Raw genomic sequence first — 54,779 nt, 5'->3', positions numbered from 1 at the left:
TCAGCCAATACATCAATCAGTTGCTGGTGAGAAACCTGACGCATACTGGCCATGGTGGTACTGAGTTGCTGCACTTCGCGCGAGGAGAGGTGTTTAAACACCTCGGCGGCATGGTCTTCACCCAGAGTCATCAGCATGATGGCGCTTTTTTCAGTTCCGGTCAGGCTCATTGGTCATTACTCATCCATTGACGGATAACCAGCGCGACAACACGTGGGTCTTTATCCGCAAGTTCGCGTATACGCTGGGCCTGAACTTCAGCACTCACTCGCTGCTGATTTTTCTTACGTAAGGCCAGCTCTTCTTTACTCTGTTTGGCATTTTCAGACGCTACCGCAGTCTGGACAATGTTATTGACCGATGCCGCAGCCTTATCAGCAACTTGTTTCTTAGCGACCATAGGGCGCACTAATTTGCGCCATAAGATCCATGCCACCAGCAAGATAAGCAGATAACGACCAGCATTTAACATCTGATCAAAGAACGATTGTTGTTGCCAGAAGGGCAGTGTGTTACCGCTGGCATCATCGGTGGCGTTAAATGGTGTATTCACCACATTTAATGTGTCGCCACGATCAGTAGAGAAGCCCATCGCCTCGCGTGTCAGGGATTCCACTTGTGCCAATTGATCTTTGGTCAGCGCAACTGGCTTGCCCGCCTTATCACTGCCGTAATTAACAACAACGGCAACCGAGAGGCGCTGCACCATGCCAGCTTGTTGCTGGGTATGACGGATTGTGCGGTCAACTTCAAAGTTAGTGGTTTGGTCGTGGCGGCTGTTGCTTGATGTCGCTGTCGATTTAGCGGCAGTGGCCGGACGATTAGCCGCGTTGGCATTGTTGGCCGTGGCACCAGCAGCACCAGCAGCACCGGCAGCAGGCGTCGCTGCTGGGGTTTCAATCGGTGCGACCGGTGTGGCAGATGGCTGATTGGATAATGCCCCCGGAACACCACCGACATTGGTTCCCCCTAGTTGTTCACTGGTGCTAACTTGCTGTGAGCGGACCGCGCCTTTGTCGGCGGCCTGATTAGGCTTATACTCTTCATCGGTCTGTTCACGGCTGGCAAAATCAACTTGAGCCGTGACCTGCGCATGCACATTACCGCTACCGACCATCGGGGCGAGTATGGTTTCAATGCGACGTTGGAAGCGATTTTCAACTTCGTTAGTAAATTTGAGTTGTGCGGCGTTTAAATCACGGCCCGCACTGTCGGATTGCGTCAACAAACGGCCGGTTTGGTCAACGACAGTCACGTTACCCGGCGGTAAACCGGCCACGCTACTGGAGACCATATATACGATGGCGTTAATCTGACCATCATCAAGGGCACGACCTGGTTGCAATGCGAGTGTTACAGAGGCGGTGGGAGACTTTTGTTCCCGAACAAAGAGAGAAGGTTTTGGCATTGCCAAGTGAACACGCACATTCATCACTGGCCCGAGGGTGCCAATAGTGCGCGCCAGTTCACCTTCCAATGCCCGTTGATAGTTAACTTGTTCACTGAACTGGCTGATGCCAAATTTTTCCTGGTCCAGCAGTTCAAAACCTACCGCACCGCCTTTAGGCAAGCCTTGTTGGGCCAGACGCAGACGGGTTTCATGCACCTTATCTGCCGGGACCAACAACGCGCCACCATTATCCGCGAAGCGATAAGGGATATTCAGTTGTGTCAGTTGCGTAACGATATCACCACCGTCACGATCATTCAGGTTGCTATAAAGGACGCGATAATCCGGGCTTTTAGCCCATAACATCAGCGCGACAATAATAGCGACGGCCGCAGCCGCAGCAATCAGCAGTGGGATTTTTGGATTCGCGCGTAGGCGTGCCAGTGTTGTCGTAAAAACATTTTCACGATTTTCACCGCCAGTTATCGAGGCATTCATACACGTCCTTGGCCAAGCTGAACAACGTTTGAGTTAGTATTTTTTATGTAACTAATGTGTCGAAACAAAACAGACTCCCAAGTGCTGTGAGCGATAAAGCATCAATAGCTGATCTCCCCTTTTATGGGCATGCCATTATTTGCTGTAAGTGATGAATTCGATGGCTCAATAAGCCGGTATTTTTGTGTCTAATTAGCGGCTTTAGTCCAAAAATGATGTGTTAGGGTGTCATCCTGAAAATAGTGACACGTGGCGAATGGTGAATAACTGCATTTACGGACTCACTTTCCATGTTGTTATTTGACCCATTACATCGTTTGAGGATGAGCATGTCTGTTCAAGGTATTGAAGGGGTTTTACAGCAGTTGCAGGTCACTGCATTGCAGGCATCCGGTTCGGCAAAGATGTTGCCAGCAGAAGCCGGTTTCGCCAGTGAGTTGAAAGCGGCCATCGGCAAAATCAGTGAAAACCAACAGCATGCCCGCACTCAGGCACAGAATTTTGAATTGGGTGTGCCCGGTGTTGGCCTGAATGATGTGATGGTAGATATGCAAAAATCATCAGTATCTTTACAACTGGGCATTCAAGTTCGTAATAAGTTAGTTGCGGCTTATCAAGATGTGATGAATATGGGGGTGTGAGGCTACTTATACCGTCTCATGTGACAGTGCCCATAGATAGAGGGATGCCGTTGTTCCATAGGGTGTGTAACGGCGGCGGTAACGCTCAAAGCGTTCTCGTGGCAGCGTTTTATGGCCATATAGATTCATCATGCCGCGCCGGATCGCTAAATCTCCCCAACTGACGACATCGGGTCGTGCAAGTGAGGAGATCAATAACATTTCTGCGGTCCAGATGCCAACACCGTTGAGGTTTGATAGCTGTGCAATAACGTCGTTATCGGGCAGCAGAGAAATAGCAGATAAATCCAGCGTGCCATTAAGTGCAGCATCTGCAGCACCTTTAATGTATCCCGCTTTCCTCATCGTCATACCACACCCTTGAATAGCCTCTACCGTTGCAGTTGCGACAGTTATTGGCGTCACGACCCCGAGCAATGCGACCAACCGTGAGTTGACCGTTAGTGCCGCCTTGACCGAAATTTGTTGGTCAACGATATTTCTGATCAATGCAGCAAATAAATCAGGGGATAGCGGGCGAGTTATCATCCCCAGCCGTTCGATGGCTGCGGCCATCTTTTTATCACGCCGTTTGAGATGGTTAATTTCTGTTTCACCGTAATGATAGAACATGCCCGACAGCCCCCTGTTATCTAAGTAATAAAATATATAAGTAGAAAGTTAAAAATCATAGCGCTAATTCTAGCTGCTGCACACTCTGTTTGTTGCTGATGTTTTTTTACAATTGAGAATTATCTGACCACTATCACTGCTATATTTATTATTCATCTATTTAAAAAAGAATGCTTCATTTAGGTACATATCACCTATTAGTATAATGAGGATTAGATAATGAGTGAAGAAAATAGAAAGACAAACAGTGATCCCTCATCGAAAACGGGTGAGAAAGCTTTTCCGACAAAGGTAGGTTATATAATCGGGATTGTTATTTTATTTATTGCTGTAAGTTATATGTTTATGTATTGGTAATTAGCTGAAAAAAGAATGGGTTATGCCTTATAAATCTAATGAATTACTACCAGACTCAGTGAGGAGTGTTCTCCCCGCCCATGCGCAAGATATATATCGTGCGGCATTTAACAGTGCATGGGATCAATATCAGGACAGTGATGAACTACGCGGACATGACTCGCATGAAGAGACTGCCCATAAAGTCGCCTGGAGTGCGGTAAAACAAAGCTATCGTAAAAATGAGAGCGGTGAATGGAGTAAAAATAACACTCACCACTCAGGAAAATAACACGCCTTGTCGTTATCCTGTCTTTGCCAATGAGATATTCTGGTGGCCAATTTTTTGCAATAATACAGGAATATCAATTGGATCAATTTTATCTGCTTGTAGATAAGCAACGGCATATTCGTGCCAGATACCCGATTGCAGGAACAAAATAAACAGTTCCCGGTCCAGATGATTCTCATTCACCATGTTGACCATGATATTGAGGGCTTCAGACAACAACTTCCCTGGTTTATAAGGTCGATCGGCAGCCGTCAGAGCCTCAAATACGTCAGCTATGGCCATCATCCTCACCGGAATACTCATCTGTTTATAGGTGAGCTGATAAGGATACCCTTTACCGTCCATACGTTCATGATGCCCACCCGCAATCACTGGGACATTTGCCATGGTTCGTGGGAAGGGGAGTTTATTTAACATCACGATGGTCTGCATGATGTGTTCGTTTATTTTATAACGATCCTCGTCTGTCAGGGTGCCACGGCGAATACTGAGGTTATAAATTTCGCCACGGTTATAGAGGAACCTCGGTTCTTGTACTTTGAAATCAAAATATTCCGGGCGTTTATTTTTATTATCACGGAAAATAATATGTTCATCTTTATCCGCCAGCATCGGCTCCTGTACCGGCAGTGGAGCGGCGGGTTGTCTGGCTTTACGCACTCGCTCTTCTTGGGCGATACCTGCATTATCATCTAATGTGCGAGTCCAATGGTAAGCGGCAATTTGCTGGATACGCGCGATAGCTTCGTCAGACATATACTCGCCACCCACATTGCAGTTGGCAATAAAGTAAAAATCTTCATCTAATTGGCGTAATTCCTCAGCTAACAACTGTTGCTCAGCTTCACTGGCGCTCATCGCACCATATTGGCGTAAGAAGGCGATTTCTTTCTCACGTTTTAAGACTTCAAACCGCATGCGTATTTCATGGATGCGATCATAAATTAGCTCCAGTTTTGTTGATTTATCGACTACAAATTCCGGCGTGGTAATCTTGCCACAGTCATGTAACCAGCAGGCTGTATGTAACTCTTCCCACTCATTCTCTGATAACGTAAAGTTGGCGAAAGGCCCCTCTTTAATATTGACTGCGGCACGGGCGAGCATTTTAGTTATTTCAGGTACACGCTGACAATGCCCACCGGTATAGGCACTTTTGGCATCGATAGCTCCGGCAATAAGCTCAATAAATGCGTTGAGCAGGTTTTTTTGTTCTTGCAATAATCGCTGTGTTTCTACTGAAACTGATAAACTGCCCACCAGGGCATTAACTAATTGAATTTTTGAGCGTTCACGCTCAGCATTTAGCTCATAAGGGTTAAATAACAGTAGGAATCCGAGCAATTGGTTATCATGGGTCTTCATCGGTACGGCAACAAAGCGGAGGGGCAAATAAGGTTGTAGGAAGTCATGTAATTGGCTAAAGATATTATCTTTATTGAGCGTTCCTACAATGGTTTTCCCTTCGAGTACCGGCAGGAAAGTCGTGAGATTGTCTTCTTTAATTTGTAATGAGGACATTTCTGCTACCGGGATATTTTCACCATTCCAGCGAAATGCCGTTGGTGTGAAGGTTCCCTCATCTTTATCTGACAGAAAAATAATCCCTCCGGTCATGGCAGCAATTTCTGTGGTTTCACTTAATAGCCCTTGCATCTGCCGGAAGAAATTACTTTCTGCTGTCAGCATATTTCCCATCGAAATAAACTGCTTCAGTGTTGATTTCATTTTTGACATTGATTTGTGGAGTTCGTCAACTTCCTCAATCACAGAGCGTTCTAATTCGCGCTCTTCGAAATGGAGATTGCTGATGGAATCCGCGTCCTGGCGTAGACGAATAAGGGGTTTGGATATTCTTCTGGAGAAATACCAAACTAACGGCAAGCTGAGCATTAACAGAATAAATGCAATAAAGGTTGAGTGATTACGAATAGAATTTGCATCGGCTGTCAGATAGCTGGCGGGTGTCGCAATAATCAACTGATAGGCATTGCCGTTGCTATTAATCTCAACAACTGAGCCGAACCAGCGCTGATTTTGTGCTTCAAACATGATACTACGATTAGCATTGTTTACCGGTGAGTTGCTAGCTGTCTGACTATTCTTTTGACTATTGAGCAAAACTTGCAATACAGGGATTTGCCGGTCTGCATTGGTGTTATCTGCCGCCTTATCTTTAGGTTTTGGCAGGCTAGCGATAACTTCACCATGGGAATTAATAATAATGGCCTGGCTACCTGGCGGTAGATTTTGTTTTATTAAAAATTGCGAAAGTGAAGCCAGGGAAACGTCCAATCCAATGATTGTCTGTTTATTCTCAGCTTGACGGCTATAAGTAAAACCGACTTCTCCGGTGCCTTTAAAAATATAAATAGGAGAGGTTATCAGCATAGGACTTGCGGCGGCCAGAATAAACCAATCCCGCCGCCGTGGATCGTAGTTATCATTTTCACGCGGCATAACAGCAATCACTCGCTGCTGCTTATTAAGATAAATAAAACGTTTCTCCGGTAAACTATCAAGAAAACGATTACTTTGAACCATCCATTCGGCATCTTCAGGGGCATGGAATAATGTACGGTTAGCTTCCGTTAAACGCCGCAGCATAAAAAAATCACCATTAGCATAGGCGCTATACACGGCACTGGCATAACTATTCTGCTTCAGAATTTCAATAAATTTATCGACAAAGGCCATTCGTTGTTCAAGGGTCGATAGTTCTGTGATTTGCATACTGGCAAGAATATTAACCGACATTATCATTGGTCGTGTTACGGCATCCAATTCAGCGGCAATCGCCTCTCCGGTTTTTTGATACTGCCGATTGGTGCTGATTTCAGTCAATTTAGTCAGTTGGCTATGACCAAAAATAATAATGACGGTACCTATTGAGACGATCAACAAGGTGAAGAGAGCGGCAATCTGGATATGCAAAGGATAGCGGTTTTTTAGCCCGAATAGATTACTTAGCATCATAGCCATCCCGGAAGTTTATTATTTAATTACTTATAATCATAGAATGTACTGACATAATCAGCATATTCCCCTATCTTTCAGTAGGTTGTATGTAATTGCATGATTGTAAAAGCTTTGTTTTATATTGTATCGGAATTGTTGGATGAAAAAACCAATCACAGTCAGAAAAAAAATGTTTTAACGTGCAGAATATCTAAAAGCAGTATTTAGCAGCCCGATTTTTAGGCGGTTAAAAGGACTTGATGAGTCGAATGGGATGCAGCGAATTTACTGACCGGCATTAAACAGGCCATATCGGAAATTATTAAAAGTATCACCTCAATAGGCTCATATTGGCCCTAAATCAGACGCATGCAGACCTAAATAGCGATGATAGTTGTCAGGGGGTGGATCATTATCTGTCGGATGTAAGCGATGGTGCCCACGGATGGCGGTAGGGGCAAAGCCAAAACGTTTGCGAAAACGTTCAGCAAAACGTGATGCACTCTCGTAACCCACTTGGCTGGCTATTAATGATATTGGCCAATCAGTACCTTGCAATAAACGCAATGCACTGGTCATGCGGACATCAATCATTAAGTCACGTAATAGTATTTTTTCGGCAGCTAATTTTCGGCGTAATACAACTTCGCTCATCGCCATATGGTCTGCAACTTCTGATGCCGACCATATTTTGTATGGATCTGTCGCCAAACAACGGCGCACTCTCTCACTTAACGAATCACTTTCATTTAATATAAATTTAACGCCACGCTGAGCCAACCAAAGTAACAATTCAAGCATGCGGTGTCTGACGATAGTTGGCGGAATATCACCAATGTCAGATATTGCTTTAAACGTATTGCCGAATGTATTGATGAATTCAGGTGCTAAATTACGTACCGGCATAACGCCTGGAACATACCCAAGACCAGCGGATGCTGGATGATTGGCAAAGGTAGCAATCAAACGGGGATCACAGCGAAGTTGGTGGCTAAAAAATAGTCCGTCGTCAGATAAGCCATTAATTACATCAACTGTTTGACCACTACTCACTGCGACTATTTCACCGGCTTGTATAATACATTCCTGATTATCCCAGCGAATGATTTTGTACCCACGGTTAACCATAATGAGCAATGGATGCTCAATATAGACGGAGGTGAGTAGTAGCTCTGTGTGTTGAATAACATGTGCCGAGCTACCCACACCGGGGCAAAAATTAATTGTACGTTCCATCGATATTCATTTCACAATTTTAGCCTGAGAATATCTTTACGCTTTGAGTGGCAGAGTAGCAACTCATTTTAATAGAAAATTTACAGCAACTGGCTATTTTAGCGAAAAATATTAAGGGTGAGAATAATAGCCAGCTCGATATGAGTGATTGTTACTGTCAATATAATCCCATGTTAAAAAAAATGACAATAAAAATTAATTGGCATGTTAATAATTGCAGTGACATGTAATTTCTTTACAACAAAAGGTGTAATCGTTTTCGGCAACTGACCGCTACTGTGTTTCACCCAGCAGCAATGCATGATCAGGGAATTGACCATAAGTATTATTAACAGCTTGCTGTCGGGTTGATTGCCCGACTAATTCACTGAGTGCATCGAGACGTAACTGTAATAGACGTTTAATTTCTATTTCATTTTCCAAAATAGCTCTCAATTTCTCACGTAACAGCTCTTGCAACACCTGAGATGAGCATGAGGATATAGTGACATTTGCCGTGCTTTCTACCGCTTTAAGGTAAGTCATTTCGAGATCAACCAGCGCATCCCAATTCCCCTCAGTGGCTAATGCAAGCATTTGCTCACTGAGTGTCAGGATTTGTTGATATTCGGACAAAAGGTGCTGGTGACGTTCCATTAAATGGGGTCCTAATCAGGTTGATAATTGGGGCCGATCTGCCGCCAGGCGTCTGCAATATTTTCGAGCAAAGCAGACACTTCATTAATTGCCTGTTCGTCATTATGCAAATTGGCATGCAGCAAGCGCCGCGACATATAGTCATATAAAGCTGACAAATTCTGTGCCAGCTCACCGCCTTTTTCCATATCCAGTCCTGCACTCAGCCCATTATCAATAATATTAATGGCTTTTGACAGTGCAGCACCTTTGGCCGGAATATCTCCCTGACTCATCAAGATGCGAGCACGAACCAGGGCGCTTTGCGCCCCGTCGAAGAGCATCACGATCAATTGATGAGGGCTGGCACTCATTACACCACTTTCGACTCCTACGTTTGCGTAAGCTTGAACCCCTGATCGGCTGTACATGCTCTATCCTTTATGAAGAGAATTGTTGAGTTAAGAAATTACCGGTATTGGTTAATGAACTCACCAATTTGTCCAACTGGGTAAATTGTGCCTTATAGCGTTCAATGGTGGCATTAATGCTATCAGTGGTTGAAGTAACCTGTTTCTCTAATGATTTTAATGTCTTGTTAATACCATCAGTGGCTGTCTTTAATGAGCCTTTGGTGGAATCCAGTGCGGTATTTAGCAGGTTATCCATCTGAGTGGCGAAACCGGTGGTTTTGCCATCGCCGACAAAAAATGCTGTTACGTTATTCGGCTGGTCAGTCAGTGCTTTATCAAGTTTCTTCGAATCAATGACTAATTTTCCATCAAGATCTTGAGTAATACCCATCGCTGCCAGGGTTTTCACATCACCGGCCTGGGCAGAGGCTAATTGGCTCTTCAATTGCGTTTGGATGCTGCGCAATGTGCCATCGCCAACTAATGCGCCATTACTGGTTGATTGATCCTTACCCGCTTCAACCGCAGTATATTTGGTTAAAGAAGCAAACGTGGTTTGTAATGAATTATACGCATCGACAAATGTTTGAATCGCAGCTTTGGTCGCGGTGGAGTCACGTGTAATTGTCAGTTGCTCAGGTTCATCTTTTTTTGTTAAGGCTTTCAGGCTGAGTGTAACGCCTTGTGGTGCATCAGTAATGGTATTGCTTTGACGGGTAATGGATACGCCATTTACTGTCAGTGTTGCATCTTCAGCTTTTACTTTTTGCGTTAAAGCGCCACTACCACCGGTGGTGCTTGGGGTGTAGTTCAAAAAGTTGTTTAAAGTATCATCACCAGAAACACTGACTGTCATTTCTGACTTCGTCCCTGTTTCCTTGGAAGTTAATGCGAGGTAGTAAGTATCATCATCCGCTTTCATGATACTGGCGCTGACACTACCTTCTTGTTTATTAATCGCATCGCGAATACCGGTCAACGAGGTCTGCTCACTGGTCAGTTTTACTTCCAGTGGTTTTGCTTGACCGGGTTGAGTGATAGTAATTGTCCGGCTGTCGTTACTATTACCCAGTTTATCTGTGGCGTTCGGCACATCAGAAGAGAGTAATGATTGCGCTTTAGCCAAATTAGTCACTTCAATCGTGTAATTACCTGCTGTCGCACCACTGCTGGTAGTGGCGGCAAAAGCGGTATTGGTGCTGTTAACAGAGGTCGTGGCTAGGGTATCGGCTTTTTTTAGTGCTGCAGATGCCGTTTCGACTTTAGCCAGGGCGCTTTGTAACACACCATAGGCAGTAAGCTTGCCTTTATAACTGGTCTGCTGGTTGGTTAGCGGAGTTAAGCGGGTTTGTTCCCCGGCACTTAACTTATCCAGTAAAGTGCCTAGCTCCAAATTTGAACCGATACCCAGAGAACTGATACTTGCCATGTCTAATCCTTAATATTCAAGTGTCGTTGCAGGGGTTATCGGCCAGAGAATTGAAAAGTTTACACATAAAATGGAATTTATGATGGCTGGAATAACGGGGGATAACAGGGCGCTATTTGCCCTATTGAATCGAGTGATAATTAAAGAAGAGAGAAAAAATAATTTTACCTAAATTTAAAATTATTTCACAGAATGGCTAAAGGTTCCTTAAAGAGCGCCGATACAAGTTGTGACGGTGATGAAGCCGTGGGCAGTAAGCCCAAACCATAACCCAACAGCATTTAAGGAATAACATTATGGCGGTAATTAACACTAACATTCTGTCTCTGACGACTCAGAACAACATGAACAAATCCCAGTCAGCTTTAGGTTCCGCCATTGAGCGTTTGTCCTCTGGTCAACGTATCAACAGTGCGAAAGACGATGCTGCGGGTCAGGCAATCGCTAACCGTTTCACTTCTAACATCAAAGGCCTGACTCAGGCTTCCCGTAACGCAAACGACGGTATCTCTCTGGCGCAAACCACTGAAGGTGCGTTGGGCGAAATCAACAACAACTTGCAACGTGTGCGTGAGTTGAGTGTTCAGGCTGCTACCGGTTCTAACTCATCTTCTGACCTGAAATCAATCCAGGACGAAATTAAACAACGTCTGGATGAAATCGACCGTGTATCTGACCAAACTCAGTTCAACGGCGTGAAAGTTCTGGCTGGCAACAGTAGCATGAAAGTTCAGGTTGGCGCTAACGATGGCGAAACTATCAGCATCAATCTGGAAAAAATCGACTCAAAAAGTTTGGGTCTGCAAGGCTTCAACGTTGATGGTGCAAAACAAGCCTCTGTTGATGATCTGACTTCTCAGTTCAAAGCTACTGGGACTAACAACTTTGATGTCGGCGGTGTTGCATATAAAACTGATATCAACAGCGGTGCAGTGACTAAAGCTGGTGTAGCACAATATATTGATGCGGGTACCGGTGCATTCTCCGGCACTGCGACTGCTGCTAACACAGCATCAACTGTTTACACAACTACAGCAGTCGCTGGCGCAGAAGCTACTTCTATCGCTGCTGCGTCTGTTGGTAAAGCAACAGGTGATAAATTCACTGCTCAAGGCATGGAATTTACCGTTAAGACTGCGGCTGACGCGAATGGTAACGGTGTTTTCAGTGCTACAGTTGACGGTAAAAGTGTTGATTTCACAACTTCAGCCAGTACTGCACCTGCCGGTACCGCTGCTGAAGTGAAAACTTCTAGCGCTTTATTCGCCTCTGTTGTTGGTGGTGGTTTAACCACAAAAGCTGCTGAAACCAACCGTGCTGCAACCTTAGCTGATCTGGATTTACAAGGTGCTACCAAAACTGGCAGTACTTTGACTGTTAACGGCACTGCATACACCGCTAACGCCAAAGGTGATGAAATCACCGATGCGGGTGGCAAAGTAATGTACATGTCACGTACTGCTAACGGCAACACCACCCTGATCAATGAAGATGCTGCTGCATCTCAGAAATCAACTGATAACCAACTGGCGACTGTTGATAAAGCGCTGGCACAAGTTGATGCGCTGCGTAGTGGCCTGGGTGCGGTACAAAACCGTTTTGACTCAGCTATCACCAACTTGGGTAACACCATCAATAACCTGACTTCAGCTCGTAGCCGTATCCAGGATGCTGATTACTCTACTGAAGTTTCTAACATGAGCCGTGCTCAAATCCTGCAACAAGCAGGGACTTCAGTATTGGCACAAGCAAACCAAGTACCACAAACTGTGCTGTCTCTGCTGCGTTAATTCGCCAGAAAGACCACATTATGTCAACCCCGCTGCGGCGGGGTTTTTATATTACTCACTGGAAAGAGAAAAGAGCACTTTTTCCAGTGGGAATAAGTTTAAACCAGACGCTAATGGCTTATTTTTAGCGGTTTTCATCTCTATTTATCTCTCTGTTTTTTCAATGACTGCAATAGGTTAACAGTAAAATTAACGGGCATAAGCCAAATAGCCGCCCTTTTATAGGCCTATTCCAGCGATTGTCTGGCTGACCTGACAGGATAATGGTACGACTCTCTTACCCTTAGGTGCCTGTCTAGTGAGTGATCTGTATACCGCCGAAGGCGTGATGGACAAAAATTCCCTCTGGCAACGCTATGTTCCTTTGGTTCGCCATGAGGCACTGCGTTTGCAGGTTCGCCTGCCGGCCAGCGTGGAGTTGGATGATTTGTTGCAGGCTGGAGGTATTGGTCTGCTGAATGCTGTCGAGCGTTATGACGCTTTGCAAGGGACTGCGTTTACCACTTATGCGGTACAGCGTATACGGGGTGCCATGCTAGATGAACTGCGTAGCCGAGATTGGGCTCCACGCAGTGTGCGGCGTAATGCACGTGAAGTTGCCAGTGCCATGCAAAAGGTTGAACAACGGGTGGGGCGCCCTGCAACTGAGCAGGAAGTAGCGCAAATTCTTGATATTGATTTGGCGGAATACCGCCAGATTTTGTTGGATACCAACAATAGCCAGCTTTTCTCCTATGACGAATGGCGGGAAGAGCATGGTGAAAGTGTCGAACCCCTGCTGGAAGGGCATGAGGATGCCAATCCATTGCAACATTTGTTGGAAGGAAATCTGCGTCAACGCGTGATTGAAGCGATCGAGGCATTGCCGGAACGCGAAAAGATGGTGCTGACGTTGTATTACCAGGAAGAGCTGAACCTGAAAGAAATCGGAGCGGTGCTTGAGGTCGGGGAGTCCCGCGTCAGCCAGCTTCATAGCCAGGCGATAAAACGCTTACGCGCCCGCCTGAATAACGACTCTTAATTCACTTCCGCTCAGTGATATCACAGTTTCTATTTTATTAATGCAGGTCTTCTTATGCCAGGACTTCAGTTAAAAAAACGGCCACTGAGCCGTTATTTAAAAGATTATAAACACGGCCAAACCCATTGTTCACATTGTCATAAAGAACTTGACCGTATGGCGTTGGTTTTCCGTGGACAAATCATTAATAAAGAAGCTATCTCCGGTATGGATCAGCCCATTGACGATCAAGTATGGTCAAAGCTTCAGCATGAGTTGACTGCATTATGTCGTTTTTGCAGCGAAATATATTGTAATAGCACGCCCGGTTATTTCGATATTATGGCGTTCAAGCAATATTTATTTGAACAAACTGAGATGAGCCATAGTACTGTTCGCGAATATGTTGTGCGCCTACGTCGTCTGGATGAAATGTTGGTTGCCACTAATTATCCGGCTGAAAAGTTTGCCAGTGAGACCATGCATCAGCGCATTATTGATGAGTTGCCTAATGCGGCGCATAACAATTATCGTATTGCCTTGCGTAAATATGATCAGTATCTGGAATGGCAAAAAAATTACTGAGACTGGTACGTGCATTCAGGCAGTTGAGAAAACTCTGTATTTTCGCTAACAGCGTCGCGAGTGTAACGCGAAACCCTTCAGTCATTATTTTACGCCCGGCAAGGTTCCCCGTGCCGGGTTAATACCCTTCATTCTGTACCCTGTAGAGGTGTTAGCTACCCTCGTTCCCTCGAATGACTGACTTGATTAAGCTGAGTAGTGCCGCCCTCTATAGCTTGAAATCGCTGAGTATCGTCTATTTATTCCGCATATTACGTTATTCCCCTGCGCTATCGTCAACGACATCTATAATAAAAATAAGTGATTATTGGTGTTACATCTGATAAATCTATATTTCCTCTTGGTACTTGCAGCCGCAGGGGTTAGTTACATTGACTTATCCGTACCTACCTACACGCCAAGTTCGTTGGGCAACAGTTGACTTATTAATTCCCTGGGGGATCCGTGACGTTTCAACACAAACTGGCGCAATTTCCGCGTCTAGATCTGGTCGGCAATCCGACGCCATTGGAAAAACTATCTCGACTCTCCGATTATCTGGGGCGTGAAATTTATATCAAACGTGATGATGTAACACCTCTGGCATTAGGGGGGAACAAATTGCGTAAGTTAGAGTTTTTGGCAGCAGATGCGTTAAGTCAGGGCGCGGATACGCTGGTTACCGCGGGCGCTATTCAGTCTAATCATGTCCGCCAAACAGCAGCAGTTGCGGCGAAATTGGGGCTGCGTTGTGTCGCATTGCTTGAAAACCCGATTGGCACGGCACAGGAAAATTATCTGACTAACGGCAATCGGTTGCTATTGGATCTATTTAACGTAGAAGTAGTGATGTGCGACGGGTTACATGACCCGAACCAACAATTGGCTGAGCTGGCAACCCGTCTGGAGGCTCAGGGCTTTCGGCCGTATGTGGTGCCGGTTGGTGGTTCTAATGCCTTAGGCGCTTTAGGTTATGTGCAATGTGCATTAGAGATTGCGGCTCAGTCGGCTGGGAATGTCACTTTTAGCTCGGTGGTGGTGGCATCGGGTAGTGCGGGCACCCACGCAGGTCTGGCAGTAGGGTTGCAACAATTATTGCCTAATGCCGAGTTGATTGGGGTGACCGTATCGCGTAAAGCCGATGAGCAACGCCCTAAAGTGGCGCATATTCAGCAAGAGTTAGCTGCGTCCCTGGGGATTACTGGGGAGCAGGCAGAAATTATCTTGTGGGATGATTATTTCGCCCCGCAATATGGCATGCCGAACGATGAAGGGTTGGCAGCTATTGGGCTGTTGGCAAGGCTTGAAGGTGTACTGCTCGATCCGGTGTATACCGGCAAGGCGATGGCGGGTTTACTGGATGGTCTTGCGCAGAAAAAGTTTCGCGATGAGGGTCCAATTCTGTTTATCCACACCGGTGGTGCACCCGCATTGTTTGCTTATCATCCACGGGTGTAACCTTTAGTTATTGCTTATTCCGTTTATAGCTATCGTTATTAGTTTATATTCCTTTATTCCATTAACAGCACTGATAAAGTGCTGAATATCAAAAAATAAACATGACAGTCGGGGTATTTATGGGTTTTTCAATTGTTCGTCGCCGGTTAGTTCTGGGCATGGTGGCAGTCGCACTGGCAACAGGCTTGAATGTGAAGTCTTATGCTGCAGGTGATTTGCTGAGTCAGGTCAAAGATCGAGGAACTCTGATTGTTGGGCTAGAGGGCACTTATCCGCCGTTCAGTTTCCAAGGTGAAGATGGGAAACTCACTGGGTTTGAAGTGGATTTTGCTAATGCATTAGCAGAACACATGGGCGTTAAGGCCAAAATCACCCCGACTAAATGGGATGGCATGTTGGCTTCATTGGAGTCCAAGCGTATTGATGTGGCGATTAACCAAGTCACCATTTCTGAAGAGCGTAAGAAAAAATATGATTTCTCAACGCCTTATACCATTTCTGGTATTCAGGTGCTGACTAAGAAAGGTAACGAAGGTAACTTCACGAAACCTGAAGATTTGCAAGGCAAGAAAGTCGGTGTTGGCTTGGGTAGTAACTACGAACAATGGTTACGTGACAACCTGAAAGGTGTTGATATTCGTACCTATGATGATGACCCAACTAAATATCAGGATCTGCGTGTAGGCCGTACGGACGCCATTTTGGTTGACCGTTTAGCTGCATTGGATCTGGTAAAGAAAACCAATGGTACTCTTGCTGTTGCAGGCCCGGCGTTTGCTCGTCAGGAGTCTGGCGTAGCATTGCGTAAGAACAACCCAGAGTTGTTAGCGGCAATCAATCAGGCGATCACTGAGATGCAAAAAGATGGCACGTTGGCCAAAATCTCTGAGAAATATTTTGGTGCGGACGTAACTAAATAATGCAAGAAAGTATTCAATTGGTGCTGGATTCAGCACCATTTTTATTGAAAGGTGCCTGGTTTACCCTCCAGCTCAGTCTGGGGGGGATGTTTTTTGGTCTGGCATTAGGTTTTATGTTGGCCATGATGCGGTTATCTCGTTTCTTGCCGTTATCACTCCTTTCTCGTTTCTATGTCTCCATTTTCCGTGGTACTCCATTAATAGCTCAGCTATTTATGATCTATTATGGTCTGCCACAGTTCGGCATTGAACTGGATCCGATGCCTGCTGCATTGATCGGTCTATCACTTAATACCGCCGCTTATACATCTGAGACATTGCGTGCTGCTATTTCGTCAATTGAGAAAGGGCAGTGGGAAGCTGCGGCCAGTATCGGTATGACACGTTGGCAGACACTTTATCGGGTGATATTGCCGCAAGCCGGGCGCACCGCATTACCTCCGCTAGGGAACAGTTTTATCGGTCTGGTAAAAGATACCTCTTTGGCGGCGACTATCCAGGTTCCTGAACTTTTCCGTCAGGCGCAATTGGTCACTTCTCGTACATTGGAAGTTTTCACTATGTATCTGGCGGCCTCGTTGATTTATTGGGTCATGGCGACATTGTTGTCAGCATTACAAAATCGGCTGGAAGCCCATGTTAATCGTCAGGATCAGGAGTAGCCATGAGTGCCATAGACATTAAACAACTGACCAAACAGTTTAAAGGTCAGCAGGTGCTGCACGGTATCTCACTTGAAGTAAATAGCGGTGAAGTGGTGGCGATCATCGGGCCGAGTGGATCAGGTAAAACGACTTTATTGCGCAGTATTAATCTACTGGAGGTCCCTGATTCAGGGATTATTCGTGTCGGTGACATTGAGATTGATGGCAGCATCCCTATCAGCAAGCAGCAACGTCAGGTGCGTGCACTGCGCCAACAGGTCGGGTTTGTGTTTCAGAGCTTCAATTTGTTTCCACACCGTTCGGTGCTGGAGAATATTATTGAAGGGCCGGTTATTGTTAAAGGCGAAAAGCGAGCCTCTGCGGAGAAACGTGCTCGTGAACTGCTGGCAAAAGTAGGGCTAAGTGGGAAAGAAGATGCTTACCCACGCCGTTTATCCGGTGGTCAGCAGCAGCGGGTTGCCATAGCACGAGCATTAGCGATGCAACCACAGGTTATTCTGTTTGATGAACCGACGTCAGCGTTAGATCCTGAACTGGTGGGGGAGGTTCTCAACACTATCCGCGCACTGGCTGAGGAAAAACGCACCATGGTGATTGTGACGCATGAAATGAGCTTTGCCCGCGATGTGGCTGACAGGGCTATTTTTATGGATCACGGACGGATTGTTGAGCAAGGTCCAGCAAAAGAGTTATTTGCCCATCCGCAGCATGAGCGTACTCGGTTATTCCTTGATAAGTTCCTGAACAATCACTGAGTCATTTACTGCGAAGCTGATAGCTAAATTCAGCGAAATAGGGGGCACTTTTGGGCCCCCAGTTTTATCAAATCATCTTACAAAAAGGCTTCCAGCTTAAGGCGAAGCGCGGTAGCTTTAACTTCTTTCATCTGCCCATGGCCCGGTAATACTTTTTGTTCGACGGTGACCAACCCTGCTTTTTTCAAAATAGCCACATCGCGGGTGACGGCACTGCGATCCCTTTTTAAACGGGTTGAAAGGGAGGTGATAGAGCCAGGGTGCATTTTTACCGCCCGCAGCAGAACAATGCGCGCAGCACTTAATATCCGCACCATCGCTAATGGGTCTTCAAAGGTAATAGTGTGTTCTTCAGGTAAGGCTTTCCCTGCATCTGCCAGAACCGCGAGTTGTTTGCCTCGTTTGAAAAAATCATCTTCCGTTGCTGTTTTGATGACCAGTTTGTCCATTAACTTCTCCTTAATGAAGTCCAATCCTTCTGAAAGCAATCCTCTATCTGTTCAAAGCTGACAAAATCAACTGCTTCAATGCCACCTAAGTAATGGCGATGGTGAAAACCATGCGCATTGTCGTAACCTATTACGCGACCATTATCACCCAGTGATAAATGGTGATTGATATAGGCTAAATTATAACGGGTGATAGTACCGGCCCGATCAGCCCATATTTCACGGCGTAATTGACCATTACCCCGCCGGTTAGCAATTTGATGAGTCTCATCGACAATCTTTTTATCAGACATGAATATTATTATCACTCCTGAGAAGGGTTGTACATAAGATCTTCACTAAGAAGAAAGCTAGGGGCGTATACAGTTCCGTCATTTGTCTGAATTTATAATGAGTTAATTACCAGGAAAGGCTCAACAGAGTGATGTGAAATATGCGAGAGGCTACCAGAGGAAAATAGTTTCATACCCGTTTTACATCGGGGAATGCGGCACATATCGAATAATAACCCGTCAGTTGCGACCGGAGTCTACGTAAAGAATAAGGTCCCGAAGGACCTTATTGGTGCAGGCACTCTAAGTGCGAAAAAGAGTGAGCTTAGTTAGCTAGCCGATGGTCATCAGGCTGGCATTTCCTCCCGCGGCGGCGGTATTCACACTCAGTGAGTGCTCAATCAGCAGACGTTCCAGCAGTATATTTGTTTCACCACGGGCGAAGCCCTGTACCGAGACAATTGGCCCCTCAATTTGCGCTATCTGCTCACACAAGGTGCGCAATTGATCAGCATCACCGTGATAGATAACGGCATCAAACGGTACGTTGGCGGTTTGCCAGTCATGGGTAAGGGTAATTTGGGATTGCACTACCGCCGGTAGCTGGCGTAACAGATCCTTTTGTATCCCCTGTTCTGGCCATAAGATCTCGCAGCCGATTGCCAGAACGGCTGCCAGTTGTATTAGAGCATCAGTGTCATTATCCGCCAGACAAAGAACACGTTCACGTGGTAGTAGGGTATAACTGTTGCGCTCACCGGTTGGCCCAGGCAATAACTGTATGGTGCCACCTTGCGCCAGTTCGCCATAGCGCTGCGCTAAAGGTACTAATTCAGCATATTGTTGTTTGTCAGCCCATTGTATTAGGGCGCGATGGGCTATTTGTAATGCTTCGCGACCAGCCATATTCTGTGGTTGCTCAATATTTTGATGTGCCAGTGTCTTAAGAACTGCATCTTCTGGGCGGCTGCACAACAGGCGATACAGATACAGTGGACCACCCGCTTTAGGGCCGGTTCCTGACAACCCTTCACCACCAAAAGGTTGTACGCCAACCACTGCCCCAACCATATTGCGGTTAACGTAGAGGTTGCCTACCTTAGCTTTTTCAGTGACTTGGGCGATAGTTTCATCAATACGAGTGTGAATGCCCAAGGTTAAACCATAGCCGGATGCGTTGATTTGATCGACTAAGGCGCCAAGGTTCTGACGCTGGAAACGTACCACATGCAGTACCGGCCCGAAGATCTCTTTTTTCAACTCATCAAAGCTATCCAGCTCTATTAATGTTGGCTTAATAAAGGTACCGCGTTGCCACTCGGTTTCGTCCTGACTGTTGGTGCGGGCAGCCTGGTAAACTTTACGCCCTTTGGCGCGCATGGCCTGAATATGGCGCTCAATCCCAGCTTTGGCCTCGGCATCAATCACCGGCCCAATATCTGTAGACAGGCGTTCTGGATTACCCATCCGGCACTCGGCCATCGCGCCACGCAACATTTGCAACGTGTGCTCAGCAACATCATCCTGAATGCAAAGAATACGCAAGGCCGAACAACGTTGGCCCGCGCTGTCAAAGGCTGATGCGACGACATCGGTCACCACCTGTTCCGTCAATGCAGAGGAATCAACAATCATGGCATTGAGGCCACCGGTTTCGGCAATCAGCGGCGTTGGGCGGCCCTGAGGATCAAGGCGGCCTGCGATGCTGCGTTGCAAAATAGCAGCGACTTCGGTTGAGCCGGTAAACATCACGCCGCGCACACGGTTGTCATTGACCAATGTCGCCCCAACGTTGTCGCCTCGTCCTGGTAATAGTTGCAGTACGCCGTGAGGAATACCGGCCTCTAGCAAGATACGTACAGCTTGCGCAGCAATCAGTGGCGTTTGTTCTGCCGGTTTTGCCAAGACACTGTTACCGGCAGCTAATGCTGCGGCAATCTGGCCGGTAAATATTGCCAACGGGAAGTTCCACGGGCTGATACAAACCACAGGGCCAAGAGGGCGGTGGCTATCATTGGAGAAATCGTTTCGTACCATTCCAGCATAATAGTGCAAGAAATCAACAGCTTCACGCACTTCGGCAATGGCATTACTGAAGGTTTTACCCGCCTCTCGTACCAGTATCCCCATCAATGCTTGCATCTGACTTTCCATCAGTTCGGCGGCGCGCACTAAAATAGCCGCACGCTCAGCCGGTGGCGTTGCAAACCAGATAGCCCCCGCGCTGCCAGCCGCATCTAGCGCACGACTGATTTCAGCATCCGTTGTTTCGCGAACGTAACCGACGATATCAGCGGGTTCTGCCGGGTTGATAACGGCTTGCTCTATTAGGTTATCAAGTCCTATACCGTTATCACTTTCTGCGTCAATCATCGGTTCTGCCCGCCATATCTGGCTGGCACTGGTGAGGAGAGCACTGGAGAGCGAGGCCAAACGGTGTTCGTTGGCCAAATCTAATCCGCTGGAATTGGCTCTATCTTTACCGTAGAGGTCGCGTGGTAACGGGATACGTGGATGAGGCAAACCAAGTTGCCCTTCACTGGCGGCGATGGCTTCTACAGCACTAACAGGATCAGCGACCAGTTCATCCAATGGCAGAGTGGCATCGGCAATGCGATTGACAAACGATGTGTTGGCCCCGTTTTCCAGCAGGCGGCGCACTAGATACGCCAGTAAGGTTTCGTGGGTACCGACCGGAGCGTAAATACGACATGGGCGATTAAGCTTACCCTCGGCAACTTTCCCGACGACTTGTTCATATAGCGGTTCCCCCATGCCATGCAGGCATTGGAACTCATACTGGCCGGGGTAATAATTTTGCCCTGCAAGATGATAGATAGCGGACAAGGTATGCGCGTTATGAGTGGCAAATTGGGGATAAATCAGATTAGGTACGGCCAGTAATTTACGCGCGCAAGCCAGATAAGAGACATCGGTATACACCTTGCGGGTATAAACCGGATAACCTTCTAACCCATCAACTTGAGCGCGTTTAATCTCGCTGTCCCAGTATGCGCCTTTGACTAAGCGAATCATCAGCCGGCGGCGGCTGCGCTGGGCCATATCTATCACGGCATCAATAGTGGCGGGGCAACGTTTTTGGTATGCCTGAATGACGAAACCGATACCATTCCAGCCTGCCAATTTTGGCTCGAAACAGAGTTTTTCCAGCAGATCGAGGGAGATTTCCAGACGATCAGCCTCTTCTGCATCAATGTTAATGCCAATATCATACTGCCGTGCTTGCAAGGTCAACGATAATAGCCGTGGATACAGCTCATCCATTACTCGTTCATATTGAGCACGGCTATAGCGAGGGTGCAGGGCGGACAGCTTAATTGAGATACCTGGCCCTTCATAAATTCCCCTGCCATTTGAGGCTTTGCCGATAGCATGGATTGCTTGTTGATAGGAGAGCAGATAAGCCTGAGCATCTACCTCTGTCAGTGCTGCCTCACCCAACATATCGTAAGAGTAACGGAATCCTTTATCTTCCAGTTTACGGGCGTTCGCCAATGCCTCGGCAATGGTCTCGCCGGTCACAAATTGCTCGCCCATCAGGCGCATCGCCATATCCACACCTTTGCGGATCAATGGCTCACCACCTTTACCGATAATACGATTTAAGGAGCCGGAGAGCTTAGCCTCATTATGAGTAGAGACCAGATGGCCGGTAAAGAGCAGCCCCCAGGTCGCCGCATTGACAAACATCGACGGGCTGCGCCCCAAATGAGAGTGCCAGTTGCCGTTACTGATTTTATCGCGGATCAGTGCATCACGAGTGGGCTTATCAGGAATACGCAGTAGTGCTTCCGCGAGACACATCAATGCTACACCCTCTTGTGAAGAGAGGGAGAACTCTTGCAGTAAGCTTTGCACGATACCCGCGCGACCATTAGCACTCTTCTGGTTACGCAATTTTTCAGCAATGGAATAGGCCAGCTTATGGGTTTCTTGCGCTAAATCGGCCGGTAAACGTGCTTGCTCCAATAACATCGGTATAGCTTCAGTTTCGGGACGACGATAGGCCGCAGTGATGGCCGCACGAGTTACTGATTGTGGTAGCACTTGCTCGGCAAAATCTAAAAATGGTTGATGTGCGCTTTCAGTGACTTGCGGCATAATATCGTCCGTTTCCGCGATAGGGGTCACATGGGGTGTTGGCAATTCGGGTAGCTCACTGCCACTTTCCAGTCGTTCCAAATAGTTAAAAATGGCCTGCTTGATCAGCCAGTGTGGCGTGCGGTCAATACGCTGTGCCGCGCCCTTGATACGGTCGCGTGTTGCTTCATCGAGTTTCACGCCCATTGTGGTGCTACCCATGCTGTCCGGCTCCTTTAATAAGGGGGATTATGATTTGATTCCTGATAATATCAGGCATGTTGCAACTTTGTGCAACCGTGTTAAATCACGGCGTGAATGAAGTGTGAATTCAGTCTTGTTTTTAACAATCGAGCGGGGCGTAGGAGGGATCGAATATTATGTTTAACTAAGGCTAATGCTAACAATGGTAGGCTTTGTGAGGGATTAACCTTAGGTATGACTCATTTTGCAATGGAAGGTGTAACCTCTAACATGGCGTAATGTGATGCAGGGTGAATTTTTTGTAAAAAATTTGTTTAATTTGTTGTGAGTAAGGAAACTCCTCCACTAGGATAGCCACCGCGAGATGGCCGTTCGCCAGCGAATAGTTGTGCTGGTAGTTTATTTGAGTTCGAGATTCATCTCTGGTGCAACTGAGTGTCACGTTCCGGCTCTCCAGAGTGAAAACATGACACCGCACTGAGCGGAAAGAACTCAAAATAGCGGGATATATTAAAACGATAATACGCACTATGGAGACGTTGCATGACCATGAATACGCCAATGTTGGTGACTTTTTTAGTTTACATTTTTGGGATGATATTAATTGGCCTCATGGCCTACCGGGCAACCAATAACTTTGATGATTATATTCTGGGTGGGCGAAGTTTAGGCAGTGTGGTCACTGCATTATCTGCCGGTGCTTCCGATATGAGTGGCTGGTTATTAATGGGATTACCGGGGGCAATATTCCTGTCGGGTATTTCCGAGAGCTGGATAGCCATTGGTTTAACGATTGGTGCTTATCTTAACTGGAAGTTGGTCGCAGGCCGTTTGCGGGTTCATACCGAAGCCAATAACAATGCACTGACATTGCCTGATTATTTCACCAGCCGTTTTGAAGATAAGAGTAAATTGCTGCGGGTGATATCAGCGGTAGTTATCTTGGTTTTCTTCACTATTTATTGCGCTTCAGGAATCGTTGCCGGTGCGCGTTTATTCGAAAGTACGTTTGATATGAGCTATGGCACCGCATTATGGGCTGGTGCTGCGGCCACCATCGCCTATACCTTTATTGGCGGTTTCCTCGCAGTAAGCTGGACGGATACAGTACAAGCAACGCTGATGATTTTTGCTCTGATCCTGACCCCGATTATTGTTATTCTGGCGGTGGGAGGTATCGACACTTCCATGATGGTCATTGCTGCGAAAAATCCCGCGAATATCGACATGTTTAAAGGGCTGAATCTGGTTGCCATCCTCTCTCTACTCGGTTGGGGATTGGGTTATTTTGGTCAGCCACATATTCTGGCGCGTTTTATGGCGGCAGACTCTCACCGTACTATTCGTAGTGCACGCCGCATCAGTATGACTTGGATGATCCTCTGTCTGGCAGGGACCATCGCGGTGGGCTTCTTTGGTATTGCTTACTTTGAAAACCATCCTGAACAAGCTGGGAATGTGAGCCAAAATGGCGAACGTGTTTTCATTGAGTTAGCTAAATTACTCTTCAATCCATGGATTGCCGGTATTTTACTGTCCGCTATTCTGGCAGCCGTCATGAGTACCTTAAGCTGCCAGTTACTGGTGTGTTCTAGTGCGTTGACGGAAGACCTGTACAAAGCATTCCTGCGTAAAAAGGCCAGCCAGAAAGAGTTAGTGTGGGTCGGCCGTGCCATGGTGTTGCTGGTGGCATTGATAGCTATCGCACTGGCAGCGGACCCGGATAATCGGGTTCTTGGTCTGGTTAGCTATGCATGGGCTGGTTTTGGCGCCGCATTTGGTCCTGTGGTTCTTATCTCGGTGATTTGGCCACGAATGACTCGCAATGGCGCACTGGCAGGGATGTTGCTCGGTGCTATTACGGTTATCGTCTGGAAGCAATATGCCTGGTTGGGCTTGTATGAAATTATACCAGGCTTCCTATTTGCCAGTATCGCCATTGTGGTGGTGAGCTTGTTGGGCAATACGCCAAGTAATACCATTACTGAACGTTTCCGTAATGCTGAAGCGGAGTTTAAAACCATTTAATAGCGCACACATGCAGTTATTAATAGCATTTACTGTTGCTTAACATCGCCTCCTGTACAACAGGAGGCTTTTTTTTGCTGAAAATTGCGCCAGATATCGATAAATAGGCTGAGAGGGCGGTGCGACCTAAAAAAACGTATCTTAATGAATTTATTTGTTATTTAACCTGGCAGAAACAACTTGCCACAGTTTGTTTAACAATATTCTTATTTAGCCTCTTGAATTTCTTTTTGCCAGAATGATAATCACTATCGTTCTTAGTTTTACTTTTCTTTACGAAATTTGACGTTACTCATAATTACATATTTATACCCATATCCAGCGCAGGGGTGCTTAGCATGTTTGTCCCATTTCTAATTATGTTTCGTGAAGGGCTGGAAGCCGCGCTGATTGTTAGCTTGATAGCCAGTTACCTTAAGCGTACTCAACGCGGTCAATGGATGGGGGCAGTGTGGATTGGAGTGGTAACGGCAGCCGCGCTATGCCTTGCTATCGGCATCTTTATTAATGAAACCACGGGTGAGTTTCCGCAAAAACAGCAAGAGCTGTTTGAAGGTATTATTGCGGTGGTCGCAGTTTGCATTTTAACCTATATGGTTTTCTGGATGCGCAAGGTATCCAAGTCAGTCAAAGTCCATCTGGAAGGGGCAATTGATAATGCACTCAACTCAGGCCGCAGTCAGGGCTGGGCATTGGTGGCGATGGTCTTTTTTGCCGTGGCCCGCGAAGGGCTTGAATCGGTATTCTTCTTACTGGCGGCTTTCCAGCAGGATGTCGGGATTGGCGCGCCAATTGGCGCAATACTTGGCCTGACCTGCGCCATTTTGGTGGGGATGGCTATCTACTGGGGCGGCGTTAAGTTGCATCTGGCTAAATTTTTCAAATGGACCAGCCTGTTTATCTTGTTTGTCGCCGCAGGCCTGGCCGCCGGAGCCATCAGAGCTTTCCATGAAGCCGGTCTGTGGAATCATTTTCAGGATATCGCGTTCGATTTGACGAATGTGCTCTCCACTCATTCACTGCTCGGCACCTTCCTTGAAGGGATGTTTGGCTATCAGGAAGCACCAACAATCAGCGAAGTTGCGGTCTACTTTATCTATCTGATTCCGGCACTGATCCTCTTTTTCCTTCCACCACGCACTACGGCGGCCACAATTGCCCCTGCTGCGCGGAAAACTAACCAATAATTCAGGAATTTTCACATGTCTAACCGGTTCTTCCGTCGCACTGCATTGCACGCCGCGTTACTGGCACTACCTGCTGTGGCTATCAACGTACAAGCAGCTGATATTCCACAAATTAAAATTACCGTTAACGATAAGCAGTGTGAGCCGATGGCGCTGTCTATTCCGGCCGGTAAAACTCAATTTATTGTTCATAATGCCAGTCAGAAAGGGTTGGAGTGGGAGATCCTCAAAGGCGTGATGGTGGTTGAGGAACGCGAAAATATTGCCCCGGGCTTTACCCAGAAGATGACGGCTAATCTGGAGCCGGGTGAATACGATATGACCTGTGGCTTACTCAGCAACCCGAAAGGTAAATTGACAGTCACGGCGGCTGGTGATAACGCGGCGGTAAAACCGGACGCGATGGCATTGGTCGGGCCAATTGCTGAATATAAAGTCTATGTAACACAAGAAGTTGCCCAATTAGTCACGCAAACTAAAGCCTTTACTGATGCAATCAAGAAAGGCGATTTGGCTCTGGCGCGCAAGTTGTATGCGCCAACCCGCCAGCATTATGAGCGTATCGAGCCGATTGCTGAACTGTTCTCAGATTTGGATGGCAGTATCGATGCCCGTGAGGACGATTTTGAGCAGAAGGCCGCTGATCCGAAATTTACCGGTTTTCATCGGTTAGAAAAAATCCTGTTTGGTGACAACACCACTAAAGGCGCGGATAAATTCGCCGACCAACTGTACAAGGACACCCTGGAACTGCAACAACGCATCACCGGCCTGACATTTGCGCCAAATAAAGTGGTTGGTGGTGCTGCGGGCTTAATCGAAGAGGTTGCGGCCAGCAAAATCAGTGGTGAAGAAGACCGTTATAGTCGTACTGATCTGTGGGATTTCCAGGCCAACGTTGATGGAGCACAGAAAATTGTTAATCTGCTGCGGCCATTGCTGGAAAAAGCCGACCAGCCGCTGCTGCAAAAAATCGATGCTAACTTCAAAACCGTCGATAGCGTATTGGCGAAATATCGCACGAAAGAGGGTTATGAGTCTTACGAGAAGTTAACTGACGCCGATCGTAATGCTATGAAAGGGCCGATTACGGCACTGGCGGAAGACCTTGCTCAGCTTCGTGGCGTATTGGGTTTGGATTGAGGCATTAAGATGAGTAAGAAAACCGACCCGCAACACGGGTCGTATCAACATGGTAGCGGGGCGGCGTTGCCCTCCCGTCGGCGTTTACTGCTGGGTATGGGCATGATGAGTGGTGCCTTGGCTCTTGGCGGGGCAAAGATAGCCCGAGCGGCAGATTGCCCTGCACCCGAGGCTGCACTTGCGCAAGATGAACGCTGGCAGAAGCAGCCCTTTTATGGTCAGCATCAGTCAGGGGTATTAACCCCACAGCAAGCGGCCATGATGCTGGTAGCATTTGATGTACTGGCCACCGATAAGGCGGCCTTGACCCGATTATTCAAACTGCTGACGGAGCGGCTGGCCTTCCTGACCCGCGGCGGGCATGCACCTTCGGTTAATGCCAAATTGCCACCGCTGGATTCTGGAATTATGGGGCCGGAAATTTACCCGGATAACCTGACCATTACGGTTTCTGTGGGGGATTCCTTGTTTGATGAGCGGTTTGGTTTTCAGGGGCAGAAACCACTGCGGCTACAAAGAATGACGCGCTTCCCCAATGATTCACTGGATGCGGGTTTGTGTCATGGTGATATCTTGCTGCAAATCTGTGCTAATACCAATGAAACGGTGATTCACGCTCTGCGCGATATTATCAAGCACACGCCAGATTTACTCAGTGTGCGGTGGAAGCGTGAAGGTTTTATTTCTGCTCATGCGGCCCGTAGCAAAGGTAAAGAAACGCCGATCAATTTGTTGGGTTTTAAAGATGGGACTGCGAATCCCAAAACCAGTGATAAGCCGCTGATTAATCAAGTGGTATGGGTTCAGGGCAATATCGGCGAGCCCGCATGGGCAGTCGGGGGTAGCTATCAGGCGGCGCGGATTATTCGCTTTAAAGTGGAATTTTGGGATCGCACACCGTTACAAGAACAGCAGACTATCTTTGGCCGTGATAAACATAGCGGTGCCCCCTTGGGGAGCCTACATGAACATGATGAGCCGGATTACACCAAAGATCCCGATGGCAACGTGATTAAGTTAGATGCACATATCCGGCTGGCAAATCCACGTACCGCAGAAACTCAGAGTAACCTGATGTTACGCCGTGGCTACAGTTACTCGCTGGGAGTGTCAAATTCAGGGCAACTGGACATGGGCTTGCTGTTTGTCTGCTACCAATCTGATTTGGAAAAGGCGTTCCTGACGGTACAAAAACGGTTGAACGGTGAGGCGTTAGAAGAGTATGTCAAACCGATCGGTGGGGGATATTTCTTCGTGTTACCTGGGGTGGTTGATGCTAACCACTATCTGGCACAAGGGTTGCTTGAAGCCTAACTCCGTTTAATGAGTAAGAAAAAGCACCGCTTTCATGCGGTGCTTTTTTATTGCCAGACAGCAGGGTTGATGCTCAAAGCAGATTTGAACGCTACTTGCCAAGCCCTGATATGGGCTGAATATTGAGCGAAACTAACCCCGCTGCGGTATTAGGTCTGAAGGGCGTTAGCTTACCAGTTTGGCGGTGATTTTTGCCACATGCTCGCCCTGGAAACGGGCGATAGCAAGCTCTTCAGCAGTTGGCTGACGGGAGCCATCACCACCGGCAATGGTTGTTGCACCATATGGGGTACCGCCACGGGTCTGTGAAACATCAAATAACTCTTTGGCCCCATAGCCGATTGGCACGATGATAAAACCGTGGTGGGCTAATGTGGTCCATGTGGAGGTGATGGTGTGCTCTTGTCCGCCGCCAGTACCGGTTGAGGAGAATACACTGGCAACTTTGCCGTACAGTGCACCAGAAGCCCATAGCCCGCCGGTTTGATCGAGGAAGGTACGCATTTGCCCTGCCATATTACCGAAACGGGTTGGGGTACCAAAAATGATGCCATCGTAATCGGCCAGTTCTTGCGGCGTTGCGACCGGGGCTTGCTGGTTGTTTTTGCCGCCGGCATTGGCGAAGGCGTCTGGTGGCATGGTTTCAGGGACCCGTTTGATGGTCACTTCAACACCGCTGACTTTTTGGGCACCTTCGGCAATCGCACCGGCAAGTGTTTCAATATGCCCATACATGGAATAGTAAAGCACTAAAATTTTCGCCATCTCGCTATGCTCCAATCAAATTTATTGAATAATGCTGATGATGTAATCATAGTCGCTGCTAATGACACCTATTAACCATACGCCAATACAATCAGGCTGCAACTTATTAGTCGTGCGCAAAATGAATGGGATATGAGCTAACCTTCTCTTTCTGCTGGTTTTATTAGCGCAATATTGTTACAGATTACGTAACTTCTTTTGCAGGCGTTTTTGCTGCCAGCGCTCGACCCAATTACCCAGCAATAACAGATTTATTGCGCGCAGACACAGCGGGATACTTAGCCCTAGCACTACCCACCAGGCCCACATATAGCCAGGTGAAGTAAACCAATTGATAGCAAACAGCACTGCACACAGAATAACCGCCCGCAGTAACTGACGCAGTAAAGACATTTCATCCTCAACCGCTTTGCGGGCATCAATGACGCGTTGGTCAACAGCTTGCGACGGGGTGCTCTGTTCCTGAGAGACATTTGGGCAATACAGCTCACTGACTTTCAGATCCATGACGGCCGCAATAGCACTCAGTGTTTCCAAGCTGGCTTGTTCACCATTCTCTATGCGTTGAATCGTGCGTACACTCAGACTGCAAAGTTCAGCCAACTGTTCTTGTGACCAGGCCCGGGCCAACCGCAATTCACGAATACGATACATGTTCATACTGATTTTCCTATGAGGTTTGAAGCGATATCAACAAACCTATGCTTAAGCCCTCGTCACTGCCACGACAGCAGCATGACATGTTCCCGACAGCTTTCTGACACGCTTATCACGACTTATTTAACCGCTGTTGCGAGCATTTTACCGCGACGACCCTGCACATGGCGTGACGTCTTGGTTATAAAACGCCTTAACGCTCTTGATTGAGCTTTTTGGCACACTAACAGAGCGTTATGGCACAATGTAAACAAGCCTGTTTGCGTAAGCTACTAACTTACCTCACAGGAGAACCATCATGAAAAAGATAGCACTGTCTCTGGCGATTATCGCAGTGTCATTATCTGCTCAGGCACAAACCTTCAGCGTCAAAAGTAGCGATATGCCTGAAGGTAGACCCTTACAAACCCAGCAGGTTTTTAACGGATTTGGCTGTGATGGCGGGAATCAATCGCCACAGCTTTCATGGCAGGGTGCGCCCGCAGGAACCAAAAGCTTCGCCATTACCGCTTATGATCCTGATGCCCCGACGGGGAGTGGCTGGTGGCATTGGACGGTGGTGAATATCCCCGCCGATGTTCATTCATTGGCAACAAATGCTGGGCAGAGCAAAAATGGCACTTTACCTGTTGGTGCCGTTCAGGGGCGCAATGACTTCGGCTATGCGGGATTCGGAGGGGCTTGCCCACCAGCAGGAGATAAACCTCATCGCTATCAGTTCACTGTGTGGGCATTGAAAACAGATAAATTACCCCTCAATAGTGATGCCAGTGGTGCATTGGTGGGTTTTATGCTCAACAGTAATGTGATTGCGAAAACGCAACTGGTTGCCACTTATGGCCGCTAATTATTAATCCAAGAGCAGGAAGTATGCAGCAGATAAATCATAGCCAGATGACTATCTCCAGCGCTGAAATTGTTGCCCGCCGAGCACATACGTTGCATCGGGTCACGGTGTTTTCACCGGCACTGTGCCATGTCCGTCAGGGCAGTAAATTGGTGCAATGGGGGGCACAGGCTGCCAGTGCGGGGCAATCGTCGCTTATTTTGTTTCCTGCCGGTATCGAAGTCAGTATCGCGAATACCCCGGATCGGGGGCATTATTGTTCTGATATGGTCTATCTGCCGCAAAGTTTATTACGCCAGTTTCGCCACTGGTACGGTGCCTCTGCGGTGACGCCAGTGGCAACTGCATCGCTGTGTGTTCCTCTGGATAGCCATACCCGCCTTGCATGGGATAGCTTATTGCTCAACGTGAAGTGTCATGCGCCAGATGCGCTCTTACAGCATGCGGCGATGGGGGTTTTATTGGCGCTGCACTTGGCTGGACAGGCAGGGACGTTATTAATCGACCGACGAGATAAATGGGCGGAACAGGTACAACAAATTTTACTGCTCGATCCGGCGCGCAACTGGAGCGTGAGTGACGTCGCCCACTCTTTGCATATTGGGGATTCAACTTTGCGGCGCAAACTGATGCAAGAAGATCGTAGTTTTCGCGTGATTCTGGAAGAGGTTCGTATGGGGTGTGCATTAAATGCATTACAAACCACATCACTTTCGATTGGCGAGATCGCTGCACAGCACGGTTATATTTCACCGTCCCGCTTTACTTCACGTTTTCAGCGGCATTTTGGCTTAACGCCACGCCGATTACGCGAAGCAATCACGGCAGCCTAAGTATATCTATATAAAAACCTTACTCCCGTGCAGGGAGTAAGGTGATGATAATAAAACAACCGCTATAGGTGATGATGATGCCTTACTGATTACGGTTATCGTACAAGTAGCTTCTGCGCTTCTTCAAGATGAGATAGCCAATGGTCAGAATGACAAACCACAGCGGCGTCACTATCAGCGCTTGGCGGGTATCACTTTCCAAGGTTAACAGCACCAGGACAAAGGCAAAGAACGCCATACATACCCACGACATGAAAATACCAGCGGGCATTTTATAGATGGATTTCTTATGTAATGCCGGGCGTCTTTTGCGATACACCAGGTAAGAGCAAAGGATGATGGTCCAGACGAACATAAACAGAATCGCTGAAACTGTGGTGACCAGTGTAAACACCGTCATTACGTTCGGGATTAGGTAAATGAGAACCACACCACCTAGCAAACAGATACAAGAAAATGTCAGGCCGGATGCGGGGACGGAACGGCGCGACAGCTTACCAAATTGCTTTGGTGCATCACCTTCTTTTGCCAAACCGAACAACATACGGCTGGTGGAAAACACGCCACTGTTAGCTGACGAAGCCGCCGAGGTTAGGACCACAAAGTTGATCACACTCGCAGCGGCGGGTAACCCGACCAGAACGAATAACTCAACAAACGGGCTTTTATCGGCAACTACTGAACTCCATGGTGTCACTGACATAATCATAATCAATGAGAAAACATAGAACATGATGATGCGGATAGGGATGGAGTTAATAGCACGCGGTAATACCACTTCAGGATCTTTGGTTTCAGCGGCGGTGGTCCCAACTAACTCAATACCGACAAAAGCAAAAACGGCTATCTGGAAGCCCGCAAAGAATCCACTGATTCCTTTCGGGAACATCCCGCCATCATTCCATAAATGGGTAAATGACGCGGTGGTACCCGAAGGGGACTGATAGCTCATTAACACCATGGTTAAGCCGGCAAAGATCAGTGCCACAATTGCCACAATTTTAATCATGGCAAACCAGAACTCCATTTCACCGAACATTTTCACCGTGGCCAAATTCAGTGATAGCAACAGTAAAACCACTAGCAGTGAGGCAACCCACTGGGAGAAACCGGGGAACCAAAATTGGGCGTAAGCCGTGATGGCAACCACATCAGCGATACCGGTGATGACCCAACAAAACCAGTAGGTCCAGCCGGTGAAAAAACCAGCCCAAGGACCGAGTAAGTCGGCAGCGAAATCACTAAATGATTTATATTTCAGATTCGATAGCAGCAGCTCACCCATGGCCCGCATCACGAAAAACAGCATAAAACCGATTATCATATAAACGAAAATAATCGACGGCCCGGCAAGGCTGATGGTTTTACCCGATCCCATAAACAATCCGGTACCTATAGCCCCGCCAATAGCAATTAGCTGGATATGGCGGTTGGAGAGACTTCGTTGAAGGTGCTCTTCAGGTTCCGGCAACTGTTCTGCCACTATCTTGGATTGGTCTACCATCTTTCCCATTCCCTCTTCCTGTATTTGTGAAGTTGTTGAGCTCTATGTTGGCTCTTTGGTCTTAACCTGTCTGTCTGTCTGTCTGTCTGTCTGTCTGTCTGTCTGTCTGTCTGTCTGTTAGTTTTTTGCTATGTTTTAAGTACAATTTGCGAATTATTTAATATCTTCGCAACAATAATTGCACAATACGCCTCGTTTTCCAGTGTTTATATTTCACACACTGAATTTTGTTAAGTTCATCACAGCATCTGGAATTACAACATGAAGTCACATAACTAACAATAATCGTAAAGAACAGATGAATAATTAATCTCCAGAGAGGGATATAAACAGTATAAACAGAAAAATCCGATGAAATGTTTGACAGCCAAGGCTAACAGGAGAATAATTATCGCCGTTGGGTCGTTAGCTCAGTTGGTAGAGCAGTTGACTCTTAATCAATTGGTCGCAGGTTCGAACCCTGCACGACCCACCAACAAAATCAATCACTTAGAATTAACCTCTAATTTCAAATCTATTTCATGGGACATATTTGGGACACAATCATTAAATATTGCGTCTATTTGTCTGGCATGTTCATTTAAATGATTCGGTGAAAGATGGGCATATCTTTTCACCATTTCAATTGACTCCCAACCACCCATTTCTTGTAATGCAGAAATAGGAACTCCGGATTGAACTAACCAACTTGCCCATGTATGTCTTAAATCATGAAATCTGAAATTATCTATTCCGGCTCTTTTTAATGCCGAATACCAAGCTTTATTACTATCAACACGCAATTTCCTTATTTCTGGTGTTAATGACCCATCAGACCTATTTGATGCGTGAGTGTGAACAAACACATATTTGTTATGCTTTCCAATCTGCTCCCTAAGCACTTTTGCAGCTGTATCATTCAGGGCTACGCCAATAGCCCTGCCTGACTTACTATCTTCCGGGTTAATCCAGGCAACTTTTCTCTGCATGTCTATCTGTTGCCACTCCAAGTTGATAATGTTGGAGCGACGTAGTCCGGTAGAAAGAGCAAAACGAACCACAGACTTCAACGGCTCTGGGCACTCATTTATCAATCTGATCGCCTCATGTGGTTCCAACCAGCGAATACGCTTATTCTTCAGTTGTGGAACCTTAATGAGTGGTGCCTTATCAAGCCATTTCCACTCACGCTCTGCTGCTCTCATTATCGACTTAATCAACGAAAGGTGCGCTGCCTTTGTAGCCGTTGATGATGGCTTAGACTTGAATGGGGGCGGTTCCTTCCCTTTATTGGCTACTGATGTTGCCATTATCCGCCAGTTCTCTTCATGCCTTCGATTCGTCATTTTGCTGATCGCTGCGTATATTCTCGCCTCGGTAATATCCTTCAGCTTCATTCCCTCGAAATGTGATAACCAAAACCCCATAAGACTTTTATCTGTATCAAGAGATCGCTTTTCTGCCTTCTCTTCAATCCAGCGCAAGCAAGCCTCCTCAAACATGATTTCAGGCATTTCACCGAGTCGGTCTACGCGCCAATAATCAGACTTTAACTTGTCGTGCAGTTCCTGAGCCTGCCGCTTGTCTTCAGTTCCAAGTGATTCTTTAATACGCTTCGCACCCGGGATAGAGATGCTCGCGTACCATACCTTACCTCTGCGGAAGATTGACATTGTGATTCTCCTGTCGCATCTACCGCGCTCACTGCAACAGTGTGCAGGGGATTTTGTAGGGCGGCAATACATGCTTGGCGGGTTATGATGTACGGTGATTGTTTTGCTGATGTCTTACGGCTTGCGGTTAATCTTCCTGATTTAATCCACTGTGATAATGTTGGCCTTGATAACCCAAGGAATTCGCAAGCCTCATCGAATGTGAGACTGTATTTATCCATTTTGGCCTCTTATCTCTTTATCAATCTGACGAACGTAATAACTCAACCAGCGCTTAGCCGGGAAAGTGTTAGGGGGTAGGGCGGTGATTTTTTTTGCGTGGCGGTCGAGGATTTCGGTGATGAGCTTGTCGTGTTCTGAAAGTGGCTTGCCGTCCGTGGCTTCAATTATTTCTGTCCTACAACATCGTGGTACAGACCTGATAGCATTCTCTATTGTGGCTTCCATTTTGGCACCACCTCATCAACGGGAACCAATCTCCGCTCTGCAACCGTATCGACACACTCATCAAAGTCAGAGGTGTACGCATCGAGAAGTTGCTCGCGGTCCTGATATTTCTGCATGCCATCCCACCATAATTTCTGACCGGTACCGCGAACCACTGCCAGCCGCTTAGCCCAATGTGGAGCACCATAGAAATCACTTGGCGCACCTGATAACTGCATCCATTGCATCATCCGAACATCCCCCTAACAGCCTCAGTCTCAATTGTATAAATTGTTGCCAGCACCGCCCACGCGATGATGACGATAAAGAACCAGGCACCGTCTGATATTTTTGGTAGTTTCATGCTGCTTTACTCCCGTTAACTAATTTCATCGAGTGAGCAATTCTTGCTGCCGCAGTAGTCATGAAATCGGGGTCCATCTCAATTCCAATAAAGGAAAAACCATCAAGCAGTGCTGCCTTGCCCGTACTACCCGACCCCATAAATGGATCTAAAATCACACCATCTGCAGGAGTAATTAAGCGGCAGAGATAGCGCATTAGTTCAGTTGGTTTTACCGTTGGGTGGTTGTTTTTTGCTCCACCCGTACGCCCAGCACCAGCTCGCGGATCATTAATCCCTGCGCTTCCCTCGGCTCTACCTCCTGTCATTTCGCTAGCACTAACAGGAACAAACCTTTCCATTCCTTCATCACGCTCTGATTTGCTGACTTTTGCGCAGTAGAAAAATCTGGCGGCTGATTTGCTTATCTCAATACGTGCTGCATGCTCACGGGGTGCATTCATGTTTCCGTAACAAGTCTTTGCAGGGCGATCTCTTCCTGTCGTTTTTAAATCTCCTTGTTGCCCTTTTGCGTCCGGGAATGATGAAACAACCTCTTCGGTACCATCATGAATTATGTTTGCAGGCCACCGTCCAAGTTGGTCTGGTTTCCATTCTTCTTCATCAGGATTCTTATCATCACGAAAGTGGGATAATAGGCCGCCACTACCACCAGAAAGAGATTCATTAGTTGGGACACGACATAAATCTATTTGTAGTGCGCCGGTACCAAACTGATTAACATTACCTTCCACCGTCCCAATTAGCGGCTTACGTGCCATAACAATCGGCTCATGAGCCGGTTTTAACGCGGTACCAAGCCCAGAATTTTCACCAGTGAGATTTTTCGACTTAGGGAAGCCGCTTCCGTATATCCACATAAGCTGATCACGTATCTCAAAACCGGCATCTTCAATATTCACAACTAGCCTGTGATAAGTTCTTGATCCACCGAATGCCAGTAGATGACCACCAGGCTTTAATACGCGCAGGCATTCAGCCCATTGCGCAACTGTAGGAACCTGATAATCCCACTTGTTACCCATAAAACTGATGCCATATGGTGGGTCGGTTACTATTGAATCAACTGAGTTATCAGCCATATCCAGTAGAACTTGCTCGCATTTACCAACATGCAACTGATAACTCATGCCGCCTCCATTATCTTTCTCACTTTCGCTTTCACTGACTTCACCGTTTTAACTGGTGTTGGCGGGACAACTTGCCGCGGTACCGGTCTCTTTGATTTATCGCCGGTTCGTAGCCGCTGCTTTATTTTCATATCCCACACATACGCTTCTTTGTGGTCACGTCCGTCATCCGGCGCGCGGCCAATAGTCAGAATTAGTTCGCTGATATCGTCCATATCAACCTCACAGATTTAGAATGGTTTTTACATCATCCGGCTCGCAGCCAGACGACATGATATGAGTGCCTTCATGTAGCGACACCACAACATCGGCAGGCATGACGCCGTACCGTTTCCACAATCCCTGATGCAGAACTTGCGCTAATTCATCCGTGCTAACGCGACCCGCAGTGAAGTAAGCGCGGGGTAATTTGACGATGATTGACATAGGGACACTCCAGATAGTGAAATCCGTTTACTGAGAGTTCCGTGGTGGGGTTAAAACGAGTTACCGATACACTTCGCTGCACATGAGAACAGCGTTGGGACTGCGCTCTTTAATCAGCGTTGATATTTGCAAACATTCGGATTGAGTAGGGTAGATATCTTCGGTAACTGGTAGGGCATCACAGGCATCAAAGCCGCAGGAGCTGACGAGAAGAACAAAGCCGATTAGCATTAGTCCTCCGCTGGCTTGGCTGCTGTGAATAGCAGTGTTCCATATGGGACGCCACGCAAATCAATCAACAGCTTAATTTCTCGCTCACCGAATGCTTCAGGGTCGCCGAACTTCGATACAACCTCCGCAAACGTCGGCAACTGTTTAAGCGCTGCTATTTCTTCTTCCAGTCTGGCCCCGTACTTCACGGCTTTGTAGAAACGATTCCCGCTTTCATCAGCCCGCCGGCGTTCGGTATCCAGTTGCTCACGCAGTGATAGCAGTTCAGTAGCAAGACTTCTCGCGTAGTTCTGCCAACTTGATAAAAACTCAGAATCACAACATGAAGCACAAATACGCCCGCCATCAGCGTGCGGAACGGTCATTTTCGAATGGCTACAAAAATCACAACAGGCCACGACTGCAACATTCCAATCGCGACGAATTCGTACCGGTTGTTTACTCAGCATCTGCATTCCCACACACCAGATTGATTCCTTTTTTGGTCAATCGAACGCGATAATAGAGAGTCTTGTCGCGCTCACCGTCATTAACAAACTCAACAAAGCCCAGTCGAATTAGTGGTGGTATGCTTGGCGCGTTTACACGACGGGGCGCTGAATATGCGCGGTCAACTCGCATTTCATCACCTTTGCGACCATCGCCTCTCGCCAGGTAACCATTACCTATTCCCATTCGCCGTAACGTATAGATTTGGGTTTGAGATAGTTTCGGTTCATTCAGCATCTGCATTCCCCTCTATGCCAAACATTCGTATGACTTTATTCATGTTCTAGACCCACCTGTATTTTTGTCGCCATAGCCACGCCCAGATACTTGAGTGACGTTGGCATTTCCCCACATCTTTGGGCTATGCATCCTTGATGGGTAGTTAACGTGGTCCTCCTCAAGAAAGACCGAAACCCCCCAGCCTTTGGACGGTTCATTAATTATTTTTTTTGCGGATAATCCGCGCTTTTTGTAACTCTCAATCAAAAAATCAGCTTCACTTTCGGTCATATTTTCATGCTTGAACTCACTATAATTGCCAGCCATAAACCCTACTCCTCTACTGTGAAACCGGCTTTTTTGATATTTTGCTCGCAACGCCAAATTCCGAAGTTATAACCGGTGTCAAAGTCATTTCGCCAATTGTCGGGCCACATGTTTATGCAATCTTCCAGACCATCATCAGGTAATACGACAGGCACAAGTAGCTTCTCGCTTGCCGCTGATAACTCTGCTTCTGCTTTCTCAAGTTGAGATTTTATTTTTTGCAGATTTTCATATCTTCCAGCGGCGATTTTCTTCCACACTTTCAAGTTGTCAATTTCTTCCTGCGCCGCTTCCAGTTGGGCCATAAGTGCTTCCAAATCAGGCATTGGCACTGTTAGCTGGTCTGAGCCGTACGACTTGGCTATTTCAAACTTACTTTTAAGCCGCTCAATTCGTGCTTTGCTGGTTAGCTCTTCGATGCCATTCATCAGTTGTTACCCCTCAGGCTAGCGGCGAACTTAACAAGCTCATCACGTGGCACGGATTCAACACTTACACCGAACCTGTCACCATAAAGCCACGGTGCTTTCTCTGCTGCTAATTCAACACCCTGCGCCTTTATCTCGTTAAGCTCCTGAGTTGTGGTGGGCATATCTCGGAGTAAATCCTCTACAAGTTCGCCAACAATATCACCGTGATATGTAGTTATGTCGCTGCGGTGAATGTCGGTATAGTACCCTTCCACGGTGTGGTGATGCCCAGAGCCATATCCGTGATTAAATAGCGAAACGTAGAGTGTATTTTTCTCGCCAACCAATGCTTGATGTTTCTCATCCTTGAGAATAATTGCGTCGAATATCTCACTGGTATCACCGCTGTAATCGACAATTCCAAGTGCTGCTGCAATGCGAGCTATTTCTCTGCATGCTTTGTCATAATCAGTATTTTCAGACATAACTGTTTCCTCAGCAGATTGCTGTAATGGGGTGGGGGATTAGGCTGCTTTCTTGAGAGCAAGAGAAACTCCAAGAATTCTGGCTTTCTCTTCAATGGCTCGCTTTGTTCTTTCAAGTTTCTCTGCTATCAGTGCCGCGCTAAATACTCCTGCCACCTCTCTTATGAAATCCTTTTCATAATCTTCCCACGGCACATGTTTTCTTATTTTCATGACAGCCTCACATTGGAACTTCTTCCATTTCAGCCTTGCGGATGCCGTAGATGTCGGTAGCCTTTTCGAGTTGGTCGTGGTGGGCTGCAAGAACGTGCTGGGCGTACTTGAGGATCTTATCAAGCTCCACCACTGTTTTTGCGCTACTTGCCGCTTTGGTGAACTCAGCAAGCAATCCATCTGGCGTGCGCTCCTCAACTTTTACTGGCTTAACTTCCAGCTTTTTAACTCGATGTTCTGACCGCTTTCCACGCGAGGTAGTTAGCATTAGTGAGAAATCAGAATTGATATCGCTCATGGCTGAAACCTTGATCCCGCCAACAGCAACACCGCCAAATTTCACTGTAGAGTCACCGATTAGGGTTAGCGCCTTGCCAACCCACGAATGACCATCGTTTCCCCAGCCGCCGATAAGAACGCGCCGCATGGATTTTGATGGCTTATATGGTCTGCCGTCATACCCATCAAGATCGATGAATACCGGCTGCTCACTATTACCAGCGCGGACGGATTTGATTACAGCAGTGATACTGGAAGACTGAACATCCTCGAAATTGAGCTGGTCTGATTTCGGGATTATTGTTCGTGATAAGTCCATTAGATATATACCTCGTCGTCGAATTCCTCATCGAACAGATATGATGGGACATTGATTTCACTGGATGGAAGAACCATTCCCTCAGTTCGTAATGAATCATCAGCCAAGCACTCAACCAGCTTATTCATCGCCTCAAACATTATTTTCCTGCCAAGTTCTAACGAATCTTCGCCGATGTAATACATGCAGTTTTTATATGGCGGAGTATTTTCAAGAGCAAAAAAGCAGAACTGATTTAACTCTCGGCCAGTAACCAGTTTCAAAACGTAGAGATAAAAAGCCGCCTGAACATGGTAGTGATATTGCCCAAATGCCTGACTAAATCCGCGCTGACTTGCATCCCTGCAACTCTTCACATCCAGTGGGTAAGAGTGGCTATCCGATAGCCGGTCAAATCGACATTTAAGCTTCAGTCCAGTAACAGGGCACGTGGCGAACATGGAAACCTCAGACCGTCCGCTAGTGCTCATATAATCCATGAAGTCTTCATTTAGCTGAGCGGACCCAATCATTTTTTCCAGCGTGCCGACTTCGCTACCAATCAAGATTTTTTCAGCATCAGCCGGTAAAAGTGCTTTATATTCTTTCGATGCTCTGGAACTGATATCCGGTTTTAAAATGAAATCCCTTTCAAATACTTCAGGCTCAAGCAATGCTGCATGTATTGCTGTTCCAATCTGTGCCGATTTACTTCCTTTAAATGGGTTGAAATACAGATTGGCCGGGCTAACACTGATTGCTTTAATCGTCGTAGAACCTATCGCCTCATCCTTGTGATAGTCCTCGTTCGAGATGTCATAATAAATTCCTGTTTCCATCACGCTACCCTGCCATATAAGTTAGTTAAGGCCATGTAACCCTTATGCTCTGTCGCCGATTCAGCTTCCCGCTTACGTTGGTACAGAGCTTGCCAATAGGCACTATCTCGCTGATAGTCATGCAGGCAATCCGTGAACTCATCGCTTTCCATGAACTGCCGTTGTTTATCATCATCAGTCAGGCGTAAATTCATCCACGCCTTGCGAAATGCCGAGTCTTTAATACCTTCCATGTACTCACTGGCATATCTGTCAATAATGCTGCGCTCCTCATCGCTCAGCGCGTTGAGTGCCTTTTCTAAGTCGTTCATTTCGACCCCCGATAGAAGAGACAAAAGGCAACTTGCCACAGGTCGTTATTACCAACGCGGCGAGCATCAACCGCGAGCAATTGAAGTGCTTTTACGATATCCATTAAGGCTCACCTCGCTGGTTTAATGTTTTAGCAATCCAGAGCAGAAGCTCTATAAGTGGATTGCGTGGTGGTTCATCAGAGCAGCCCACGCAAGGCCACCCTGCACAAATTAGCTGTTGCATGGGTTGTTCCTAATAAAGTTTGTTTATTTTCGCCCACAGCAAAACACCGACAGTTGTCAGTTATTTACTCTGGGGATTGGTGGGGGGTGGATTAACCGCGACTAAATGCTTGATGGCGTGTAACTAAACCATTTTTCTTTGCGTTACGTTTGATTCGTTTTATCTCGTCTTGAGCTTGCGAAAGTGTTATCTCTCCTGCGTAAACCCTTTCCATGAGAGCCTTTCTCACATCCATGCTATCGGCTACAAGCCCATCAGCCTCCGCATTCTTTACTGCGTCACGCTTTTCTAAAGCAGCATCAAATTTTGAGCGCTCCATATCTCACCCTCTCGCCTTAATCATTGCGTCTGCCATCTGGTAGGCTTCTTCTGCTAAGTCATCGTTGCTGTACAATCTTTCAGGGTTCGCGCTCACACCCTGCATGTACTTAGCTGCCATGTAATCGCGCAGTTGCATACCAAGCCCAATGTGCGGCGTATCATTCAAATCACCGCACCACGGAAACGCTGGTCCGCCTGTTTTAATTTCATCTGTCATACATCACCTAATTTTGTTGGTTTAAATGTATAGGTTGGTGCAATTATCTTGTGCATGCAGTCACCTTTCTCGTTGTACTGCTGCAACATCTCCAGTACATCTTCATCGCTCTGCGTATCACCATGGCTGCCAACAATGCAGAGCAGATGAGTGTCAGCACCAAGATTGATTAGCGCCTTATACAGCTCACGAATAATCATCTGATCGATTCTCATGCATCACCTCATCTAGTGGTCTTGCCAAAGGCCCCTAAAAAAGAGCCAGTGGTAAGGTCACTCATTAGCGGTCACATAATTACCTCTCCAGTTTTGCGCCTGTTATCCATGGTCAGGCTCCCTATAGAATCTAGTGGTCTTATTGCTGCCACCGGTTAAGTGGCAGGGGTAAGGTCACTAATTTGGCTCGCGTGGTGTGTGGTTATAGCGGTGCCAGCCGTCTGTAAGCTCAAAGGTCGAGTAGTGTTCGCGACGCTCTGCAAATCCAAGCTCAACAGCTAAGGCGTGTAACTCATGACGGCGCTTAATTTGAGCCATGCCAATCCAGTCAGCATCAGCCTTTCGCTTCTGGCATTGCCTTGGTGTGGAGTCACGGTAATCAATTGCGCTTATCTTGCTGCTACGCTTCATGTCAGCTTTCATTTCACGCAGTATTCTCAGCATTGAGTCAATTCGCTGTTCATCAAGTGAACTCATCATTCATTCCTCATTTACCCGCCAATAAAAAAGGCCGCGTTATGCGACCCTGATAATCTGTGCTGGGATATTTAGCCACGCCCAGCCGTGGTTTCCCTGCTTTCCACAGTCAAAGGAAATTGATATGTTGGTTATTCCACAGTCAAAATAAGGAAATGGAAATGTCAGATAGATTAAGCCCGCTAAAATATCCAGACTACGCAGCTCACGAAGTGGTTATTGAGATGATAAAAGCAGGCAAAATTTCATACGCTAAAGATGCTATGGATGTCTTTACTCACGTTCTTGACCATTATCGTGCTGAATTGAAGCGGACTCAGGCTGAAAATAAAGTTCAATAAATGCCTCTCTTACCTCTCGAGCCAGTGTCTTAACTGGCTCTATTTTCTCATCCATTCCTACGCCTAACGTTGAAAGCCTGTTTGAAAGTGTCTGGGCTGCTATCAACTGCACTTCACGTGGTAGTTCTACAAATCTCATTCTCTTACCCCTTAACTATGTGGTGGGCTTCTCGTTGCGGCTCAGTAATTACAACGCTCAGCGTCATTACTCGACCGTCTGCATATATCCACTGAATAGGCTTGCCATCCTTTGCCAGCTTTTCAGCTACCAGACTGATTGCATCGTCAGTCACATCGAATTTTTCTGCTGTGAAAATCCGCACACCCTCAGCCATTCCCTTGGCTGGCTTACTGCGTCCTGCATAAATCTTTCCGGTAAGTGGCGAGTAACCAAGCGTTATAGGGTTAGTCATTATTTGTACCTCTGAATTTTTTAAGATGTTTATCAATCTGGGTTAGCGCTTCATCGAAGTAAGCTTTCTGGTCTTCGCTGTAGCCTTTGATGTGATTTTTCTCTTCGTAGAGATATCCACCAGGAGACCAAGCCGCAATAGCGCCGACCACCATCACTCTCTGCTTGCGTAGGCTCTCTTCTGAGTGCGCATTGTTATTAATTGATGTCAGTAGTACCGCGTTAGGCTTGCCTGTCATTTCTCACCCCTTAATAACGTGATAGCAGTCTTCACGAACGTTACGGAAGCCTGCTGCAAACTTAGCTACCTCTGGCAAACACAATCCGCCCTCAATTACCGGTTTGCGCTTGAACTCATATTCGAAGAGATACGAAGCGCGAATAATCTGCATCTTGTACGCCTTGACTCGACCAAACGCTGCTCTGGCAATCATCCGTAGCGGGGCAGGTGAGTAACCAGCACGTCTAACCAGCGAGACTGACTGAGCGTTAACCTGATACTTGCGACCGACTGACATAGGGTTAGCGATGGCATATGCCTGTTGCTTTTCTTTACGCTGTGCATCACGACGGCTGCGGCAATTTTCTTTGATAGTGTGCGGCTTAATCATGTTGTTCTCCTGAGGTAGCTTTGGTGGTGTGTACTGGGGAGGGTTACCCGTATCGACTCGCTTCTGGCTACTCTTATTCGCCCAATTTCTGCAAGCCTAGCTGCTTCACGTGCGACATATTCCAGTCCATTGACCTCTGGTCACACACCCCAAACCTATCTCGTTTGGTTATTTGCACTTTTCAGCGCTCGATTGAGTTTTAACTTCCTGTCGTGCTTTTGGCGTCCTGCCGTTTCGTTGAGATAGATATTGAACCAATAGTACGGATAATGCAAGAACCACAAGTACGAAATATTGATGTTAATGTGTACTTATGGTTTATTTTGTTGTTTTTAAAGGTAATTTATTTTAAAAATAATTCAGACGTGACCCTTCGCACCGGCTCTCAGGCGTGAAAAGTGTGCTAAATTGGGTGAAATTTATTCGTAAAGGGGTGAGATATGGATAGCGAACAAGAGTTTTTCGAGCAGCAGCGGCCGGAAGTGGCGCAAGTTATTGGTACTGCTGTGATGCAGCTACTAATAGAGAGTGAGGAAGTGTCGAAGGATTCGATAGCTGAGATGATAGAGGTACTGTATCAGGAGGAGCAGGTAACTTTAGCCGTCGAGTTAGCTATTGATATTCTGCGATTACCGCCAGAAGGCTGATTACAGGCACAAAAAACCCGGCAGCGGGGCCGGGTTAAGCGTGGGGTCAGTGTGGGGATGGCAGTTCAGGCCTGCGGACCGCCTCAAGTAAGCTTTCGATATCTTCGATCTCGCCTTTCTTTTTCTTTCTTTCAAGGTATGCAGGGAGATTCTCCACCGCGTATGTTGCGTAAAGCCACTTTCTAAAATCACCTAGAGCTTCAATTGGATAAATCCACGGCTTAATGAATGAGTTTGCTGCTGCCTGTCTGTAGCTATCTGGATATCTATGTGAAAACTTCACCCTTGGACGATACTTTTCTTCCATTTCATTGGCGCTCCAGTATTTACCCCAAGCGCCACCAACACTTCCATCAGGAACGGTATGATCGTTGACTGGCAGCCCACCATTAACAAGATGAACCATTAAATCGGCTATTTCACGGAAAACAGAGAAGTAATCATACGGAAGTTGATCGTTAAGGAGGATTCTCTCTTGGTAGTTTATCCAAGATTGAGTGATTTGATTTTCATGATAACCGGTTTTGCTATAGATGAATCGCTTGAACGAATCTCGGGCAAGAATTCTATAATTATTTCTGGCAGTTTCAGCATTAGACTGGCTGGCATCAAATGCATAATACTCCAGCACCGCCATGCAAACCTCACCTGTATAAGCATGAACCTCACCACCAACCCCTCTTGTCCTAATGTACAAAGACTCGCCAGAGTGACCCTGAGTTATAAGCGCCTCGAGAATTTTTCTTCCGCGGGGCTTTAGTTTTTCACTTTCCCAATTAGATGCAATGGCTTGGATAGCTGACGGCACAACACCGCACATTGTTGCAAGGCCTCGCATATTTAAATATGGGGACCCGTCTGAGAGTATCCCCATTTGAATGCCGTCTATTTCGACTTCTCTTACAGGAACCAGAGTTAAATTTAGCTGTACACCACTAGAGGGTATTCTTTTGTTATCCATATGAATTACCTTAGATTTTATTGTTCACCAAAATAACCCTGGAAATCTTAACGCGCTCCGGTCTTTGCCAGATTCGCTGTATTTGTTTACCCACCCCTCTATGGGCTAGCAGTGTTTTCGGTAAATATGAATATTATCAATACATATCCCACTGATGTTCAGTCCTTCACCCAGCAAGTCAAGCATACTCACTGCTACAAGCGAAAGGCTCACTATGCTTACTGCGACTAAAACTGTAGGAATCACATACTCTTTCATTAATCCTCCTTGAAATGTGAGCTAGCAGTGGGTTAGCTGAATGTCTCTTCGGGCCACTGAGCCTTAACTACCTTCCCGATGATCCGGCAGTTGTCATTGCATTCAATGCTTTGATAGCGAGGATTGGGGTTTAGAGGTTCCAACCATGGCTTGCCATCCTCCCAAACGAATTTCTTGAATGTCACCTCGGTATCGCCATAAATACCAGCCACGCAGAAATCACCAGGTTCAACATCTTCGGCTGGGTCAACCAAGATCAGCACTCCTTCAGGGAAGCTGGGCTTACTTCCTGATGGCGCAGTCATGGAGTGACCAGACACCTCAAGCCAGAACGCGGAATCACTAGCTTTTTTAGTCGTACCAATCCAACTCTTAGCGTCTCTTTCTGTATATGTTTCTACATCTGAAAAAGATCCCGCCTGAACATCCGTATAGAGCGGATATTCATAACTCCTACCAATATCTCTAGCAGCTTTTTTATCTCCCAGAACTGGACCTTCACCTTGCCCATGCTGAAGCCAGACAATATCAACTGATAAATATGATGCAAGCTTACTCATTACCTCTGGGCGCGGCATAGACTCAGCATTAAGCCATTTACTCACTGCCTTTGATGTGACGCCCGTAGCCTTAACCAAGGCAGTACCTCGACCGTGAAGACTTAATCCGGAGTTTTTACAGGCCAGTGCAAGCCTTTCCGAAAATTCTTTACGCACTTTATTATCTTGAACCATGAGTACGATAGTAAACCACTTGCAAAAACTTTCAGTTCAATCATAATCTGTACTGAAAGTACGAAAACAAGGAACTCCCATGGAAACTTTGGAAGTAGCAATCAAAGGCGTAGGGATTCCCGAAGTAGCTAAGGCTTGTGGTGTCAGTGAAAGGGCTGTTTATAAATGGCTCAAAAACGGATTTTTACCCAAGACTGAATTTTTCGGCAAAACCACATACGCGAACACGATAGAACGAATATCAGGTGGCAAGTACCACGCGACAGATTTACTTGATTTAAGTAAACGAAACCTATTAGCCGCTTAATCACCATCCGCATTAAACACTTCAATCGAGCGCTGAAAAGTGCACCACCAAAAAACTAATCAAAAGTGGCATTAGCTACGGCTTTGTCACGTAACAACATCTAAACCACAAGGGAAGAGTACGCAATGGAACGTGCAAGTAACAGCAAGAGAATTATGGAAGTTGAATCTGAGCTACGAAGCCGAATGGCTATCAAGGGCCAGAGCAAGTTTGCGCGGGAGGCTGGCTGGGCCGAATCAAAGGTAAGCCGGTTAAACGTACATGACATGGCAGTGACGTTTGTTCTTCTGGAGAAGATATGGGAGACGAGCGTGATAAGGGAAATCGCAAGGCAGGCTGTGATTGCGGTGACCGGAAAGCAAAAAGCCCCGCCTGCACGAACAGGAGAGGCTTCTCAAATAACTATCAATTTCTGAGGTAACTATACATGAGTTTATCTACGGTAGTAAACCCGACCATGACCAGCCAGGAGATAGCTGATCTCGTTGAGTCTCGTCATGACAAAGTTAAGCAGTCAATCGAAAGACTGGCACTTCGTGGAACAATTCAACTCCCCCCATTGGGGGAAGTTAAAAATCACCTTGGGCAATCGGTAGCTGTGTACCAAGTTGGCAAGCGAGACAGCTACATCGTCGTTGCCCAGCTTTCCCCTGAGTTCACAGCTCGATTAGTTGACCGCTGGCAGGAGTTGGAAAATCAGGCGCGCATTCCTCAAAACTTGCCAGATGCCTTGCGACTGGCGGCAGACCTCGCAGAAGAAAAACAGAAACTGGAAAATCAGCTTGCCATTGCAGCTCCGAAAGCTCAGTTCGTTGACAGCTACGTAACTGCAACCGGATCTCTTGGTTTTCGCGAAACGTGCAAACTTCTTCACATCAAAGAACCAGCCTTCCGTAAGTTCCTGCTCGATAGCGAGATCATGTATCTGCTGGCTGGGAAGCTAACGCCTTACGCTCAACACATCGATGCAGGTCGCTTCACTGTTAAAACAGGCGAGAACCTAACAAACGGTCACGCCTTCATCCAAAACAAGTTCACCCCCAAAGGCATCCAATGGATCGCCGGATTACTGGCTACTCATCAAATCAAGGATATTGCCGCATGAGTACAGCCAAGCTATTTGATATCAGCGCCGAACGCGAGCGCAGGAGCAACAGGATGGAGAACCAGAAGCTTGGTTATGTCCCGTTGTACCGAAGCATCAAGAAGAAACCTTGGCACAAAGATGTTTTCCTGCGGACTCTCTGGGAGGACCTGTTATTGGGTGCTCAAAGAAAGCCCCGTACGGTTAATTTCAAAGGTCACCAATGGAATCTTCAAGCCGGTCAACTGGTCACGACAGCGGCTGATTTAGGGCTATCTCTGTGCGATAGAGAAGGTAAGCCAACAAGCCGTGATGCGGTGGGCAGGATGCTCTCCTTTTTCGTCAAAGAAGGGATGATTGCAACGGGTGGAGAGAAGCGAAAAGGGACGGTAATAACTATCCTAAATTACGCTGAATATGCCGAAAAAATAGACAATTTACCCGCACATAACGCCGCACTTAAACCCGCACATGGGGAGGCCAGTAACGGCGCGGCTTTAGAGGGTGGTGCCGCACATAACGCCGCACTTAAACCCGCACATCATGAACAAGAAGGTAATAACAATAATATAAAACCCTTTACGTCAGAGAATTCTAACGAATCCCCTGACACCCCACCTAAGAAGCTTCCTGTAGTTCGTCCTGATGCTGCAATCCAAAGTGGTAAAAATTGGGGAACTGCTGATGACCTTAGAGCAGCTGAGTGGATGTTCAGCGCCGTGCTGATGATTGCCCCCGATGCTAAGAAGCCGTCTTTTGCTGGTTGGGCCAACAGCATCCGGTTGATGCGTGAACGGGACGGCAGGAATCACCGAGACATGTGCGTGCTCTTCAAGTGGGCCATGCAGGATAGTTTCTGGTGTGGCAACGTGCTTTGCCCGTCAACGCTACGCGAGAAATGGGACAAGCTGGACATTAAGCGCAAGAAACAGCAATCAGGCACTGCCACTGGTAAGCCTGTTATTGATTTTGATAACACTGACTGGATAAACGGGGTATCGGTATGAGAAATGTCGTCACAGCCATCCAGAACCGTGATGGTCAATCATTGCAGCAGATGTACGCCGCTGATAAGCCAAAGCAGCAGGTGCCAGAGCAGGCCGCGCAGATATTCAACGAGCTATTTCGCCAGTTGAAGGCTGCATTTCCAGCGCTGATGACCAGCATAAAAGACCAAAGCGACCTGAATGAGCTTCGCCGCCAGTGGGTTTTGGCATTCATCGAAAACGGGATTACCAGTATCGACCAAGTTAACGCTGGAATGAAGATCGCCCGTCAGCAGGCTACGCCGTTCCTACCGTCACCCGGTCAATTCATTACATGGTGTAAGCAGGGTGCCACCCGCGCCGCTGGGCTGCCTGATGCAGATGAGCTTTACGACATGGTGATGAAGTTCAGCGCTAAGCGTGATCTCTATGATAGCGCCGAGGCTTATCCATGGCCCACTTCAGCATGTTACTGGATGGTAACGAAGCTTAACTCTGAGCAAAAAGGGTTAGGGCTGAGCGAGCCAGAGCTTAGAAAGCGCTGTGTCAAAGAGCTGAGCACCATGTCGAAAAAAATCGAAGCGGGCGAACCAATACTCGCGCCAGTAGCGCAAATCCAGAAACTTCACATTCCGGTTAGCAACGAAAAAGCTTTGGATCACATTGCTGAAATCAAAGCAAAACTGAATGCAGCGAGGAAATCATGATGCTGATTGATGTTGAAGATTATGAAGTTATTGCAGCTTATGCCGGTAGTGATCGCTCTTGGCATGATCGAGTATCAACCAAAAAAGGCGTAAGACAGCACCTTATTTTCAGTGAGCGAATGGCGAAAACTGCAATTTTAGTAGCTAAGCATGAATCTAAATGTATCCGTGGTTCGAAATTTATCCCGTCGGTGGATGAATTCATCACATGGTGCAAACAGAGGAAATCATGATGGACATAACTAAATCGCAGTCTGACTTTGAAGCTTGGGTGATTACTTGGTGGCCCCAAAGCAAAACGATGATTGCTGAAAAGTTTGATGATGGCGGTTACTGGAACATGCCATTACAACAGTATTTTGAAGCATGGAAAGCGTCGCGTGAAAGCATTGAGGTGGAGTTGCCAGAGCGGGCCAAGCTAGAGCGTTCCGGAAAAAATAAAGGGCGATACGTTTGCTGGCCTTGCTCGTTTGATCCTGAATACGCGCTGGGAATAAACCACACAATAGACTGGTTTACCGAGGCCCTCCGCACTGCCGGTATTCGAATCAAGGGAGAGAGTGAATGAGCTACATATTTCTGATTATTGTCATTTCAAGCCAATCCTCAAACATGCAGGTTACTCCAATGCAGTCGATGGGGCAGTGTGAGGCTGCGATAAAATCCATTGATATATTGCGCGACCAAGGCTCTTGGAGTGATTACGTTCCACGGATTAACCAAGCGAAATGCGTTGAGGTAAAGCCATGAAAGCATTAGATAGTTTCACTGTAGAGAGACTTGAAGAAATAACTGAGTTGAAAGCATTATCATTCCCACCATCACATCATGAACTCGCAGCGTTAGCCAGAATCGCGTTAGCTGCAAAGAGGGCTGAGCCTGTTATCAATATCAAGTTCAAAGATGGCTGGCCAGTACCTGAATCTGTCGGTGTCGTTGATAGCGGTCAAAAGCTGGCTGATGGATATCACGACTTCTACACCACCCCACAGTTGAACTCTCCGGAGATACCGGAAGGTTGGAAGCTGGTTCCCAACGTAGTAACTACAGAAATGACTGATGCCGCAAGGATAATTGACGGTCGATTATCGGCGGAAAAGTACCACCGCATCTATCGCTTAATGCAAGCCGCCGCGCCGGATGGCAATAATAAAAGGTAAAAATCCAATGAAAAAAATCGATTGGCCTTGCGTGGGCGGATACGAGTGTTGGAATAAGTATTTTAAATATGATCAAAATACAGGCGTGCTGATAAATAAAATATCGCGTAGCAGTAAAGCTCTCGCCGGCGCACCGTGCGGCTGCGTTAATAGCAGTGGTTATTTGCAGGCAATGATTTTAGGCAAGACTCGTATGATTCATAGGATTATATGGGAGATGAACAATGGGCCAATACCAGAAAGAATGCAGGTTGATCATATTGATCACAACCGAACAAACAACCGGATAGATAATATGCGCATAGTAACCCATCAACAGAATAACCAAAATAGAACAATACCAAAAAACAACACAAGTGGAGCATGCGGGGTAGGTTGGCGTCAGTCTGAAAAAAAGTGGTATGCAAAGATAACTGTCAATGGAAAGCCAAAACATCTTGGTAGATTTAAAGATGTTAATGATGCCATATCAGCCAGAAAAGCCGCCGAAGCTAAATATGGATTTCATCCTAATCATGGGGATATGCATATCTGCACATCGGTGGAGGATAATTGAAAAAGGAAGCCGCCAATGGATAAACAAATATTCTTTCTACGAAACGAGCAAGTAAGACGAAATCTGATAGCAGCAATAAACCAACTCCCCCTCGATGACCACCACCCCATAACAATCCGCATTACCGACTTTGACCGCTCCCTACTGCAAAACAGCATGTTTCACGCTCTGTGTGGTGACGTGGCTAAACAGGCTTTGTGGATGGAGAAAGAGCGCAATCTGGTTCAGTGGAAAACGTTATTCGTGTCGGGCCACGCAATGGCAACCGGCATGGGCGCTGAAGTCGTACCTGGTCTAGAGGGTGAATTCTGCAACATTAGGGAATCAACCGCCAAGATGGGAATAAAGCGCATGACTAGCCTGATTGAATACAGTACGGCGTGGGCGGTCGGAAGTGGCGTGAAGCTGCGCGAGGTTCGCTACACCAATGATTATTTCGGGAGGGCAGCATGATTACTCTGATATTAGTCGCAGCTTATTTCTGGATGGCTGGCGTTGTATCTGAATGGGCACATGACATTCAAGGCAGTAAAGAAACAGTTTCGGGGTATGCAAGGGCGTTTTGCATTGGCATCACATGGCCCTATTGGATTTTCCTGTGCAAATCAGGAAGGCGACATGAATGAGCCGACAACGAAGCCCGACCCAGATAGCCATAGACAACCTGATATTCCGCAAGACCTCTCGAACCAAGCCTAAACCCCCAATCCCCGCCAGCGAAATACCCACATATGACCACATATGCGTTTTGCTGCGCGCCAAATTCGACAGAGTAAGGAGAACGCGATGTTAACGCTTAAGCACTTTCTCGACAGGCCAACATGGGCCGCCGCAGCTGGCTATGACTTTAATATCATTGATTGCATGTCATACGCCGCCGCCCTATACGGCGATATCTGGTCAACCCTGCGAGACCATATATTGGACTTTCCCGATATTGAGGTTCGCGAGGTGCCGCTATCGATACTGATCATGCTTGCCGGATTATTCGGGATTGTTGTTTACCCATTCATTTTCTGGATATTTGGCATAATCCTCAACGTTGGGTGTCGGAGAGTTAGAGCCAAATACCATGGGCAGCCTCAATCTGAGGTTGTTCAAGTAAACCTGCGCGACTGGTTGAATAAGTGCGAGAAGAAATTCAACAAAGGCGGTCGCCATGCCTGAACTCCCCCAATCAATATGTATCTTCTGCTTCCTGATGCTTAACAAGGGTGAAACCTACGCTCATCAGAAATGCATTGATAAAGCAGCGAAGGAGAAAAGAGATGGCGAACTTACGCAAAGAGGCTAGAGGCCGCGAGTGCCAAGTTAGGCTGCCTGGTATCTGTAACGGCAATAACGAGACCGTGGTGCTGGCCCACTACCGGCTATCGGGAATATGTGGCACTGGAATCAAGCCGCCTGACCTGTTCGGCGCATGGTGCTGCTCTGCGTGTCATGACGAGATAGACCGGCGTACGCACATCATGGATATAGAGAGTGCGCACTTGGCTCACCTGGAGGGAATGGTGAGAACGCAGGCAATTCTGCTGTCGGAGAATAAGGTGAAGATATGACCGAATATCACATAGACCTACCCTGGCCGCCCAGCGTTAACACATACTGGAGACACGCAAGGGGAAGGCACTACATCAGCGAGAAAGGCACCAAATACCGACAAGCAGTAATCGATACCATCAAACAGCTAAACCTCGATATCAACACCTCCGCACGACTCAAAGTATCAATATCAGCACACGTACCAGACCGCCGCCGCCGTGACTTAGACAACCTGCAAAAGGCTGTCTTTGATTCACTGGTACACGCTGGATTTATGCAGGACGACGAGCAGATAGATGATTTCAGGGTTAGGCGGCAGCCGATGGAGAAGGGTGGGCGGTTATCAATATTCATTACTGAATTGGAGGCAGAGTGATAATCATTTTATTCGTCTCGATATACATCCCAGACCGGTTTAAAAGTCGCTTGTGGAGACTGTGGGAGTATCGGTTGCTTTTTCGTCTGGGAAAGGCTCGCTACGGATTTGAGATGGAGTACTCAATAATCAAGGTTTTAATGAGCAACTTCATACATTGCGAACTTAGATCGCGCAGCACTGTTAACACTGACGAGCAGAGGGCAGCATGAGACTGGAATCAATAACGAAACACTTCTTCGCTAAATCCACAATGATTAGCGACTCTCCACGGGCAACGGCTTCTGATTCACTTACCGGCACCGATATCATGGCAGCGTTAGGGTTGGCAGACCTTAAAAGCGGCTTCGGGCTGGAATTGTTCTTGGCAAAGCAGGGGATCAGTAATCCGCATCGCGCCGTGGAAAGTCTTACTCAATATGCGCTGAAAGAATCCGTTAAGTACAAAGCAATCTCAAAGCTCGATAAGAATATTAAACAAAGCGTCGTGCAAACTCTCGCAAGATATGCGTTTGCTGATTATGCGCGGAGTGCGGCAAGTGTTCGCGAATGTGAATGTTGCAAGGGTGAGGGCTTTATCGAGGCTGATGTTTTCACAATGAAAAGCCACTACACGATGGGGCTACCTGAGTGGGCTAAAGCCCTTGGCCAGAGCCCGAGTGATTTCGAGGTGAAGCGAAAGGTGCCAGAGGTAGTGCGACTGCTCTGCAAAGCATGCGGGGGGAAGAGGGTTGTTAGTAATGCATGCCGGTGCCACGGAAAAGGGAAAGTACTGGATCAGGAGCAAACAGAACTCCAGGGTATTCCAGTAATGAAGAATTGTGATAAGTGCTCTGCCCGTGGCTATGCAAGACTGCCAGCAGAAACAGTGAGGTTGTTCATTTGCGAGAACATCACTGAAATTACCCAGCCAACATGGTCACGTAACTTCAAGCCATTCTATGAAATGCTGATAACTAAATGCCATCAAGAGGAGGATTTAGCAGATTCAGAACTACAAAAAGTCACAAAAGGAGAAAATATTGCTGCATAAATTCGGATATAAAGAAAATATCCATTGTGTTATTGAATGGAATGGACTAATCTGACTCTAACGATGGGTTACTGCATTCGTTCAGAGATAAAAAGACTCAAGGCCCAGCCCTAACCGGTTGGGCTTTTTGCATTCTACATTCGCATGGGTACTGGATTGGTTAATCCAATCGTTGTGAAACAGTATCCAGCCGAATGCGTTAAGTAACTCCACGCATAACCATATCGAGCAAGTCCTCGGATTGGTGCCCTCATTGGTGAGGGTAGCATTCATTAACTGCATGAAAACATTAACGTACGAATGTGGTGAATCGGTTAAATCCAACACTCGCCAAGGCGGGCATCACATACCAACTTTTAAGGCTCACTTCGGTGGGCCTTTTTTATTTCCACTACGCACCCAGCCCGTCCGGGAGGGGGAGATATGAAAATGCCAAAAAATGACCCCGGCTCATACGGTCTTATCGTTTGGGTGCTTATTGCTGCGATGTCCATTTATGGCGGCATTGTTAAATACATCATCGACACCAAAACGAATAAAACCACATGGAGCTGGGTTGCGGCATTCGCTCAAGTTGCCGTGTCGGGGTTCGCTGGATTAATTGGCGGGCTGATCAGTATCGAATCAGGACTC

The 54,779-nt window shown here is 47.0% G+C and carries 71 protein-coding genes and 1 tRNA gene (2 of these 72 running past the window's edge); 34 read left to right on the top strand and 38 right to left on the bottom strand.

Annotated elements, in window-relative coordinates:
* Together fliG and fliF are read right to left on the bottom strand one after the other, a co-directional pair.
* A protein-coding gene (fliG, locus tag V2A84_RS09860; RefSeq protein ID WP_442848775.1) for a flagellar motor switch protein FliG crosses the window boundary here: on the bottom strand, positions 1–170 show its start. It extends 823 nt beyond the left edge of the window; 170 of the gene's 993 nt are visible here — the first part of the coding sequence; its start codon is at positions 168–170; the stop codon falls past the left edge of the window.
* Positions 167–1,888, bottom strand: a complete 1,722-nt coding sequence (gene fliF, locus V2A84_RS09855; RefSeq protein WP_083159146.1) for a flagellar basal-body MS-ring/collar protein FliF — start codon at positions 1,886–1,888, stop codon at positions 167–169. Before fliF ends, fliG begins: the two co-directional genes overlap by 4 nt.
* Before the next feature lie 329 nt (positions 1,889–2,217).
* Between fliF and fliE the strand changes: the two genes are divergently transcribed.
* Positions 2,218–2,529 (top strand): flagellar hook-basal body complex protein FliE, encoded by a 312-nt coding sequence (gene fliE, locus V2A84_RS09850; protein WP_005189374.1) that lies wholly within the window; start codon positions 2,218–2,220, stop codon positions 2,527–2,529.
* A gap of 6 nt (positions 2,530–2,535) precedes the next feature.
* On the opposite strand, the gene V2A84_RS09845 is transcribed toward fliE, so the two are convergent.
* A complete protein-coding gene (locus V2A84_RS09845) occupies positions 2,536–3,141 on the bottom strand; it encodes a DNA-3-methyladenine glycosylase family protein (RefSeq protein WP_083159144.1) in 606 nt (201 codons plus the stop codon).
* A 219-nt stretch (positions 3,142–3,360) separates the two neighbouring features.
* Between V2A84_RS09845 and V2A84_RS09840 the strand changes: the two genes are divergently transcribed.
* Positions 3,361–3,498, top strand: a complete 138-nt coding sequence (locus V2A84_RS09840) for a hypothetical protein (protein WP_372569024.1) — start codon at positions 3,361–3,363, stop codon at positions 3,496–3,498.
* Between the two features lie 22 nt (positions 3,499–3,520).
* Positions 3,521–3,769: a ChaB family protein gene (locus V2A84_RS09835; protein WP_442848774.1), complete on the top strand. Its 249-nt coding sequence runs from the start codon at positions 3,521–3,523 to the stop codon at positions 3,767–3,769.
* A 12-nt stretch (positions 3,770–3,781) separates the two neighbouring features.
* On the opposite strand, the gene V2A84_RS09830 is transcribed toward V2A84_RS09835, so the two are convergent.
* From V2A84_RS09830 to fliD, 5 genes are all read right to left on the bottom strand, one after another.
* Positions 3,782–6,742 (bottom strand): HD domain-containing phosphohydrolase, encoded by a 2,961-nt coding sequence (locus V2A84_RS09830; protein ID WP_420073384.1) that lies wholly within the window; start codon positions 6,740–6,742, stop codon positions 3,782–3,784.
* A gap of 330 nt (positions 6,743–7,072) precedes the next feature.
* Positions 7,073–7,963, bottom strand: a complete 891-nt coding sequence (locus tag V2A84_RS09825) for a helix-turn-helix transcriptional regulator (RefSeq protein ID WP_083159142.1) — start codon at positions 7,961–7,963, stop codon at positions 7,073–7,075.
* 273 nt (positions 7,964–8,236) lie between these two features.
* The gene (fliT, locus tag V2A84_RS09820; protein WP_050084340.1) at positions 8,237–8,599 is read right to left on the bottom strand and encodes a flagella biosynthesis regulatory protein FliT; all 363 of its coding nucleotides are present in this window, start codon (positions 8,597–8,599) and stop codon (positions 8,237–8,239) included.
* Positions 8,600–8,610: 11 nt separating this feature from the next.
* The gene (gene fliS, locus V2A84_RS09815; RefSeq protein ID WP_050084339.1) at positions 8,611–9,009 is read right to left on the bottom strand and encodes a flagellar export chaperone FliS; all 399 of its coding nucleotides are present in this window, start codon (positions 9,007–9,009) and stop codon (positions 8,611–8,613) included.
* 10 nt (positions 9,010–9,019) lie between these two features.
* Entirely contained in the window at positions 9,020–10,420 is a 1,401-nt protein-coding gene (gene fliD, locus V2A84_RS09810; protein ID WP_083159141.1) for a flagellar filament capping protein FliD, read from the bottom strand.
* Between the two features lie 293 nt (positions 10,421–10,713).
* On the opposite strand from fliD, the gene V2A84_RS09805 reads away from it, so the two are divergent.
* The 7 genes from V2A84_RS09805 to tcyN all read left to right on the top strand — a co-directional run bounded on the left by V2A84_RS09805 (position 10,714) and on the right by tcyN (position 17,572).
* Complete coding sequence (locus V2A84_RS09805; RefSeq protein ID WP_133155043.1) at positions 10,714–12,210, top strand: flagellin N-terminal helical domain-containing protein; 1,497 nt, start codon at positions 10,714–10,716, stop codon at positions 12,208–12,210.
* A 298-nt stretch (positions 12,211–12,508) separates the two neighbouring features.
* Positions 12,509–13,231, top strand: a complete 723-nt coding sequence (locus V2A84_RS09800) for an RNA polymerase sigma factor FliA (RefSeq protein ID WP_005189394.1) — start codon at positions 12,509–12,511, stop codon at positions 13,229–13,231.
* A gap of 54 nt (positions 13,232–13,285) precedes the next feature.
* Positions 13,286–13,795, top strand: a complete 510-nt coding sequence (fliZ, locus tag V2A84_RS09795; protein ID WP_005189397.1) for a flagella biosynthesis regulatory protein FliZ — start codon at positions 13,286–13,288, stop codon at positions 13,793–13,795.
* 444 nt (positions 13,796–14,239) lie between these two features.
* A complete protein-coding gene (locus V2A84_RS09790; protein WP_083159138.1) occupies positions 14,240–15,232 on the top strand; it encodes a D-cysteine desulfhydrase in 993 nt (330 codons plus the stop codon).
* Between the two features lie 119 nt (positions 15,233–15,351).
* The gene (gene tcyJ / locus V2A84_RS09785) at positions 15,352–16,152 is read left to right on the top strand and encodes a cystine ABC transporter substrate-binding protein (RefSeq protein WP_083159137.1); all 801 of its coding nucleotides are present in this window, start codon (positions 15,352–15,354) and stop codon (positions 16,150–16,152) included.
* Complete coding sequence (gene tcyL / locus V2A84_RS09780; RefSeq protein WP_083159136.1) at positions 16,152–16,814, top strand: cystine ABC transporter permease; 663 nt, start codon at positions 16,152–16,154, stop codon at positions 16,812–16,814. Before tcyJ ends, tcyL begins: the two co-directional genes overlap by 1 nt.
* Positions 16,815–16,816: 2 nt before the next feature.
* Positions 16,817–17,572 carry an L-cystine ABC transporter ATP-binding protein TcyN gene (tcyN, locus tag V2A84_RS09775; RefSeq protein ID WP_005189402.1) on the top strand — a complete coding sequence of 252 codons (756 nt, stop codon included), beginning with the start codon at positions 16,817–16,819 and terminating at the stop codon, positions 17,570–17,572.
* A 77-nt stretch (positions 17,573–17,649) separates the two neighbouring features.
* On the opposite strand, the gene V2A84_RS09770 is transcribed toward tcyN, so the two are convergent.
* From V2A84_RS09770 to putA, 3 genes are all read right to left on the bottom strand, one after another.
* Complete coding sequence (locus V2A84_RS09770; RefSeq protein ID WP_420073313.1) at positions 17,650–18,021, bottom strand: HVO_A0114 family putative DNA-binding protein; 372 nt, start codon at positions 18,019–18,021, stop codon at positions 17,650–17,652.
* Positions 18,021–18,314 carry a toxin-antitoxin system TumE family protein gene (locus V2A84_RS09765; protein WP_442848773.1) on the bottom strand — a complete coding sequence of 98 codons (294 nt, stop codon included), beginning with the start codon at positions 18,312–18,314 and terminating at the stop codon, positions 18,021–18,023. The genes V2A84_RS09770 and V2A84_RS09765 overlap by 1 nt, the downstream gene beginning before the upstream one ends.
* Before the next feature lie 312 nt (positions 18,315–18,626).
* Entirely contained in the window at positions 18,627–22,616 is a 3,990-nt protein-coding gene (putA, locus tag V2A84_RS09760; protein ID WP_420073312.1) for a trifunctional transcriptional regulator/proline dehydrogenase/L-glutamate gamma-semialdehyde dehydrogenase, read from the bottom strand.
* A 525-nt stretch (positions 22,617–23,141) separates the two neighbouring features.
* Between putA and putP the strand changes: the two genes are divergently transcribed.
* The 4 genes from putP to efeB all read left to right on the top strand — a co-directional run bounded on the left by putP (position 23,142) and on the right by efeB (position 28,270).
* The gene (putP, locus tag V2A84_RS09755) at positions 23,142–24,626 is read left to right on the top strand and encodes a sodium/proline symporter PutP (protein ID WP_083159131.1); all 1,485 of its coding nucleotides are present in this window, start codon (positions 23,142–23,144) and stop codon (positions 24,624–24,626) included.
* A 338-nt stretch (positions 24,627–24,964) separates the two neighbouring features.
* Complete coding sequence (gene efeU / locus V2A84_RS09750) at positions 24,965–25,813, top strand: iron uptake transporter permease EfeU (RefSeq protein WP_372569044.1); 849 nt, start codon at positions 24,965–24,967, stop codon at positions 25,811–25,813.
* A gap of 15 nt (positions 25,814–25,828) precedes the next feature.
* On the top strand, positions 25,829–26,956 hold the full coding sequence (gene efeO, locus V2A84_RS09745; protein WP_420073311.1) for an iron uptake system protein EfeO: 1,128 nt from the start codon (positions 25,829–25,831) through the stop codon (positions 26,954–26,956).
* A gap of 9 nt (positions 26,957–26,965) precedes the next feature.
* Positions 26,966–28,270 (top strand): iron uptake transporter deferrochelatase/peroxidase subunit, encoded by a 1,305-nt coding sequence (gene efeB / locus V2A84_RS09740; protein ID WP_442848772.1) that lies wholly within the window; start codon positions 26,966–26,968, stop codon positions 28,268–28,270.
* A 165-nt stretch (positions 28,271–28,435) separates the two neighbouring features.
* Here the strand turns inward: efeB and wrbA are convergent, their stop codons facing one another.
* Both wrbA and V2A84_RS09730 read right to left on the bottom strand, forming a co-directional pair.
* On the bottom strand, positions 28,436–29,035 hold the full coding sequence (gene wrbA, locus V2A84_RS09735; protein WP_083159127.1) for an NAD(P)H:quinone oxidoreductase: 600 nt from the start codon (positions 29,033–29,035) through the stop codon (positions 28,436–28,438).
* Between the two features lie 177 nt (positions 29,036–29,212).
* Positions 29,213–29,695: a helix-turn-helix domain-containing protein gene (locus V2A84_RS09730; RefSeq protein WP_083159126.1), complete on the bottom strand. Its 483-nt coding sequence runs from the start codon at positions 29,693–29,695 to the stop codon at positions 29,213–29,215.
* A 295-nt stretch (positions 29,696–29,990) separates the two neighbouring features.
* Here V2A84_RS09730 and V2A84_RS09725 point away from each other — a divergent pair, with 295 nt between their 5' ends.
* Both V2A84_RS09725 and V2A84_RS09720 read left to right on the top strand, forming a co-directional pair.
* The gene (locus tag V2A84_RS09725) at positions 29,991–30,539 is read left to right on the top strand and encodes a kinase inhibitor (RefSeq protein ID WP_083159125.1); all 549 of its coding nucleotides are present in this window, start codon (positions 29,991–29,993) and stop codon (positions 30,537–30,539) included.
* Between the two features lie 23 nt (positions 30,540–30,562).
* Complete coding sequence (locus V2A84_RS09720) at positions 30,563–31,372, top strand: helix-turn-helix transcriptional regulator (protein ID WP_083159124.1); 810 nt, start codon at positions 30,563–30,565, stop codon at positions 31,370–31,372.
* Between the two features lie 82 nt (positions 31,373–31,454).
* Here the strand turns inward: V2A84_RS09720 and cycA are convergent, their stop codons facing one another.
* On the bottom strand, positions 31,455–32,876 hold the full coding sequence (cycA, locus tag V2A84_RS09715; protein ID WP_193784822.1) for a D-serine/D-alanine/glycine transporter: 1,422 nt from the start codon (positions 32,874–32,876) through the stop codon (positions 31,455–31,457).
* Positions 32,877–33,275: 399 nt separating this feature from the next.
* On the opposite strand from cycA, the gene V2A84_RS09710 reads away from it, so the two are divergent.
* Positions 33,276–33,351, top strand: a tRNA-Lys gene (locus tag V2A84_RS09710).
* 10 nt (positions 33,352–33,361) lie between these two features.
* Here V2A84_RS09710 and V2A84_RS09705 read toward each other — a convergent pair.
* The 19 genes from V2A84_RS09705 to V2A84_RS09615 form a co-directional block, all read right to left on the bottom strand.
* Positions 33,362–34,522: a tyrosine-type recombinase/integrase gene (locus tag V2A84_RS09705; protein ID WP_442849124.1), complete on the bottom strand. Its 1,161-nt coding sequence runs from the start codon at positions 34,520–34,522 to the stop codon at positions 33,362–33,364.
* A complete protein-coding gene (locus V2A84_RS09700; protein WP_442848771.1) occupies positions 34,405–34,749 on the bottom strand; it encodes a helix-turn-helix domain-containing protein in 345 nt (114 codons plus the stop codon). The genes V2A84_RS09705 and V2A84_RS09700 overlap by 118 nt, the downstream gene beginning before the upstream one ends.
* A 210-nt stretch (positions 34,750–34,959) precedes the next feature.
* Complete coding sequence (locus V2A84_RS09695; RefSeq protein WP_442848770.1) at positions 34,960–35,205, bottom strand: hypothetical protein; 246 nt, start codon at positions 35,203–35,205, stop codon at positions 34,960–34,962.
* A gap of 109 nt (positions 35,206–35,314) precedes the next feature.
* Complete coding sequence (locus V2A84_RS09690; protein ID WP_442848769.1) at positions 35,315–36,448, bottom strand: DNA-methyltransferase; 1,134 nt, start codon at positions 36,446–36,448, stop codon at positions 35,315–35,317.
* Positions 36,445–36,663, bottom strand: coding sequence for a hypothetical protein (locus V2A84_RS09685; RefSeq protein ID WP_442825331.1), 219 nt, complete (start codon positions 36,661–36,663; stop codon positions 36,445–36,447). Before V2A84_RS09685 ends, V2A84_RS09690 begins: the two co-directional genes overlap by 4 nt.
* A gap of 7 nt (positions 36,664–36,670) precedes the next feature.
* Positions 36,671–36,874, bottom strand: a complete 204-nt coding sequence (locus V2A84_RS09680) for a hypothetical protein (protein ID WP_145554894.1) — start codon at positions 36,872–36,874, stop codon at positions 36,671–36,673.
* 230 nt (positions 36,875–37,104) lie between these two features.
* Positions 37,105–37,554 carry a hypothetical protein gene (locus tag V2A84_RS09675; protein WP_442848768.1) on the bottom strand — a complete coding sequence of 150 codons (450 nt, stop codon included), beginning with the start codon at positions 37,552–37,554 and terminating at the stop codon, positions 37,105–37,107.
* On the bottom strand, positions 37,544–37,831 hold the full coding sequence (locus V2A84_RS09670) for a hypothetical protein (RefSeq protein WP_442848767.1): 288 nt from the start codon (positions 37,829–37,831) through the stop codon (positions 37,544–37,546). The genes V2A84_RS09675 and V2A84_RS09670 overlap by 11 nt, the downstream gene beginning before the upstream one ends.
* Positions 37,832–37,870: 39 nt before the next feature.
* Complete coding sequence (locus tag V2A84_RS09665) at positions 37,871–38,140, bottom strand: hypothetical protein (protein WP_442848766.1); 270 nt, start codon at positions 38,138–38,140, stop codon at positions 37,871–37,873.
* A 5-nt stretch (positions 38,141–38,145) separates the two neighbouring features.
* Positions 38,146–38,568 carry a hypothetical protein gene (locus V2A84_RS09660; protein ID WP_442848765.1) on the bottom strand — a complete coding sequence of 141 codons (423 nt, stop codon included), beginning with the start codon at positions 38,566–38,568 and terminating at the stop codon, positions 38,146–38,148.
* Positions 38,568–39,035, bottom strand: a complete 468-nt coding sequence (locus V2A84_RS09655; protein WP_442848764.1) for a hypothetical protein — start codon at positions 39,033–39,035, stop codon at positions 38,568–38,570. Before V2A84_RS09655 ends, V2A84_RS09660 begins: the two co-directional genes overlap by 1 nt.
* Before the next feature lie 39 nt (positions 39,036–39,074).
* The gene (locus V2A84_RS09650; protein ID WP_155407349.1) at positions 39,075–39,248 is read right to left on the bottom strand and encodes a hypothetical protein; all 174 of its coding nucleotides are present in this window, start codon (positions 39,246–39,248) and stop codon (positions 39,075–39,077) included.
* A gap of 7 nt (positions 39,249–39,255) precedes the next feature.
* Positions 39,256–39,846 (bottom strand): hypothetical protein, encoded by a 591-nt coding sequence (locus V2A84_RS09645; protein ID WP_442848763.1) that lies wholly within the window; start codon positions 39,844–39,846, stop codon positions 39,256–39,258.
* Positions 39,846–40,664 carry a PD-(D/E)XK nuclease-like domain-containing protein gene (locus tag V2A84_RS09640; RefSeq protein ID WP_442848762.1) on the bottom strand — a complete coding sequence of 273 codons (819 nt, stop codon included), beginning with the start codon at positions 40,662–40,664 and terminating at the stop codon, positions 39,846–39,848. Before V2A84_RS09640 ends, V2A84_RS09645 begins: the two co-directional genes overlap by 1 nt.
* Positions 40,664–40,975 carry a hypothetical protein gene (locus tag V2A84_RS09635; protein WP_442848761.1) on the bottom strand — a complete coding sequence of 104 codons (312 nt, stop codon included), beginning with the start codon at positions 40,973–40,975 and terminating at the stop codon, positions 40,664–40,666. The genes V2A84_RS09640 and V2A84_RS09635 overlap by 1 nt, the downstream gene beginning before the upstream one ends.
* A gap of 317 nt (positions 40,976–41,292) precedes the next feature.
* Positions 41,293–41,520 carry a hypothetical protein gene (locus V2A84_RS09630; RefSeq protein ID WP_442848760.1) on the bottom strand — a complete coding sequence of 76 codons (228 nt, stop codon included), beginning with the start codon at positions 41,518–41,520 and terminating at the stop codon, positions 41,293–41,295.
* A gap of 3 nt (positions 41,521–41,523) precedes the next feature.
* On the bottom strand, positions 41,524–41,739 hold the full coding sequence (locus tag V2A84_RS09625) for a hypothetical protein (RefSeq protein ID WP_442848759.1): 216 nt from the start codon (positions 41,737–41,739) through the stop codon (positions 41,524–41,526).
* A complete protein-coding gene (locus tag V2A84_RS09620) occupies positions 41,736–41,954 on the bottom strand; it encodes a hypothetical protein (RefSeq protein WP_442848758.1) in 219 nt (72 codons plus the stop codon). The genes V2A84_RS09625 and V2A84_RS09620 overlap by 4 nt, the downstream gene beginning before the upstream one ends.
* Positions 41,955–42,131: 177 nt before the next feature.
* Positions 42,132–42,434 carry a regulator gene (locus V2A84_RS09615; RefSeq protein ID WP_230845503.1) on the bottom strand — a complete coding sequence of 101 codons (303 nt, stop codon included), beginning with the start codon at positions 42,432–42,434 and terminating at the stop codon, positions 42,132–42,134.
* A 158-nt stretch (positions 42,435–42,592) separates the two neighbouring features.
* On the opposite strand from V2A84_RS09615, the gene V2A84_RS09610 reads away from it, so the two are divergent.
* Positions 42,593–42,772, top strand: a complete 180-nt coding sequence (locus tag V2A84_RS09610) for a hypothetical protein (RefSeq protein ID WP_050311061.1) — start codon at positions 42,593–42,595, stop codon at positions 42,770–42,772.
* 143 nt (positions 42,773–42,915) lie between these two features.
* Here V2A84_RS09610 and V2A84_RS09605 read toward each other — a convergent pair whose 3' ends face one another.
* From V2A84_RS09605 to V2A84_RS09595, 3 genes are read right to left on the bottom strand one after another with little or no spacing between them, the layout of a single operon-like run.
* Complete coding sequence (locus V2A84_RS09605; RefSeq protein WP_442848757.1) at positions 42,916–43,185, bottom strand: DUF7446 family protein; 270 nt, start codon at positions 43,183–43,185, stop codon at positions 42,916–42,918.
* On the bottom strand, positions 43,178–43,423 hold the full coding sequence (locus V2A84_RS09600; RefSeq protein WP_442848756.1) for a hypothetical protein: 246 nt from the start codon (positions 43,421–43,423) through the stop codon (positions 43,178–43,180). The genes V2A84_RS09605 and V2A84_RS09600 overlap by 8 nt, the downstream gene beginning before the upstream one ends.
* Before the next feature lie 3 nt (positions 43,424–43,426).
* The gene (locus tag V2A84_RS09595) at positions 43,427–43,795 is read right to left on the bottom strand and encodes a hypothetical protein (RefSeq protein WP_442848755.1); all 369 of its coding nucleotides are present in this window, start codon (positions 43,793–43,795) and stop codon (positions 43,427–43,429) included.
* 440 nt (positions 43,796–44,235) lie between these two features.
* Between V2A84_RS09595 and V2A84_RS09590 the strand changes: the two genes are divergently transcribed.
* Positions 44,236–44,442, top strand: coding sequence for a hypothetical protein (locus V2A84_RS09590; protein ID WP_048901719.1), 207 nt, complete (start codon positions 44,236–44,238; stop codon positions 44,440–44,442).
* 46 nt (positions 44,443–44,488) lie between these two features.
* Here the strand turns inward: V2A84_RS09590 and V2A84_RS09585 are convergent, their stop codons facing one another.
* Entirely contained in the window at positions 44,489–45,403 is a 915-nt protein-coding gene (locus tag V2A84_RS09585; protein WP_071708707.1) for a hypothetical protein, read from the bottom strand.
* Positions 45,404–45,693: 290 nt separating this feature from the next.
* Positions 45,694–46,377, bottom strand: a complete 684-nt coding sequence (locus V2A84_RS09580) for a LexA family protein (RefSeq protein ID WP_442848754.1) — start codon at positions 46,375–46,377, stop codon at positions 45,694–45,696.
* 97 nt (positions 46,378–46,474) lie between these two features.
* Between V2A84_RS09580 and V2A84_RS09575 the strand changes: the two genes are divergently transcribed.
* The 15 genes from V2A84_RS09575 to V2A84_RS09505 form a co-directional block, all read left to right on the top strand.
* On the top strand, positions 46,475–46,702 hold the full coding sequence (locus tag V2A84_RS09575) for a helix-turn-helix domain-containing protein (RefSeq protein WP_442848753.1): 228 nt from the start codon (positions 46,475–46,477) through the stop codon (positions 46,700–46,702).
* Positions 46,703–46,827: 125 nt separating this feature from the next.
* Complete coding sequence (locus V2A84_RS09570; protein WP_050151433.1) at positions 46,828–47,118, top strand: CII family transcriptional regulator; 291 nt, start codon at positions 46,828–46,830, stop codon at positions 47,116–47,118.
* 11 nt (positions 47,119–47,129) lie between these two features.
* The gene (locus V2A84_RS09565) at positions 47,130–47,807 is read left to right on the top strand and encodes a phage antirepressor KilAC domain-containing protein (protein ID WP_442848752.1); all 678 of its coding nucleotides are present in this window, start codon (positions 47,130–47,132) and stop codon (positions 47,805–47,807) included.
* Positions 47,808–47,860: 53 nt separating this feature from the next.
* A complete protein-coding gene (locus V2A84_RS09560; RefSeq protein WP_442849123.1) occupies positions 47,861–48,793 on the top strand; it encodes a replication protein in 933 nt (310 codons plus the stop codon).
* A complete protein-coding gene (locus tag V2A84_RS09555; RefSeq protein WP_442848751.1) occupies positions 48,790–49,479 on the top strand; it encodes a replication protein P in 690 nt (229 codons plus the stop codon). Before V2A84_RS09560 ends, V2A84_RS09555 begins: the two co-directional genes overlap by 4 nt.
* A complete protein-coding gene (locus V2A84_RS09550; RefSeq protein ID WP_442848750.1) occupies positions 49,476–49,712 on the top strand; it encodes a hypothetical protein in 237 nt (78 codons plus the stop codon). Before V2A84_RS09555 ends, V2A84_RS09550 begins: the two co-directional genes overlap by 4 nt.
* Entirely contained in the window at positions 49,709–50,047 is a 339-nt protein-coding gene (locus V2A84_RS09545) for a hypothetical protein (RefSeq protein WP_442848749.1), read from the top strand. The genes V2A84_RS09550 and V2A84_RS09545 overlap by 4 nt, the downstream gene beginning before the upstream one ends.
* A gap of 178 nt (positions 50,048–50,225) precedes the next feature.
* The gene (locus V2A84_RS09540) at positions 50,226–50,639 is read left to right on the top strand and encodes a hypothetical protein (protein ID WP_442848748.1); all 414 of its coding nucleotides are present in this window, start codon (positions 50,226–50,228) and stop codon (positions 50,637–50,639) included.
* A gap of 7 nt (positions 50,640–50,646) precedes the next feature.
* Positions 50,647–51,195 carry an HNH endonuclease signature motif containing protein gene (locus V2A84_RS09535; protein WP_442848747.1) on the top strand — a complete coding sequence of 183 codons (549 nt, stop codon included), beginning with the start codon at positions 50,647–50,649 and terminating at the stop codon, positions 51,193–51,195.
* 15 nt (positions 51,196–51,210) lie between these two features.
* Positions 51,211–51,648, top strand: coding sequence for a recombination protein NinB (locus V2A84_RS09530; protein WP_042546560.1), 438 nt, complete (start codon positions 51,211–51,213; stop codon positions 51,646–51,648).
* A gap of 333 nt (positions 51,649–51,981) precedes the next feature.
* A complete protein-coding gene (locus V2A84_RS09525) occupies positions 51,982–52,362 on the top strand; it encodes a hypothetical protein (RefSeq protein ID WP_442848746.1) in 381 nt (126 codons plus the stop codon).
* Positions 52,363–52,463: 101 nt separating this feature from the next.
* Positions 52,464–52,754, top strand: coding sequence for a DUF1364 domain-containing protein (locus V2A84_RS09520; protein WP_042562425.1), 291 nt, complete (start codon positions 52,464–52,466; stop codon positions 52,752–52,754).
* Positions 52,751–53,113, top strand: coding sequence for a RusA family crossover junction endodeoxyribonuclease (locus tag V2A84_RS09515; protein WP_442848745.1), 363 nt, complete (start codon positions 52,751–52,753; stop codon positions 53,111–53,113). The genes V2A84_RS09520 and V2A84_RS09515 overlap by 4 nt, the downstream gene beginning before the upstream one ends.
* A gap of 208 nt (positions 53,114–53,321) precedes the next feature.
* Positions 53,322–54,146 (top strand): antitermination protein Q, encoded by an 825-nt coding sequence (locus V2A84_RS09510; protein ID WP_442848744.1) that lies wholly within the window; start codon positions 53,322–53,324, stop codon positions 54,144–54,146.
* Between the two features lie 423 nt (positions 54,147–54,569).
* On the top strand, positions 54,570–54,779 hold the 5' portion of the coding sequence (locus V2A84_RS09505) for a phage holin family protein (RefSeq protein WP_050126525.1). Its footprint extends 111 nt past the window's final position; only the first 210 of its 321 coding nucleotides appear in the window; the start codon lies at positions 54,570–54,572; its stop codon lies beyond the right edge, outside the window.

Source organism: Yersinia sp. 2553 StPb PI, from assembly GCF_052217105.1.
GTDB lineage: Bacteria > Pseudomonadota > Gammaproteobacteria > Enterobacterales > Enterobacteriaceae > Yersinia > Yersinia enterocolitica_E.
Note: the sequence above shows the minus strand (reverse complement) of the source record. Positions and strands in the feature narration are given on the sequence as shown.

Coding starts and splice junctions, on each gene's coding strand:
- fliF (WP_083159146.1), bottom strand. CDS start 1,888: ATGAATGCCTCGATAACTGGCGGTGAAAATCGTGAAAATGTTTTTACG.
- fliE (WP_005189374.1), top strand. CDS start 2,218: ATGTCTGTTCAAGGTATTGAAGGGGTTTTACAGCAGTTGCAGGTCACT.
- V2A84_RS09845 (WP_083159144.1), bottom strand. CDS start 3,141: ATGTTCTATCATTACGGTGAAACAGAAATTAACCATCTCAAACGGCGT.
- V2A84_RS09840 (WP_372569024.1), top strand. CDS start 3,361: ATGAGTGAAGAAAATAGAAAGACAAACAGTGATCCCTCATCGAAAACG.
- V2A84_RS09835 (WP_442848774.1), top strand. CDS start 3,521: ATGCCTTATAAATCTAATGAATTACTACCAGACTCAGTGAGGAGTGTT.
- V2A84_RS09830 (WP_420073384.1), bottom strand. CDS start 6,742: ATGCTAAGTAATCTATTCGGGCTAAAAAACCGCTATCCTTTGCATATC.
- V2A84_RS09825 (WP_083159142.1), bottom strand. CDS start 7,963: ATGGAACGTACAATTAATTTTTGCCCCGGTGTGGGTAGCTCGGCACAT.
- fliT (WP_050084340.1), bottom strand. CDS start 8,599: ATGGAACGTCACCAGCACCTTTTGTCCGAATATCAACAAATCCTGACA.
- fliS (WP_050084339.1), bottom strand. CDS start 9,009: ATGTACAGCCGATCAGGGGTTCAAGCTTACGCAAACGTAGGAGTCGAA.
- fliD (WP_083159141.1), bottom strand. CDS start 10,420: ATGGCAAGTATCAGTTCTCTGGGTATCGGTTCAAATTTGGAGCTAGGC.
- fliZ (WP_005189397.1), top strand. CDS start 13,286: ATGCCAGGACTTCAGTTAAAAAAACGGCCACTGAGCCGTTATTTAAAA.
- tcyJ (WP_083159137.1), top strand. CDS start 15,352: ATGGGTTTTTCAATTGTTCGTCGCCGGTTAGTTCTGGGCATGGTGGCA.
- tcyL (WP_083159136.1), top strand. CDS start 16,152: ATGCAAGAAAGTATTCAATTGGTGCTGGATTCAGCACCATTTTTATTG.
- tcyN (WP_005189402.1), top strand. CDS start 16,817: ATGAGTGCCATAGACATTAAACAACTGACCAAACAGTTTAAAGGTCAG.
- V2A84_RS09770 (WP_420073313.1), bottom strand. CDS start 18,021: ATGGACAAACTGGTCATCAAAACAGCAACGGAAGATGATTTTTTCAAA.
- V2A84_RS09765 (WP_442848773.1), bottom strand. CDS start 18,314: ATGTCTGATAAAAAGATTGTCGATGAGACTCATCAAATTGCTAACCGG.
- putA (WP_420073312.1), bottom strand. CDS start 22,616: ATGGGTAGCACCACAATGGGCGTGAAACTCGATGAAGCAACACGCGAC.
- putP (WP_083159131.1), top strand. CDS start 23,142: ATGACCATGAATACGCCAATGTTGGTGACTTTTTTAGTTTACATTTTT.
- efeU (WP_372569044.1), top strand. CDS start 24,965: ATGTTTGTCCCATTTCTAATTATGTTTCGTGAAGGGCTGGAAGCCGCG.
- efeO (WP_420073311.1), top strand. CDS start 25,829: ATGTCTAACCGGTTCTTCCGTCGCACTGCATTGCACGCCGCGTTACTG.
- efeB (WP_442848772.1), top strand. CDS start 26,966: ATGAGTAAGAAAACCGACCCGCAACACGGGTCGTATCAACATGGTAGC.
- wrbA (WP_083159127.1), bottom strand. CDS start 29,035: ATGGCGAAAATTTTAGTGCTTTACTATTCCATGTATGGGCATATTGAA.
- V2A84_RS09730 (WP_083159126.1), bottom strand. CDS start 29,695: ATGAACATGTATCGTATTCGTGAATTGCGGTTGGCCCGGGCCTGGTCA.
- V2A84_RS09725 (WP_083159125.1), top strand. CDS start 29,991: ATGAAAAAGATAGCACTGTCTCTGGCGATTATCGCAGTGTCATTATCT.
- V2A84_RS09720 (WP_083159124.1), top strand. CDS start 30,563: ATGCAGCAGATAAATCATAGCCAGATGACTATCTCCAGCGCTGAAATT.
- cycA (WP_193784822.1), bottom strand. CDS start 32,876: ATGGTAGACCAATCCAAGATAGTGGCAGAACAGTTGCCGGAACCTGAA.
- V2A84_RS09700 (WP_442848771.1), bottom strand. CDS start 34,749: ATGGATAAATACAGTCTCACATTCGATGAGGCTTGCGAATTCCTTGGG.
- V2A84_RS09695 (WP_442848770.1), bottom strand. CDS start 35,205: ATGATGCAATGGATGCAGTTATCAGGTGCGCCAAGTGATTTCTATGGT.
- V2A84_RS09690 (WP_442848769.1), bottom strand. CDS start 36,448: ATGAGTTATCAGTTGCATGTTGGTAAATGCGAGCAAGTTCTACTGGAT.
- V2A84_RS09685 (WP_442825331.1), bottom strand. CDS start 36,663: ATGGACGATATCAGCGAACTAATTCTGACTATTGGCCGCGCGCCGGAT.
- V2A84_RS09680 (WP_145554894.1), bottom strand. CDS start 36,874: ATGTCAATCATCGTCAAATTACCCCGCGCTTACTTCACTGCGGGTCGC.
- V2A84_RS09675 (WP_442848768.1), bottom strand. CDS start 37,554: ATGCTGAGTAAACAACCGGTACGAATTCGTCGCGATTGGAATGTTGCA.
- V2A84_RS09670 (WP_442848767.1), bottom strand. CDS start 37,831: ATGCTGAATGAACCGAAACTATCTCAAACCCAAATCTATACGTTACGG.
- V2A84_RS09665 (WP_442848766.1), bottom strand. CDS start 38,140: ATGGCTGGCAATTATAGTGAGTTCAAGCATGAAAATATGACCGAAAGT.
- V2A84_RS09660 (WP_442848765.1), bottom strand. CDS start 38,568: ATGAATGGCATCGAAGAGCTAACCAGCAAAGCACGAATTGAGCGGCTT.
- V2A84_RS09655 (WP_442848764.1), bottom strand. CDS start 39,035: ATGTCTGAAAATACTGATTATGACAAAGCATGCAGAGAAATAGCTCGC.
- V2A84_RS09650 (WP_155407349.1), bottom strand. CDS start 39,248: ATGAAAATAAGAAAACATGTGCCGTGGGAAGATTATGAAAAGGATTTC.
- V2A84_RS09645 (WP_442848763.1), bottom strand. CDS start 39,846: ATGGACTTATCACGAACAATAATCCCGAAATCAGACCAGCTCAATTTC.
- V2A84_RS09640 (WP_442848762.1), bottom strand. CDS start 40,664: ATGGAAACAGGAATTTATTATGACATCTCGAACGAGGACTATCACAAG.
- V2A84_RS09635 (WP_442848761.1), bottom strand. CDS start 40,975: ATGAACGACTTAGAAAAGGCACTCAACGCGCTGAGCGATGAGGAGCGC.
- V2A84_RS09630 (WP_442848760.1), bottom strand. CDS start 41,520: ATGGAGCGCTCAAAATTTGATGCTGCTTTAGAAAAGCGTGACGCAGTA.
- V2A84_RS09625 (WP_442848759.1), bottom strand. CDS start 41,739: ATGACAGATGAAATTAAAACAGGCGGACCAGCGTTTCCGTGGTGCGGT.
- V2A84_RS09620 (WP_442848758.1), bottom strand. CDS start 41,954: ATGAGAATCGATCAGATGATTATTCGTGAGCTGTATAAGGCGCTAATC.
- V2A84_RS09615 (WP_230845503.1), bottom strand. CDS start 42,434: ATGATGAGTTCACTTGATGAACAGCGAATTGACTCAATGCTGAGAATA.
- V2A84_RS09610 (WP_050311061.1), top strand. CDS start 42,593: ATGTCAGATAGATTAAGCCCGCTAAAATATCCAGACTACGCAGCTCAC.
- V2A84_RS09605 (WP_442848757.1), bottom strand. CDS start 43,185: ATGACTAACCCTATAACGCTTGGTTACTCGCCACTTACCGGAAAGATT.
- V2A84_RS09600 (WP_442848756.1), bottom strand. CDS start 43,423: ATGACAGGCAAGCCTAACGCGGTACTACTGACATCAATTAATAACAAT.
- V2A84_RS09595 (WP_442848755.1), bottom strand. CDS start 43,795: ATGATTAAGCCGCACACTATCAAAGAAAATTGCCGCAGCCGTCGTGAT.
- V2A84_RS09590 (WP_048901719.1), top strand. CDS start 44,236: ATGGATAGCGAACAAGAGTTTTTCGAGCAGCAGCGGCCGGAAGTGGCG.
- V2A84_RS09585 (WP_071708707.1), bottom strand. CDS start 45,403: ATGGATAACAAAAGAATACCCTCTAGTGGTGTACAGCTAAATTTAACT.
- V2A84_RS09575 (WP_442848753.1), top strand. CDS start 46,475: ATGGAAACTTTGGAAGTAGCAATCAAAGGCGTAGGGATTCCCGAAGTA.
- V2A84_RS09570 (WP_050151433.1), top strand. CDS start 46,828: ATGGAACGTGCAAGTAACAGCAAGAGAATTATGGAAGTTGAATCTGAG.
- V2A84_RS09565 (WP_442848752.1), top strand. CDS start 47,130: ATGAGTTTATCTACGGTAGTAAACCCGACCATGACCAGCCAGGAGATA.
- V2A84_RS09560 (WP_442849123.1), top strand. CDS start 47,861: ATGGAGAACCAGAAGCTTGGTTATGTCCCGTTGTACCGAAGCATCAAG.
- V2A84_RS09555 (WP_442848751.1), top strand. CDS start 48,790: ATGAGAAATGTCGTCACAGCCATCCAGAACCGTGATGGTCAATCATTG.
- V2A84_RS09550 (WP_442848750.1), top strand. CDS start 49,476: ATGATGCTGATTGATGTTGAAGATTATGAAGTTATTGCAGCTTATGCC.
- V2A84_RS09545 (WP_442848749.1), top strand. CDS start 49,709: ATGATGGACATAACTAAATCGCAGTCTGACTTTGAAGCTTGGGTGATT.
- V2A84_RS09540 (WP_442848748.1), top strand. CDS start 50,226: ATGAAAGCATTAGATAGTTTCACTGTAGAGAGACTTGAAGAAATAACT.
- V2A84_RS09535 (WP_442848747.1), top strand. CDS start 50,647: ATGAAAAAAATCGATTGGCCTTGCGTGGGCGGATACGAGTGTTGGAAT.
- V2A84_RS09530 (WP_042546560.1), top strand. CDS start 51,211: ATGGATAAACAAATATTCTTTCTACGAAACGAGCAAGTAAGACGAAAT.
- V2A84_RS09525 (WP_442848746.1), top strand. CDS start 51,982: ATGTTAACGCTTAAGCACTTTCTCGACAGGCCAACATGGGCCGCCGCA.
- V2A84_RS09520 (WP_042562425.1), top strand. CDS start 52,464: ATGGCGAACTTACGCAAAGAGGCTAGAGGCCGCGAGTGCCAAGTTAGG.
- V2A84_RS09515 (WP_442848745.1), top strand. CDS start 52,751: ATGACCGAATATCACATAGACCTACCCTGGCCGCCCAGCGTTAACACA.
- V2A84_RS09510 (WP_442848744.1), top strand. CDS start 53,322: ATGAGACTGGAATCAATAACGAAACACTTCTTCGCTAAATCCACAATG.